Annotated in this window: 22 protein-coding genes; 20 read left to right on the top strand and 2 right to left on the bottom strand. The window is 53.9% G+C overall.

Annotated elements, in window-relative coordinates:
- Positions 1-139: 139 nt before the first annotated feature.
- Together ACAW87_RS25295 and ACAW87_RS25300 are read right to left on the bottom strand one after the other, a co-directional pair.
- Positions 140-1,201, bottom strand: a complete 1,062-nt coding sequence (locus tag ACAW87_RS25295) for an NAD-dependent epimerase/dehydratase family protein (RefSeq protein ID WP_370726458.1) — start codon at positions 1,199-1,201, stop codon at positions 140-142.
- A gap of 105 nt (positions 1,202-1,306) precedes the next feature.
- A complete protein-coding gene (locus ACAW87_RS25300; RefSeq protein ID WP_370726459.1) occupies positions 1,307-3,259 on the bottom strand; it encodes a KUP/HAK/KT family potassium transporter in 1,953 nt (650 codons plus the stop codon).
- Between the two features lie 232 nt (positions 3,260-3,491).
- Between ACAW87_RS25300 and ACAW87_RS25305 the strand changes: the two genes are divergently transcribed.
- The 20 genes from ACAW87_RS25305 to ACAW87_RS25400 all read left to right on the top strand — a co-directional run bounded on the left by ACAW87_RS25305 (position 3,492) and on the right by ACAW87_RS25400 (position 41,465).
- On the top strand, positions 3,492-5,021 hold the full coding sequence (locus tag ACAW87_RS25305; RefSeq protein WP_370726460.1) for an MBOAT family O-acyltransferase: 1,530 nt from the start codon (positions 3,492-3,494) through the stop codon (positions 5,019-5,021).
- A 398-nt stretch (positions 5,022-5,419) separates the two neighbouring features.
- Entirely contained in the window at positions 5,420-7,621 is a 2,202-nt protein-coding gene (locus ACAW87_RS25310) for a fasciclin domain-containing protein (RefSeq protein ID WP_370726461.1), read from the top strand.
- Positions 7,622-7,685: 64 nt separating this feature from the next.
- Positions 7,686-10,952 (top strand): SusC/RagA family TonB-linked outer membrane protein, encoded by a 3,267-nt coding sequence (locus ACAW87_RS25315; RefSeq protein ID WP_370726462.1) that lies wholly within the window; start codon positions 7,686-7,688, stop codon positions 10,950-10,952.
- A gap of 138 nt (positions 10,953-11,090) precedes the next feature.
- Positions 11,091-12,560 (top strand): RagB/SusD family nutrient uptake outer membrane protein, encoded by a 1,470-nt coding sequence (locus ACAW87_RS25320; RefSeq protein ID WP_370726463.1) that lies wholly within the window; start codon positions 11,091-11,093, stop codon positions 12,558-12,560.
- 45 nt (positions 12,561-12,605) lie between these two features.
- The gene (locus ACAW87_RS25325) at positions 12,606-14,261 is read left to right on the top strand and encodes a fasciclin domain-containing protein (protein ID WP_370726464.1); all 1,656 of its coding nucleotides are present in this window, start codon (positions 12,606-12,608) and stop codon (positions 14,259-14,261) included.
- Between the two features lie 90 nt (positions 14,262-14,351).
- Positions 14,352-15,791 (top strand): fasciclin domain-containing protein, encoded by a 1,440-nt coding sequence (locus tag ACAW87_RS25330; protein WP_370726465.1) that lies wholly within the window; start codon positions 14,352-14,354, stop codon positions 15,789-15,791.
- 158 nt (positions 15,792-15,949) lie between these two features.
- A complete protein-coding gene (locus ACAW87_RS25335) occupies positions 15,950-19,168 on the top strand; it encodes a SusC/RagA family TonB-linked outer membrane protein (protein WP_370726466.1) in 3,219 nt (1,072 codons plus the stop codon).
- A 19-nt stretch (positions 19,169-19,187) separates the two neighbouring features.
- On the top strand, positions 19,188-20,957 hold the full coding sequence (locus tag ACAW87_RS25340) for a RagB/SusD family nutrient uptake outer membrane protein (RefSeq protein WP_370726467.1): 1,770 nt from the start codon (positions 19,188-19,190) through the stop codon (positions 20,955-20,957).
- A gap of 146 nt (positions 20,958-21,103) precedes the next feature.
- Positions 21,104-22,489, top strand: coding sequence for a TolB-like translocation protein (locus ACAW87_RS25345; RefSeq protein WP_370726468.1), 1,386 nt, complete (start codon positions 21,104-21,106; stop codon positions 22,487-22,489).
- A 209-nt stretch (positions 22,490-22,698) separates the two neighbouring features.
- Positions 22,699-23,634 (top strand): glycoside hydrolase family 43 protein, encoded by a 936-nt coding sequence (locus ACAW87_RS25350; RefSeq protein ID WP_370726469.1) that lies wholly within the window; start codon positions 22,699-22,701, stop codon positions 23,632-23,634.
- A gap of 214 nt (positions 23,635-23,848) precedes the next feature.
- The gene (locus ACAW87_RS25355) at positions 23,849-27,580 is read left to right on the top strand and encodes a DUF4450 domain-containing protein (RefSeq protein ID WP_370726470.1); all 3,732 of its coding nucleotides are present in this window, start codon (positions 23,849-23,851) and stop codon (positions 27,578-27,580) included.
- Between the two features lie 158 nt (positions 27,581-27,738).
- Positions 27,739-29,094 (top strand): glycoside hydrolase family 88/105 protein, encoded by a 1,356-nt coding sequence (locus tag ACAW87_RS25360; RefSeq protein WP_370726471.1) that lies wholly within the window; start codon positions 27,739-27,741, stop codon positions 29,092-29,094.
- A 234-nt stretch (positions 29,095-29,328) separates the two neighbouring features.
- Entirely contained in the window at positions 29,329-30,657 is a 1,329-nt protein-coding gene (locus ACAW87_RS25365) for a rhamnogalacturonan acetylesterase (RefSeq protein WP_370726472.1), read from the top strand.
- Between the two features lie 133 nt (positions 30,658-30,790).
- Complete coding sequence (locus ACAW87_RS25370; protein WP_370726473.1) at positions 30,791-32,176, top strand: arylsulfatase; 1,386 nt, start codon at positions 30,791-30,793, stop codon at positions 32,174-32,176.
- On the top strand, positions 32,173-34,038 hold the full coding sequence (locus ACAW87_RS25375) for a rhamnogalacturonan lyase (protein ID WP_370726474.1): 1,866 nt from the start codon (positions 32,173-32,175) through the stop codon (positions 34,036-34,038). The genes ACAW87_RS25370 and ACAW87_RS25375 overlap by 4 nt, the downstream gene beginning before the upstream one ends.
- A 115-nt stretch (positions 34,039-34,153) precedes the next feature.
- Positions 34,154-34,942 (top strand): rhamnogalacturonan acetylesterase, encoded by a 789-nt coding sequence (locus ACAW87_RS25380; protein ID WP_370726475.1) that lies wholly within the window; start codon positions 34,154-34,156, stop codon positions 34,940-34,942.
- A 317-nt stretch (positions 34,943-35,259) separates the two neighbouring features.
- Complete coding sequence (locus ACAW87_RS25385) at positions 35,260-36,402, top strand: glycoside hydrolase family 88/105 protein (RefSeq protein WP_370726476.1); 1,143 nt, start codon at positions 35,260-35,262, stop codon at positions 36,400-36,402.
- A gap of 82 nt (positions 36,403-36,484) precedes the next feature.
- On the top strand, positions 36,485-39,331 hold the full coding sequence (locus tag ACAW87_RS25390) for a glycosyl hydrolase (protein WP_370726477.1): 2,847 nt from the start codon (positions 36,485-36,487) through the stop codon (positions 39,329-39,331).
- A gap of 236 nt (positions 39,332-39,567) precedes the next feature.
- Positions 39,568-39,882: an L-rhamnose mutarotase gene (gene rhaM / locus ACAW87_RS25395; protein WP_370726478.1), complete on the top strand. Its 315-nt coding sequence runs from the start codon at positions 39,568-39,570 to the stop codon at positions 39,880-39,882.
- Between the two features lie 221 nt (positions 39,883-40,103).
- Positions 40,104-41,465 carry a Gfo/Idh/MocA family protein gene (locus ACAW87_RS25400; protein WP_370726479.1) on the top strand — a complete coding sequence of 454 codons (1,362 nt, stop codon included), beginning with the start codon at positions 40,104-40,106 and terminating at the stop codon, positions 41,463-41,465.
- The last annotated feature ends 128 nt before the right edge of the window (positions 41,466-41,593 follow it).

Consider the following 41,593-nt stretch of genomic DNA (forward strand, 5'->3'; position numbering starts at 1 on the left):
ATTTAGACGTTTACGATGTTTTGTATTTATTTTATGGGGGGGATAAATTACTGGTAATTAGTGAGTTGTGATATGTTTGGTGGGTCATTTGTGTTGTGATTCCATTGGCAGCTTCCGTTGGCTTCAGCCAACGGAGGCGCTATTTTAGAATCGGCTCGAGGGCTTCGCGGTTGGCGTGGAGCCAATCGTGGATGTCGGAGACGATTTCGCGCATGCCTTTTTCAGGTTTCCAGCCCGTGAGGGCCGTTACCTTGGTATTGTCAGTGATGTAGAGGCGAATGTCGGCGGCGCGGTTTTCGGCTACTTCACGGATCGGGATGGTTTTGCCCGTTACTTCCTGACAGATCTTGGTCAACTCCTGCAACGAGGCGCTGCTTTCGTTACCACCACCCGCGTTCAGAATCTCGCCGTTTACCACGTCGAGGTTGTGGAGTTGGAAGTCGATGAGGCGGTAGAGATCGTCCACGTGCAGCATATCGCGGGTTTGTTTGCCGGTGCCACCGTAGCCGATGTAGGCGAGTTGCTGCTCGAAATAGTGTTTGGCAATCCACAGTACCATCACGCCCTGATCGATCTTACCCATCTGCCACGGACCGGTGATCACGCCACACCGGTTGATCACGGTTTTCAGGCCGTAGAATTCATTGTATTCCTGAATCAGCAGCTCCGACGCCAGTTTGGTGGTGCCGTAGAGCGACCGCGCGCCGTCGAGGGGGAAATTCTCGGCAATGCCTTTGCTCGACACGCCCGGAATCGGTTGGTCGTCGGTGAGTTCAAAGCGGGTTTCGCCTTCCCTGAAGTTCAGCGTTTCGAGCGCCTTGATCGGGTAAATGCGGCTGGTAGACAGGAAGATGAACGCGGCTTTGTGCTTCAGGGCGTAGTTGAGGCAGTTGACCGTTCCGAACAGGTTGGTGTTGATCAGGTAATCGGGCGTGCCATCCAGGCCAGCCAATACCGATGGTTCGGCCGAGGCTTCGATCACGGTATCAACGGCGGGCAGCGCGTCGAAATCTTCCTTGCTCCGAATATCGCCATGCAGGAACTCAACGCCCGCCTGTTTGAGGCGCGAAATATTGAGTTCAGAGCCGCGCCGTTTCAGGTTGTCGAGGCAATAGATGGTGTAATCGGGATAATTCTTCTTGAGGGCAATGGCCAATGCTGAGCCAACGAATCCGGCCCCGCCGGTGATGAGAAGTTTCATTAGTTAACGATGTATGTGTAGAGACGCAAAATTTTGCGTCTCACCGCCGGTAGGTGCTGTAGCTATAGCATTGCTGACGCCAGTGAGACGCAAAATTTTGCGTCTCTACGATGGTATACGTTTGAGTGAAATGTTTTCGACTGGGCGGATGACGAGGGGTACTTTTTCTACTTTGACCGAACTGCTATCGAGGCCGAACCAGCGATCTTCGGGCGTGGTGAATCCTTTGATCGAGAAGTAGGCGTTCATGATCAGGCGCTCGAACGTGGGCAGGTCATTCTCGAAAGACAGGAATTTCTCCAGGACCACAAACCGGAAATCGCCGATTACGTTTTGGCGGTTCAGCGATTCGTAACGGCTCGTAATATCCACTTCTTTGTTCCGAACCATGTCTTCAATTACTTTCCGCAAAAAGAGATTGATGCGGTGTTCGATCCGGAAACCGAGCTTGAACGTGATTTTATAGGCATCGTCAGGTGCAATGGTATTCACCTTATACTCCATTGTATATGGGTCGTCGGTGGTGTCAACGTGCACAAACCAGTAAATATCAGCGCGTTTGGGCCGCTTCTGAAAGATCGAGTAAATCACCTTCGACTCAATCTCCGACTGCCGCGCCGCGTTGCTCATAAACACCAGGTGCGTGGCGTATTTCGGAATGCTGATGTCGCGGCTCAGCTCTTTCAGCGATTGCAGGTAATGGTCGATGCGCACATACTCGGTCAGGCGCAGTTTAATCTGGAACGCTTGTAGCCAGATATACATCACCCCGGCAATTGCTGCTCCGATGAGTAAGGATACATAGCCACCGTGCGGGAATTTGACCAGGTTGGCTACCAGAAACGAGCCCTCGATGGCCAGATAAACGACCAGAAACAGAACGACGCCCCATGCCTGAAACTTCTTGATGTACATGTAGTAGGCAAACAACATCGTGGTCATCAGCATAGTCAGCGTAATAGCCAGTCCATAGGCGGCTTCCATATTGCTCGATTCGCGGAAGTACAGCACAATGCCTACGCAACCCATCCACAACAGCAGGTTAATACTGGGTACGTAGAGTTGTCCCTTTTGGGCCGATGGGTAACGAAGCCGGACTTTAGGCCAGAAGTTGAGCCGAATGGCTTCGCTAATCAGGGTAAACGAGCCACTGATGAGGGCTTGCGACGCAATGACGGTGGCCGCCGTAGCCACCATAATGCCAATGGTTAAAAAACCGGATGGCATGATCTGGTAGAACGGAATGCGATCGTTCAGGTTCTCGCCAGTATGATTGATTAGCCACACGCCCTGCCCGAAATAGTTAAGCAATAGACAGGTTTTGACGAACACCCAGCTAGTCCGAATATTTTTCCGGCCGCAGTGCCCCATATCGGAGTAGAGTGCTTCGGCCCCGGTAGTACAGAGAAACACAGACCCCAACAGCCAGAAACCACCCGGATAAACCACCAGGAGTTCGTAGGCGTAATAGGGGTTAAGCGCAGCGAAAATAGTTGGGTCCTGAACGATACTCATGATGCCGAGAATGCCCAGCATACCGAACCAGACCAGCATAACCGGGCCAAAAGCGGTACCGACAACGCTGGTACCGAAGGCTTGAATCAAAAACAGGACCGTCAGAATACCGATAACGATGGTAATGATTTCATTCTCGGTAATGGCTGGGTACAGTTGCCGAATACCTTCAACCGCCGACGTGACCGAAATGGGCGGCGTAATAATACCATCGGCCAACAAGGCTGAGCCACCGATAATGGCCGGGAGTGTAAGCCATCGGCCATGACGACGAACCAGCGCATACAGCGCGAAAATCCCACCCTCGCCCCGGTTGTCGGCTCTGAGGATCAGTATGACGTACTTCACCGTAGTTTGAAGCGTCAGTGTCCAGAAGATGCAGGAGAGCGCGCCGCGGATAACGTCGGCATTAATGACACCATTTGGCCCAACAATGGCGCGGAGTGTGTAAAGCGGCGACGTACCTATGTCCCCGTAAATGATACCGAATGCGACCAATAAACCGGCGGCCGTTACGGTATCTACATGTTTTTTATCTTCCATAGGAGCAGATGGGCACTGGCATTCACGGCCAGCGGCAGAAGCGCGCGCAAAGATAACAGGCCAATACTCAGAATGTTCTTTCTGCCAATTGAAACATGCGCCACGCTAAGTTGACGGTCGACAAGTCACGGAAACGCCTATTTTTACGGCAATTTAGCCCCCACTGCTATGAGTTCGTTGCCATCTGTACTGCCATTGTGCTTTACTAAGAGCCGTTCTCTACCCACCTATCATGCTCTTTAATTCGCTTCAGTTCTTACTCTTCTTTGCCGCTGTCACACTGACGTACTATAGCCTGCCGAAAGGCAATGGGCGGTGGTCGCTGCTGTTGATCGCGTCCTGTTATTTCTACGCTGTCTTTCAGCCAACCTATATTTTTATTCTGTTCCTAACCATCGTGATTGATTATATCGCGGGGATATGGCTGGAGAAAACGCCCGTAGGGCCGCGTCGTAAGTGGTTGTTAATCATTTCGTTGATCTCGAACGTCGGTATTCTGGCGTTCTTTAAATACCTCGGCTTTTTCACCGAAAATATTGCCTGGTTTTTCGATCACCTGCACATGCCTGGAGCAGCCGACAAGGTAACGTACCTGGCCAACCGGGTGTTTGTGAAGGTGGTTGAGGTATTTGGCCAAAGTGGTATTTCATCCTATAAAGATAGCCTGGCGATTTTGCCTGTAGGCTTATCGTTCCATACGTTTCAGGCCATGAGTTACACTATTGAAGTGTACCGGGGGAACCAGAAAGCCGAGCGACATTTTGGTATTTATGCACTGTATGTGATGTTCTACCCACAATTGGTAGCTGGCCCAATTGAGCGTCCACAGAACGTATTGCACCAGTTCCACGAGCACTTTGCCTATAATTTCGAGAACATAAAAGCTGGGCTGATGCGCATGGCATTCGGCTTCTTTAAGAAGTGCGTAATTGCCGACCGGTTAGCTATAATGGTCGATCCGGCCTTTGCTGATCCGGCAAATCACAACGGCTTAAGTCTATTAACAGCCGCTTTCTTCTATACTTTTCTGATCTACTGCGATTTCTCAGGTTATTCCGACATTGCCATTGGCACAGCGCGGGTAATGGGTTTTAACCTGATGGAGAACTTCAAAGCACCGTACATGGCCAACTCAATCACTGAGTTCTGGCGGCGATGGCATCTCTCCCTTTCTACCTGGTTTCGCGATTATCTCTACATTCCGCTCGGCGGAAACCGGAAAGGCGAGTTCCGGCGTAACCTGAACCAGATGATCGTCTTTCTGGCGAGTGGTCTCTGGCATGGACCCAACTGGACCTACGTGATCTGGGGTGGGCTACACGGCGTATACCAGGTAGCGGCGGGTCTGCGCGACAAGTACTGGCCGGGGCGTTCGGGGCGCGGGGCCGGGGGCGCGGGGCAAGGGGTAGCGCTGCAGGGTATTGGTGGCCGAATCTGGCATGTCGGTAATGTGCTGGTCACGTTTGCGTTGGTGATGCTGACCTGGATTTTCTTCCGGGCAACCAGTGTACAATCAGCTTTTTTGATCTTAAAAAAGATAGGTACCTTGTCGGTATTCGAGCCAATTCAAACGACCATGAATGCTACCGAAATGTGGTTCAGTCTACTGCTGATCGGTTTTCTACTCGTCAAAGAGGCAACGTACCTGACTATTCCCACGCGCAGCACGCCCCGATTCTTCCTGCTCATCGGCCTTATCGCGTTCCTGACCTACCTCTTCGGCGTATTCACGTCGAATCAATTCATCTACTTCCAGTTCTAAACGTACCGCGGACTTTAGTCGGGGACGCCTAGTCCGCATCTTTTACGGACTAAAGTCCGCGGTACGTTCGCGCCTGGCAACGAATCCGTATTCATACATATCGGAATGGCTTTTTCTTGTTGTCAAAAAGCCAAAAAAAGACTAAGAATAGTCAAAATGTAGTCATATCAGTAGAAAATGCTCTTTTTAGGATACTATTTTTCTTATAAAAAGTAGGAGTAGCAGGAGAGAGCAGGTAAGTTATACTGTATAGAGATACTTAATTTGGGATTAAATCCAGTATTTATTGTAACCATACTCACCCGATACAACAGCATCAAACCTGATTAGTACGGCGAAGTAAGTGGTCGCAGATAGCATCTGATAAGTACAGTTCCCTACAAGTTCGACAGCAGAATATGACGTACAGACCTATACTTTATTTCTTTATAGTGATCCTGGGAGTAGCCGCTGTAAGCAGTTGTTCTAATAAGCAATTCGATGACGTGTATGCCCGTCCTGAAGGATTGGCGGAGCCCATTTATCAGCAATTGAAGGGCAAAGGGCGTTTCACGAATATGCTGGCCCTGATTGATAAAAGTGGCTATCAGCGAACGTTGAGCAGTGCGGGTTACTGGACCTTGTTTGCGCCCAACGATGAAGCGTTTAAGGCATATTACCAGAAAAATAACCTGAGCCTCGCCCAGATCGACTCGGCCAAGGCGCGCGAAATTGTGCAGTACATGCTGGTCTATAACGCATTTGCCAAAGACCGGCTCGACGATTATCAGGGGCCAACGGGGTGGGTGCCTTCCCGCGCTTTCCGGCGCAGAACAGCCCAATACACCGGATTCTATACCGACGAAACGCAAGCAGGTACGGCCGTTAAAGCCGTGGCCGCCAACCGCAACGGAAACCAATACGTGAGTGCCGACAACAACAACAAGCACATCACCTACTTCACCGACGATTATTTTACACAGCGCGGCCTCTCCGCCTTCGACTATACCTATTTCTTTCCGGAATCAACGTATTCAGGCTTCAATGTGCTGAATGCGAAGGTATTGGAGAAAGATATTTTCGCCGAGAACGGCATGATTCACGAGGTAGACAACGTGTTTACCGCCCAGCCATCGATTGACCAGTACCTGCGGACGAAGCCCGAGTACAGTGAATTCAGAAAACTGTACGAGAAATACATGGTAAGCTTTATTCCTAACGCCGAGGTGACCAATCGCTATCAGATTCTGACCGGGAAGAGCGATCAGGTGTTTGTGAAAGGCTACTCGAACCTGCTTTCGTTTGCGCCCAACAACGAGAATTACTTCAAATTTGCCGATAACGACGCGCAACAGGAGTGCTGGAGTATGTTTGTGCCCACCAATGACGCGTTGGTGCCCTACATCAAAAACGTGATTCTGGAGCATTACACGTCGCTCGATGTGGTGCCGCCCCAGGTGATTGCCGACCTGCTGAACGCGCATATGTGGTCGTCGGCAGTATGGCCCAGCAAATTCAACAACACCTTCAATTCATTTTCAGAAGAAGCCCGGTTCGACCCGGCGGCCAGCGTTGTTGACAAAAAAGTGCTGAGCAACGGCTTTTTCTACGGCACCAATAAAGTGCAGGCCGCCAACGTATTCTCGACGGTGTATGCCCGCGCTTACCTCGATCCGAAATATTCGATCATGACCCGCTTGCTGAATGCCGATCTGAGGCCGGTACTGCTTAATCCACGGCTCAAATACACGGTGTTCATGCTCAGCGATGCTTCGCTCCGGGCGGCGGGCTATGATTATGATGGGTCAAGAAATGAGTGGATTTACACGGCTCCGGGTACTACCGCGCGTACGGTGGGCGAAGTAAACCGGAATCGCCTGCTCCGTATTGTGGCCAGTAGTGTGGTGTCTACGCAGGCTGGTGAGTTGGATAATCTAGCTGGCTCAGGCATCATTGATGCCTTCAACGGCGAGTATCTCAAATTCGAAAACAACCAGGTTTATTCGTCGGGAACGGTCGCTAAGCCTTTGAAAATTGTGGGCGCTAAAGAGATGGTAAACGGGAAAGTGTACTACACCGACGGTATCCTGAATTTTACCGAGCGAAACATCGGACAGGATATTGAAGCGCTTGGCACGGCTACTACCTCACCGTTTAACTCGTTCTGGCAATTCCTGCGCAACTCGTCCGCTTACAACGCGCCTACGGGCGAGATTGTGGGCACGGCTGCCGGGTCGTTCTACACCGTTCTGATTCCCGATAATGCCGCTATTCAGGCGGCGGTGAATGCCGGTTTGTTACCCGGTACCGGTACCGGCGCGGTGAAAACGCCCAATTTTAACCCTACGGTGCCCGCCCAGCGAGACCTGGTGGCCAACTTCATTTACTATCACGTTTTCAACAAAAAAACGGTGGTGCCCAACGGAAAAGAATCAGGCAATGCCGAAACGCTGCTGAAGAATAACCTGGGCGACGCCGTGTTTGTCACGGTGCTCAATACCCCCGGCGCCATGCAACTGATTGATAACACGGGACGGAAAGCCAACGTGAACGTACCTAGAAGTAACAACCTGTCGAATCGGACAGTGATACATCTGATCGATAATTACTTACAGTATTAGTGTGCCGCCATTTCGGAAAGCCGATCCTCTACTATTCTGTTGCACAGTCTCTCCTTTCAAACGCATGAAAGCATTTCTACGAGTACTATTCATAACTGGTATGTTGCTCAGTGGCTTATATGCCGCCGCGCAAACTCCGGCTACTGTCTACTCCGTTCGCGGTAAAGTCAAAGACGTTGCCGATAGTAGCGGGCTTGTGGGCGTTACGGTAGCCGAGCTCGACAAAGACAACCGGATTATTAAAGGTGTTACCACCGACATTGAGGGTAACTATGTCATTCGGATGTCGAACGAAAACAATACGCTGGCTTTTTCGAGCATCGGCTATAAAGCAGTTCGTATTCCGGCGCGGGGCCGTAAGGTGATCAACACCTACATGGAATCAACCTCCAACGAAATGACCGAGGTGGTGGTGCGAGCCGAGCAAACGGATAACGGACTACTGTCTGTTTCTGAGCGAAATTCAACGCTGGCCGTGTCGAAAATTGACGCCAAAGCGCTGGAAGAAATGCAGGGAACGTCGATTGATCAGATGTTGCAGGGGCGGTTGTCGGGCGTTGATATTGCCGCCAACTCAGGTGACCCCGGTGCCGGTATGCAAATCCGAATCAGGGGTACGTCGTCGATTAACTCATCGGTCGATCCGTTGATCGTGGTGGATGGTATGCCGTACGAAACACAAATTCCGTCAGACTTCAACTTTGGTGCGGCCGATGAACTGGGCTACGCGCAACTGCTGAATGTTTCGCCGTCTGACATTAAAACGATCAGCGTTCTGAAAGATGCGGCGGCCACCGCTTTGTGGGGGTCGCGGGCTGCCAGTGGTGTGGTGGTGATTACGACAAAACGCGGCACATTGGGCAAGCCGGTGATTACCTACACCTTCAAAGGTTCGCTGGCGAAGCAACCCAACGCCATTCCCATGCTGACGGGCGACCAATATTCGTCGCTTATTCCCGAGCAGTTCATGAACCGGAACGGGTTGCCGCTGAACACCCAACAGGTGAAAGAATTTCAGTATGACCCTAACGATCCGTACTGGTTCAACAACTATAGCAACAACACCAACTGGATTGATCAGATCACGCAGTTGGGCAACTCACTCGATCATAACGTTGCCATCAGCGGCGGTGGCGAGAAAGCCCGCTACTATGCGTCGCTGGGTTATTTTACGCAGGAGGGAACCACCATCGGCACCGGCCTCGACCGGATCAATACCCGAATTAACCTCGATTACAACGTATCGAACCGGATTCGTTTCCGTACTGATCTGGCGTTTACGCACTCAAGTAATGACCGGAACTACGTGAACGCCAATGCCACGCAGGATTTGTTGCGCAGCATTGCGTACACCAAAATGCCGAACATGAGTGTGTATGAATACAACGAGTTTGGCGTACAGACCCCCAACTACTTTTCGCCGCTGAGCAATATTCAGGGATTGTATCCGGGTACGTATAACCCGGTGGCTATGGCAAACAGCGCCAAAAACGCAATCACTACCGACCGGATTATCCCCAAGTTTCAGTTGCAGTATGACCTGAAACCCAACATCTGGATGTTGGCCGTCGATGTTCAGTTTGATATCAACAACACGAAAAGTCAGTCGTTTTTACCACAGGTTGCTACCGGACAGCGGTACACCAGTTCGGCGGTAAATCAGGCCTATGATGGTGATGCCGACGTGTTTGGCGTGATCACTAAATCATCGTTGTTGTATACACCGGCTCTCCGCAATACCGATCATCAGGTTACCAGCCTGTGGGTGTTGCAGACGGCCGATAACCGGAGCATTACCCAACAGGCATCTATTCCGAATACACCGTCTGATCAGCTTCAGGATGTTTCTAACACCGGTCGCCAAACGGCTTCGTTCATTGCCTCGTCTGTGTTTGAAACGCGTACGGTTGGTCTTCTCTGGAACGTTCATTACGGATATAAAGGCAAGTACAACTTCGATGTTGGTGTGCGCGGCGATGGTAACTCTCGCTTCGGTCCGGCTTACCGCTACGGCGTATTCCCCTCTATTTCGGGTAAATGGACAATCTCGGATGAGCCTTTCATGCAGCGCTTCAATACGTACCTCGATTTCCTGGGTCTCCGGGCGAGTTACGGGCAAACAGGTAATGCCCCCCGCAACGACTATTCTTTCTTTGGCACATATACCACCCTACCGTGGTCATATCTGGGCGCCCCTGCCATTATACCCGCTACCATGGAATTACAGAATCTGCGGTGGGAAACGCTGGTTGGTCAGAACTTTGGTCTGAACCTGGTCATGTTCAAACGCCGGATTACGCTCGATGCCGAACTGTATAAAAACCGCACGAAAAACCTGTTCTTCAGAGGCTTGCAGATTCCGTCGTACACCGGTTTCAACAACGTTGATATGAACGTGGGTACGTTGGATAATCAGGGCTGGGAAATCAACCTGGGTATTACGCCCTACAAGACCAAACTGGTCACGATTGACCTGAACATGAACATTGCCCGGAACATCAATGTCATTCGCGAGATCTCGGATCTGTATCCACGCGAAGCCGGCAACATCACGGCCAACGGTCAGTACAAAACATATATCCAGGAAAATAATCCGTTTGGCTCTTTCTACGGCTTCCGCTACAAAGGCGTGTACAAAGATGAAGCGGCCACCGTGGCCCGTGGCCGGAATGGCGAACCCATCATTACGCCCGACGGACAGGGAATCCGGATGCGCTTTAACTACCCCGCTACCGACTACATTTTCCAGGCGGGTGATGCCATGTACCAGGATATCAACAATGACGGAAACATCAACTATCAGGACATTGTCTACCTCGGCAACAGCAACCCGGCCTTTACAGGTGGTTTTGGCGGAAGCATTGGCTGGCTCGATCGGTTGAAACTAACCGCTTTCTTCAACTTCCGGGCCGACTACGACGTAGTAAATGGCACCCGTATGTCGACTACGGCCATGTATTCGTATGATAATCAGAGTACTGAAGTGTTGTCGAGATGGCGGCAGCCGGGCGATGTGACCAACGTACCCAGAGCGTTGTTTGGCGCGGGTTACAACTGGCTCGGCTCAAGCCGGTACGTAGAAGATGCGTCGTTCCTGCGGTTCAGAACCGTGACCATGCGCTACACCTTCGCCAAAAGTGTGATCGATAAGCTGAAGCTGAAGGCACTGAGCGGCTACCTGACCGTCGAGAATCTGTATACCTGGAGCAACTACAAGGGGCAGAATCCAGAGGTAAGCCTGCGCGGAAACGATCCGTTCCGGGTTGCCATCGACTACTCGATGACGCCACCCGCCAAAACCGTGACCCTGGGTCTGACTGCTTCGTTTTAAACTGCCATCATGCTGCGCGTCATTAAGTTGTCATTACGCTGCGCTGTCATTGATTGTCATTCTTCGTGAAACAACAAATGACAATCAATGACAATCAATGACAGCGCAGCGTAATGACAACAAATGACCAACTGAACAATGATCAAGAAATTAATCTATAGCCTGTCGGCCTTTTTACTGCTGCTGCTACCTACTTCCTGCAACACGTACCTGGATCTGCGGCCTCAGGATGGTATTACCAAGGATGAATTCTGGCGTACCAAAGAACAGGTGCAGGCCGCCGTTACAGGCTGCTATGCCGGCATGCTCAACGGTATCCCCGAAACGCTGTTTCTGTGGGGCGAACTACGGGCCGACATGATCACGTCTACGTTTCAGACCCGGTTCGACGAAACCGATATGATCAACGTAAACATTCTGCCCAGTAACAACATCGCTAACTGGCGGAGTATTTATCAGGTCATTAACTATTGCAACACCGTTATCGAGTTTGCGCCTACCGTTACGCAGAACGATAAAACGTTTACGCAGGAAGCGCTGAACATCAATCTGGCTGAGGCTAAAACCATCCGCGCGCTCCTGTACTTCTACCTGGCCCGCACCTTTGGCGACGTGCCGCTGAAGCTGAACGCTACCACGTCGGACAACGAAATAACGCCTATTCCGAAAAATACGCAGGCCGAACTGCTAGCTCAGATCGTGAAAGATCTGGCCGAAGCCGAACCCAATGCGCCCTTGACATACGGCAACACAGCCTCGGATAAAGGCCGGATTACGCGCTATACCGTCAATGCCCTGCAGGCCGACGTGGCGCTTTGGATGGAGAAATACGATGTGGCTCTGACGGCCTGTAATAAGATTATCAATAGCGCCAAATTCGGGCTGATTCAAGGCAGTTCCTTTCATAATCAGGTGTTTGTGCAGGGCAATTCAAACGAAGGGATTTTTGAATTGCAGTATGATCGTCAGCGCATTAACGGCTTCTACGGCATGTTTGTGTCGCCCCGGCGGTTCAGCGCGAGTGCCTACGTGGTGGATGAAGTATACACGCAGGATTTTCTGGACGACACTAAAAAAGACCTGCGTGGCGATGAATCGGCGGTGCGGGCAAGCGATGGCACTATCTGGAAATACGTGAGCCTCAACGGGACTACCCTGCGCGTGATCAACGAATCGTACGCCCACTGGATCGTGTATCGCTACGCTGATGTGCTGCTGATGAAAGCCGAAGCTCTGACCATGCTGAACCGCTCGCAGGAAGCCCTGCGAATCATTACTACCATTCGCGAACGTGCGCTGGCGCTGGAAGGCACTTTGAAAACGCCCGACCCATCGGATACCGAAGCCGTAATGGATTACATTCTGGAAGAACGTGCCCGCGAACTGGCCTTTGAAGGCAAACGCTGGTATGACGTGCTACGCCACGCCAAACGCAACAATTACAAACGCCTGGATATTTTGCTCGACATGGTAGCCCGGAGCGTGCCACCCGATCGGCAGCAGTCGGCGATTGCCAAGTACAAAGATTACAACAGTCATTACCTGCCCATTTTCCAGTACGAGCTACAAACCAATCGGCAGTTGGTGCAGAATCCATTCTATAAATAGTCAACGGGTTTTTGATAGTGCAGTCTGATTCCGATCAAAAAAGCCATGAAAAAAATTAGCCATTCCATACTGCTCACCCTCGTTGTGCTGCTACCCATCATCTATCTGATTGGTTGCCGTGAGCAGAATTTTGTGGAGACCACCACGAGCGACGTGAACTTGTACAGCTACCTGAAAACGCGTCCCGAAAGCTTCTCCGAGTTTACCGCCGTACTCGATAAGGCTGGTTACGAGGGTTTTCTGGATGCGTATGGGGCCTATACCCTGTTTGTGCCCACCAATGCCGGGATACAGGTTTACCTGAAAGAACTCTCGAAAACCGCCGCGCAGCTCACCAAAGAAGAGGCGCAGAATATTGCCAAGATCCACATCATCCGCGATACGCTGACCACCAAGTCGTTTAAAGATGGAAAGTTGCCCCTGGTGACCATGTACGGGCAGTATTTGCTGGGGGGCGTTTCGTTCGCCAATGGCACATCGAGCTATAGCCTCAACCGGCAGGCGGTGGTGCTGGAAACGAACATCACGACCAGCAACGGTATTCTTCACGTCATCGATAACGTGCTGAAACCCGCCACCAAGACGCTTGCGGCTACGTTAGACAGTAATCCGGCCTACTCTATTTTTACTGAAGCCCTGAAGCAGACGGGCTATTATGATTCGCTGGATGTGGTGAATCCTGACCCCGATCGCCGCTGGACAACCGTACTGGCGGAATCGAATGAGGCACTGAGCAAAGCCGGTTTTACCAGTTTCGAGGCGTTGAAGAAGCGTTATTCGAAGACTGGCAACCCTCGCAGTAAGGCCGACAGCCTGAACATGTATATATCCTACCACATGTTGCCCGGCGCCAAATACCTGGCCGATATTATCACCTCACAGTCGCACGTAACCAAGCTGCCGCTGGAGGTTGTGACCTCAAAACTGGATGGGCAAACAGTGCTGATCAATGACGATGAGTTCAATGGTGTGCGGGAGCCGGGCGTAGTGCTGGAACGCGCCCTGAGCGACAACGCCGCAACAAACGGGGTGATTCACTCGTCGACCGGGCACTTTGTCTCGAAAGTACGGCAGCCCACACCGGTATATTGGGACGTGGCCGACTTCCCGGAGATTCGCAAACTACCCGCCTATTACGGTAAACGTAACTACGATTTCGTGTATGGCTCGGTGAAAGATATTAACTGGGAGCGGTCGAACTTCAACCTGACCTATGCCTACAACACCGCGTCGAACTTTTCGTGCTTCAAGAACGACTACCTGATGATTCCGCTGGGTGGTCCGAACCGTAGCGTCTGGGTTGACCTGAGAACGCCAATGCTGGTAAAAGGCCGCTACAAAGTGTGGGTCTGTTACCGTTTCCAGCGGCAAAGTGGTGGGTCGATCAACATTTGTCAGGGAAGCGTAGATGGTGAAACGTTGCCGCGCCCCATGGCCTTTACCGATACTGCCCCCGCTGGTTCGGAAGGGGAACTGGAAGCGCTGGGCTGGAAACTCTATAGCGACCCCGGCACCGACCGTAACCTGGCTGGCCGCTTACTCGGCATCATCGAGATCAAAACCACCGATCGGCACATGTTCCGGCTGACCAACATTCAGGGAACCCAGAATAATAACAACCTCGATATGGTGCATTTCATCCCGATCGATATGCCTCAGACAAGACCCCGCTTCAACCGGAATGGTACGCTGGTTCCCTAGCCTCTATGGCAGGATGAGGTTATTTTTTCGACAGCCTGTCAACAGATAACCTCGCTTACACGCCGTCTTCATTCATTTTTTTCTTCTGCAATGAAAAAACAGTATTCATACCTGCTGATTGCGCTGCTGAGCGTCTGTATCGTAGCCTGCCAGAACTGGGACGATCGGGTCACGGTGTCAGATAATGCCCTGACCAAAACCCTGTACAGCGAAATCAGTGCTCAGTCGGAGCTGAGTAAGTTCAGCGAGCTGCTGGTGAAAAGTGGTTACGACAAACTCCTGAGCGCGTCGAAAAATTACACCGTTTGGGCCCCTACCAACAAAGCGCTGGAAGGGTTCGATCTGGCATCGCTCAACGATACAACGGCGCTGAAACTGTTTGTGGGTAACCACGTGGCGCTGCAAACGTACCCAATGCCGACGGCCACACAGTTGGTTCGCATTCAGATGATGAACAACAAGTACGTGCCCTTCAGCAACGGACGCCTTGGCGAATCTACCATTGTGGGGGCCAACAAGTTTACGGCCAATGGCGTCTTACACACGCTCGATAAACCATCGGCGGTGGTACCCAACCTGCTCGGTTTTATCAACGCGTCGAAAGACACCTACGTGCAGAACAAGGTACTCGGTTCTTTGTCTTATCTGGTCCTCAATCCCGCAAAAGCCATCGTTGATAGCATCAGCGCCACAACGGGCGCTCCGGTATACCGGCCGGGAACGGGCATTGAACAGAAGAACAAGTTTACCGACGTGGTATATGACCTGGCCGACGAGTCGAAGCAGTTCACGTATATCCTGCTGACCAACGAAGCGTTCGCGGCGGAGGTAACCAAGCTGTCGCCGTATTTCAAAACAAGCACGGCCGATAGTACTTATAATCTGGCCAGTTTTCAGGTGCTGAAAGACCTGGCGGTTGAGGGCCTGTATACTGTAGACAACCTGCCCGGTGTGCTGAAATCGAAGTTTGGCGTTGATGTTCCCCTCGACAAAGCCGCGTTGGTGCGTACCATCAACCTGAGCAATGGCGTCGCTTATGTATTCAATAAAGCTGATGTTACGCTTCAGAATAAGCTGCAACCCATCGTGGTACAGGGCGAAAACTACAATGCTCAGTTGCAGAATGTGAGTGCCACGGCCATTGCCATTCGGGAGAAGTTCAATCCGATTACCGGCCAGAATTTTCGCGACCTATCCATTATTGCGCATGGGGTTACCGGTTTCTGGGTACGTTATGACGTACCTGAAGTGCCCGTGATGAAATATAAAGTGTACTGGGTGGCGCTCAACGACCAGACCCGAAACTTCAGAACCAACGCCGTTCCCATCGTGGTGAATCAGAAGCTGGCTATGGGTAGCCTTACCGCCACCACGTTTGTCAACACACTGGTTCCCAACAATACCTATACCGAAGTGCTGCTGGGCGAATACACCAAAACCACGTTTGGCACGCTGAATATGTTTCTGGTGGCGAATGGCACCAACAGCATGGCGCTCGATTACATCAAGCTGGTGCCCGTGCTTCCCTAATAAATGTCATTACGCTTCGCTGTCATTAGGTGGTCATTTGCCTTCGGCGTCATTAGTCGTTTTTGTAATAAATGACAGCGCAGCGTAATGACTACCAATGACAGCGTAGCGTAATGACAATGAATGACTACCTAATGACCTCTTTCCATCTACCGTCGATGCAACATTTTATACAATTAAGTCAGGTAGTTCATCACGCAGGCCGACGCTTGCTGGGCGTGTTCGGACTGATGCTACTCTCGCTGATGAGCAATGGGCAGGACGGTGCCGAGTATGTAACCGTTGTGGCGGCCAAAGCACCGCCAAAGATGAAAAGCGAGATAAAGGGGGTGGTCACCGATGCCGCCACCAGAAAACCGCTGACGGGTGCCCGGGTATTCTACAAAAACCTGACCACCTCCATCACGGGTGACGATGGGCGGTTTACGCTCGCTATTCCCGGCAATAATGTGTCGGTAAGCGTTGAAATTACCGGTTACCAAAGCCGCGAAATTGCCGTTGATGGCCGCAAAACCCTGAACATTGCCCTGAACGAAGGCGATCGGCCGTCGCTGTTTAATCCGCTGATGCTGGCCAACTACGTGTTACCCGCCAACCGGCTGACCAACTCGGCTGCCAACGCCGATATGTCGGATATCTGGACGCGCTACAACGAAACGCCGGATTCATATTTGCAGGGAAAAGTAGCGGGCCTGAATAGTATTCGCAGCTCGGGCATGGGCAATGCGCGGGCTAATCTGCTGCTGCGCGGATACACCTCACTCATGGCCACCAATCAGCCACTGATCATTGTGGATAACATGATCTACGACAACGGTAACTATGGAAGTTCACTGGCCAGCAATTACATGGAAAACCCGCTGGCCAACATCGACGTGCGCGATATCAGCAACATCACCGTTCTGAAAGATGCCGCCGTAGCGGCTCAGTATGGTACCAAAGCCGCCAATGGCGTTATCGTGATTACCACCTCGCGTGCCAGAGACCTCGGCACCCGAATTGATCTGGCTATGAACGGCGGCGTCAGTCTGGCTCCCGCTTCTATTCCCGTGCTGAATGCTGCTGATTACCGGACGTACCTGGCCAATGTGCTCAGCTCGGGCGGTGCCACCACGGAGCAACTTCAGGCGCTGCCATATTTCAACGACAACCAGAATTCAGGTACGTATTACCAGTATCACAACAACACCGACTGGCAGAAGAAACTCTTCACCAACAGCCTGTCGAACAACATGTACCTGAAGGTGACGGGTGGCGATAACATTGCCAAGTACGCCCTGTCGATGAATTACCTGACCAACAACACGGCGATGGCGGCGTCGAGTGTGAGCAAATACAGCACCCGATTCAACGCCGACCTGAACCTGAGCAACCGGCTGAAAGGAGTAGCCAATATGAGTTTCTCGTATAACGAGGCCACCATCAAAGACCTGGGTTTTGCGCCAAAAACGAACCCGGTATTCCTGTCGCTGGTGAAGGCTCCGTTCCTGAGCGACTACGAAATTTCGCCAACCGGCATTGCCTCGCCCGATTTTGCTGATGAAGATATTTTCAGGGTGGGTAACCCCACGGTGGTTAGTCAGCTGATGCAGGCGAGCAACCGCGCCTACAGGTTTGTGGGTGGTATCGGCGTGCAATATAACGCAGCACCTGGTTTTGAACTGGGCGCCAGCGTTGGCGTGATTTTCGACAAAATAAAAGAGAATCGGTTTGTGCCGCGCCGGGGTATTCTGAGCGATACACTGAACAATGCCATTGCCGAAAACCAGTTGGGTTCGCAAACCAAACGACTATTTAACCTCAACACGGAGGCCTACGCCGCTTACGCCAAAACGGTCAACTACTGGCACGAGTTTTCGGCCCGTGCGGGGGTGCGGTTCCTGAACAGTAAAACAGAGCAGGACCGGATTTTAGGCTATAATTCGGCGACTGATGAACTGATTAGCGCGGGTAACGGCGTGGCCCTGCTCAATAACCTCACGGGTGGACAGGGTGAATATAACTGGCTGAACTCGTACCTGAACCTGAACTACGCCTACGCCGATAAGTACTTTCTGACCGTTACGGCGGCGATGGATGGCTCGTCGCGCTTTGGCAAGCAGGTGGCTACCGAATCGATCAAGGTGGGTGGAATACCGTTTGCCTTTATGCCGGCGGTATCGGCCGCCTGGCAGTTGTCATCCGAAAAATTCCTGGCTAACCTGCCCTTCGATTTGCTGAAACTACGGGCGTCGTATGGTCGGGTAGGGAACGATGATATTGGCAACTATGGCTCACGGCAGTATTATGTGGGGCAAAACCTGCTGGGTATTCAGGGATTGATTCGGAGCAACATCGGCAATCCCGAACTGAAGTGGGAAACGGTAACGAAAGCAAACGCCGGCCTGGATATGTCGATCTTGAACGACCGGGTCAGCCTGAGCGTCGACCTATTCCGCAACAAAACCACCGATATGCTCATCATGGAAACCACGCCGACCGTGGCCGGCATTTCTACGGTTTTGCGCAACAGCGGTGCCATGACCACCACCGGAGTAGAGGCAAGCCTGAATCTGAAAGTGCTGAACCGGGCAGCCATTAAATGGGATTTGGGCATGAACATTGGTCGGGCCGCTTCGGTCGTGGACCAACTGCCTGACGGTAATCTGGTGAACACGTTCGGCGACGCAACGTACCTGACCAGTGTGGGGCAGGCACCCAACGCCTTCTACGGGTACGTTGCCCGGGGCGTATATGCCACTGATGCCCAGGCAACTGCGGCTGGTTTACGAACCCGGCAGAGCAACGGCTCGCTGTTGCCGTTCCGGGGTGGTGATGTGCAGTTTGTGGATCTCGACAACAACAAGATCATCGACGAGAACGATCGGCAGATTCTTGGCAGCCCAACGCCCGATTTCTTTGGCGGCATCAACAACCACTTTACCTACGGCAACTTTACCGTCGATGCGCTGGTCACGTTTGTGTCGGGTAACAGCCTGTACAACTACACCCGCAACGCGCTGGAGTCTGTATCGGGCACCAACAACCAGACCCAGGCAACGTTGAATCGGTGGCGCGGCGACGGGCAGGTGACCGATGTACCCAAAGCTACCCTCGGCGACCCGATGGGCAACGCCCGCTTCTCGAACCGCTGGATCGAAGATGGCTCCTACATCCGGCTTCGTACCGTGGCGGCCTCGTATAACTTCCCCATCAACCGCACGGTGTTGAAGTACCTGACGCTGTATGCCAGTGCCAATAACCTGCTGACGTTCACAAAATACCTGGGTTATGACCCGGAGTTCAATGCTACCAACAGCCTGTTTGGGCAGGGCGTTGACAATACACTCGAGCCTATTCAGAAATCCGTTCAAATCGGTATCAAGTTTGGCCTCTAACCCTTTTTGCCGTTACTCTATGAAATCGTCAGTTAAGAAAAAAATAGGTATCGCCGGGCTGGCTTTTGGCCTGCTTACCGGGTTTTCGGCCTGTACCAACCTGCTTGATGTTGACCCAAAAGATGCCCTGACCAGCGAACAGGTATATCGCAACGTGTTTGATGCCGATGCGGCTGTGTTGGGTGTATATGGCAAGTTCATGAGCCTAGCCAAGCAGTATGTGGTGCTCAACGAACTCCGCGCCGACCTGATGGACGTGACCGCCGGGGCCGATGAGCAACTCCGGCAGATCAACAACCACAATGTGGTGCAGGGTAATAGCTACGCCGATCCACGGCCATATTACGAAGTCATTCTGAATTGCAACGATATTCTGAAGAACTTCAAGATCATGCTGGAGCAGAATAAGATGCGCGTGGATGAGTACAATCAGCGGGCGGCTGATATTACGGCCCTGCGTAGCTGGATTTATCTGCAACTGGGCATTCATTTTGGCGCTGTGCCCTACGTAACAACGACCTACGAAAATGCGGCTGATCTGACGGCCCTGGCTTCGTTGCCTAAAATGCCGCTGGAAACGCTGATCAAAGAACTGATCACCACCATGGAAGCGATTCCGCCGGTGTACCGCGACCCCTACACGACAACCACCTCTATTGTGGCCGCGCCGGTTGATGGCTACCCGCTGAACAAGTTTTTTATCAACAAACTGGTGTTGCTGGGCGATCTGTATCTGTGGGATAATCAATACCTGAAAGCCACACAAACGTACCGGTTGGTGATGGAAACGGCTGCGCGTACCGGTATTGACCCGAACTCGGAAGCGTTTTATGCGACCTACAAAATTCACTATGCCGGCACCGCCAACAACGATCTGGCGGTGGGTTATCTGGATGGGGTTAGTGATGTAAACAAACTCGCCGATGCCAACACGCTGGGCTGGCGGTCGATGTTTGCCCGCCGCAATACCGAGAACTGGTTTAACTACGAATGGATTTGGTCCATGCCGTTCGACAAGAATTTCAAGCCGGAAAACCCCTTCATCGATCTGTTTTCGAACATAAACGGACGGTATCAGCTTGCACCGGCCAAACAGGCGATCGACCTCTGGAATAGTCAGGTACAAACCAACAACTTCCCCTTCGATGCCCGTGGCCGACTGACGTACAAGACTGTGGCGGGTAGTCCGGTGATCATGAAGTACCTCTATAATTACGTGGATCCCAGAACCGGCTTGCCAATTGGGGCCACGTTGCAGGAGAAAAACGGAACATGGTTCCTGTACCGGGCTGCTACGTTGCATCTGCGTTTTGCCGAAGCCGCCAACCGCGACGGGCGTCGTAAACTGGCTTACGCGCTGTTGAATAACGGTATCTCGACCACGTTCGATTCTGACCCCGTTGGTCGTGACGAATCGTTGCAACAGGCTACGTTCGATGTGCCGCCTTATGATTTCAACGCCCGAAACGGCGACGTACCCCTGTTCCGGGAACCCTGGTACCGCAACGCGGGCATCAGAGGCCGGGCTGGTTTGCAAAATGTAGCTGTGGTAGGCGACAGCACCGTATCGATCGAAAATTCGCTGATTCAGGAAGCTGCGCTTGAGCTGGCCTACGAAGGTCAGCGGTGGCCGGATCTGGTGCGTATTGCCCTGCGCCGTAACGAACCTGCTTTCCTGGCTGATAAAGTGTATCAAAAGCTCCTGAAAGCCAATAACCCCAACGCCGAAGCCGTCCGCACGAAGCTGATGGATAAGAGCAACTGGTTTCTGCCATTTAAGTTGAAGTAGGGATTTTGTGGCGTAGCCCCCCGCCCTGAAGGGAGCCTGCTGGCGCGTCAGTAGCTCCGCCGTAGGCGTACTCTGGCGCCAGCAGGCTCCCTTCAGGGCGGGGGGCTACGCCGAGGTAATTCTACGTTCCAACCTACGCTCGTTTTATGAAAATCAGGACGATTGCAACGATCACGCTGCTTCTCTCAGGTACGTTGGCACAGGCGCAGATCGGTACGCGCTTTCCGTCGGAGCGCAAGGTTTTGAAAGACCCCGTTACTGGCACACCGCTGACGTTTTTGACCAGCAAACCCACCGGCGATTCAAAGATTTACCAAACTCACCGACAATGGACCGCCGATGGCAAATGGCTCATCTTCCGCTCGAACCGGGTGAAGAATGAAGCCATCGCGGTTAACGAAAAAACGGGCGAGCAGGTGCAGGTAAGCGAAGGCGGGTATACCGGTATGCTCAACATCGCGGCAAAGTCAATGAAGCTCTACTTCATGCGCAACCCGGCCCGAAACGCCGAACGGGGAGCTGGACCGGGTCAGAATGCGTCGCTACAAATTATTGAAGTAGATCTTGAAAAGCTTTTTGCCGATAGCGAATCGGGCAAACTGCAACCGGCTACGACCTACCAACGGGTATGCGGTACTACCCCGCCCGAGCTGGGGGCCGGCGGCGACATGGCGCTGGATGCCGACGAAGAATGGGTGTATTTCCGGGTCGGAAAGTCCGAAGCGGCGAAGCATCTATCGGCCAATACCAAAATAGAAGGCTCGTTCGGCCCCCGAAAAATGGGCGCTGGTCCGGCAGGCTTGGCGGGCATGAACGTGAAAACGGGCGAGGTGAAACACATCGTTTCGGTACCGTTTCAGGTAGGCCATATTCAGACGAATCCATTCGTATCCGGGGAGATCGTGTTCTGCTGGGAAACCGGTGGTAAGTCCCCCCAACGTACCTGGACCGTCCGCGCCGACGGTACCGGCCTTCGCCCGCTGTACCCCGAATCGGACTACGAATGGGTCACCCACGAAGCCGTTATCAGCCGCGATGAGGTCGCCATTGCCATCATGGGCCACCGGAAAGTAGCCATGAATACGGCCGCGCTGGTAGGTGAAACAAAAAAGGCAGCAACCACCCCCGATGGGAAGAATCCTGGTCAGGAGGCAGAGTGGGGGCCATCGGGCACGCGTGAAAGGCCTACGGGGCTGGGTATCGTGAACCTGCGTACCCGCGAAATGGCCATTGTCGGCCAAACCCCCAGTGGCAGCGGCCTATGGCATGTGCATGGTTCGTCAGACGGACGCTGGGCGGTAGGCGACGATTTCGCCCGAAATATCTACCTGATCGACCGCCACACTCGCGAGATGATTCTGCTATCGGTCGGCCACAAAACTACCGCCGCCGACCATCCTCACCCAACCTTCAGCCCCGACGGCACCCGCATTCAGATTCAGTCAGCCATGCTGTCTGACGATAATAAGTCGATGAACATCTGCATTATCCCGGTGCCGAAAGAGTGGTTGAAACGGACGTATAAAGACTGATTCGGGCGTGCTTTTGCTGAGGTGTGAGCTTCGCGCTATAGTGTATTGCTGACGCACGGCCCTTCGACAGGCTCAGAATCCCACCCAAGTTCGTCATGCACCTGCTGGAGTGAGTTGTCACCCTGAGCCTGTCGAAGGGCCGTGCGTCAGCAACACACTACAGCGCGTTAGCCAGAACAAAACCAACGTACCCAACAGTCAACCCCAACATGAAAAACCTACTGCTAGCCCTCTTCCTACTAATCAACGCCGCCGCCTGGAGCCAAACTGAGCCAAAGGAGGCCTACCTGTTTTCATATTTTAAAGACAACGGACAGGATGGGCTGCACCTGGCCTACAGCCTCGACGGGTACGACTGGAAAGCGCTGAAGAACGATGAATCATGGCTGACGCCGGTAATCGGCAACGCCAAACTGATGCGCGATCCCTGCATCATTCAGGGACCTGATAAAACCTTCCACATGGTCTGGACGGTAAGCTGGAACGATAAAGGCATCGGGTACGCCAGTTCACAAGACCTCATCAACTGGTCGGAGCAGCAGTTTGTGCCGGTGATGGCGCATGAATCAACGGCGTTGAATTGCTGGGCACCTGAAATCAAGTACGATGCAACGACCAAATCGTACATGATTTACTGGGCTACCACGATTCCCGGTCGTTTCACGCAATCGGAAGGGGCGGGCGACGAGAAGTACAACCACCGCATGTATTACGTGACCACGAAGGATTTCAAGACGTTCAGCGATACCAAACTGCTATACGATAAGGGCTTCAACGTGATCGACGCGACCATTATTCAAGATAAAAACGAGTATGTCATGTTCCTGAAAGACGAGACGAAAACGCCGCCTCAGAAGAACATCCGCATTGCCCGAAGCAGCACGCTGACGGGCGGCTACTCAGCGCCAACCGCCCCCATTACCGGTGCGTATTGGGCAGAAGGCCCAACCGTCGCTAAGGTCGGTGAAAACTGGGTGGTTTATTTCGACAAATACACTAAACACACGATGGGCGCCGTGCAATCGACCGACCTCGTGAACTGGACCGATATTTCCGATAAAGTCAGTTTTCCGCAAGGTACCCGCCACGGCACCGCCTTTCGCGTACCGATGAAAGTTCTAAATAAGTTGCTGGAAGTGAAGTAGGTACGTGCTGGTTGTGCGCATTGCTTCGCGTGCGGGCCCTTCGACTAGGCGTCCCCGACAGGCTCAGGGTGACAGCCTCACACAAGGTCGTCATGAACATCTGGATGTGAATTATCACCCTGAGCCTGTCGGGGACGCCTAGTCGAAGGGCCATGCGAAAGCAGCCTATAGCGCGAAGCAAGACACAACAGCAGACATAAGACACCTCTTAAAGATGAAAAACCACCTTCCCCGCCTACTGCTCTGCCTGTTGCTGCTGCAACCTGCTTATTCCCAGGAACTGTACCCGGTGAAACTGCCAACTAACCTATGGCATAATCAGCAGCGTGAACTTCGTTACCGACCCGATGGCACCGATTTTGTCATCACCAACGGAAAACGCCTGTTTACCCGCGCTATCTACGGCACCAATACGGCTTTTCGAATCGAAACGGGCGACCGGCCGGAATTTGCTTTGTATATGCCTGGGATGGGCGGCAACCTGAAAATCGGTGTCATCATTGACGGACAGAGTAAATGGCTCACCGATGCGCAAACGATCACCGCGCGTTATCGGCCCGGTGCCATGCTGTACACGATCAGCGACCCGCTGCTAGGCGGTGGGCAGTGCCAGTTGGAGATACAGGCATTGGCCGATGGCGAAGGGTTCGTGCTGAAAACACGCTTCCAGAATCCCGCCGAGGCGGGGCAGGCTCTACCTAAATCCGTTGCGCTGATTTGGGCATTTGGCGGGGCAAGTGGTAAGAAGTTCTCCCGCGATGGCGACATGGGGCCCGACCCGGAATCGAGCTTTTACCTCAAACCCGAAAACTGTAAAGACAACAGCTACGCCATTAGCTCAGGTACAGCCAGTTCTGCTTCAGCGGGATTCTCGCTGACCTACGGAGCCGGCCTGCAAGTTGGCCCCGACGGGCGCTATTTCGTGGAAGACGCCAAACAACCGGTCAAACCCGCCAAAGAACAACGCCTGTTGGGTACGTTCCCGCCCGGATCGATCCTGAAAGTTGGCGATGCCACGAAGCTAAGCTCCCCGCTGACGCTGGAACAATCATCGCCCGAAAAAGCGCCCGTACTGGTTGGTAAACTGACCGTCACGCCGGATACCGACACGTACCTGACTATCTATAACCCCACCACCAAATCCTCCATTGCCTATCCCGACGTACCTGGCATGTTTCAGCAAGCCGAGAAAAAGCGCGCAGAATTGGCCGGGCGCGTGGTGGTGAACACACCCGACCCGTACCTCAACACGATTGGTGGGGCGTTGGCCGTTGCGTCTGATGCCGTCTGGGAATCACCCTCGTACATGCACGGTGCCATCGGCTGGCGGATGCGGCTGAACGGCTGGCGCGGTCCCTACACCGCCGACCCGCTGGGCTGGCACGACCGCGCCCGAACTCACCTCTCAGCCTACGCTGAATCGCAGGTGGCGAGCCCGGGGGCGGGGCCGATTGTAGCTGACACCGCCATGCACCTGTCACGAAGTCTGGAGAAGCTGGGCACCGGCATGTTTTCCAGTGGCTACATCAGTCGTGACCCGAACGGGAAGAATCCACGGGCGCACCATTACGATATGAATCTGGTCTACATCGACGCGCTGCTGCGGCATTATCAGTGGACCGGTGATCTGGCGTTCGTGCGCGAAACCTGGCCCGTGCTGAAACGGCACCTTGCCTGGGAAACCCGGAATTTCGACCCCGATGGCGATGGCCTGTACGACGCCTACGCGGCCATTTGGGCCAGTGATGCGTTGCAATACAGTGGGGGAGGGGTGACGCACACGTCGGCCTACAACTGTCTGGCGTACAAAAAAGCGGCTGAAATTGCCCTGATGCTGGGCGAAGACCCGCTTCCGTTCCGGCGCGAATCGGAGAAGATCAGGAAAGCGATGAATGCGCTGTTGTGGTTGCCCGCGAAGGGGACTTACGGCGAGTACAAAGACCTGCTCGGCAACCGACTCGTACACCCCGCCGCCGCCATCTGGACCATCTACCACAGCCTCGACTCCGACGTGCCCGACGCCTTTCAAGCCTGGCAAAGCGTGCGTTATATCGACACCGACATTCCGCACATTCCCGTTCGGGCCACCGGCCTCGACGACGGTAATTACTATACGATTTCGACCACCAACTGGATGCCCTACACCTGGTCGCTGAACAACGTGGCGCTTGGCGAATCCATGCACGCGGCACTAGCCAACTGGCAGGCGGGCCGTACCGACGAGGCGTTCAACCTATTCAAAAGTGAAGTGCTGGCGTCGATGTACATGGGTGGAAGCCCCGGCAACATCGTCCAGATTTCGCACTATGACGCTACGCGAGGCGAAGCCTACCGCGATTTTGCCGACCCGATCGGCATGTTCTCAAGGGCCTTGGTCGAGGGGCTGTTCGGTATCGTGCCCGACGCGCTGAACAGGACGCTGACCATCCGTCCCGGCCTACCCGCCGCCTGGAATTACGCATCCATAAACATCCCCGATTTATCGTTCGATTTCAAGCGGGAAAACCGGACGGATACGTACCTACTGCGCCCTGATTTTCCGACGAAACTTAACCTCAAATTCCAGGTGACTGCGCAGGGGCAGCCGAAGCGGGTGACGGTCAACGGCAAACCGGTTGCCTGGGCTAACGTATCGGCATCGGTCGGGAAACCGGTGATTGAGATTGTTACACCATCGGCCGATGAGTATCGGATCGAACTGAGCTGGGACGGGGCAAAACCTGTGTTACCAGCGCCGGAGCGGATATACGCAACGGGCAGCACGCTGTCCGCTCGCTTGGCGGGGGCGCAAGGTAGCGGGGCAAGGGTGATTACGACGAAAGACCCGCAACAGGTACTGAGCAACATCAAAAGCACGGCACAGGGAGTTACGGCGCAGATCAAGGCCGCGCCGGGAACGTATACGGCTTTTTTGCAGGTAGAACAAGGTGCGTTGACCTGGTGGATGCCGCTCTGCTTCCGGGTCGACAAGCCGGTGACGGTGCTGCCCAACGAAGCCGAGGTCAGTAGCCCGACGTTTCGCTTGCAGAACAACACCGGCGCGGCGATTCAGGCAACGGTAACCGTCAACGGTTTCAAGACTACACTGAACGTACCTGCCGACAGCCCATCAGACGCCGTTACCGTGCCCCAAAGCGACTTGCTGCCCGGCACCAACAGCGTATCAATCCGGCTTCCAAACGGCACCATCGTGACCGAACGCCTGATTGACTGGACGGCGAAAACGGATAAAAAGCTGGAAACCATCGACCTGTCGCGCTACCATAACGACCGGGTGACGCAGATTTTCCGGAACAAATACCTGTCGCCTCGTCCGCAGGTGACCACCTTGCAGCTACCCTGGCAAGGAACCGGTGATTGGCCGCATCCGCTTGAGGTGCACGAGATCGACGATAGTGGATTACGGAAATTGGCGGGCTCAACGAACCGAATTGTGCTGCCGCAAGGAATTCCGTTCAGCACGCCCGGCAGCGCTAATATGAAGAATATCCTCTTTACCTCACAGTGGGATAATTACCCTCGTCAGCAAACGATTCCGCTCACGGGTAAATCGTCGCACGCCTGGTTACTCATGGCGGGGTCGACCAACCCGATGCAAAGCCAGTTCACCAACGGCGCGGTGGTGGTCACCTATACCGATGGCAGCACCGACAGTCTGGCATTGCGCAATCCCGAAACGTGGTGGCCGATCGAAAAAGAGTATTACACCGATGGTTTCGCTTTCTCCCTAAAACAGCCCCGCCCAATCCGCGTCCACCTGAAAACGGGTGCGATCATTTCGGGCGAGGAATCGAAACAAAAACACAATGGCCGATCAATTGCCGGTGGTGCCGCCACCGTGCTTGACCTGCCGCTAAATCCATCGAAAATGCTAAAAAGCCTTACGCTGAAAACCATTGCCAACGACGTTGTTATCGGCTTGATGAGCCTGACACTGGCCCGATAGCAGGAGACCGCAGGACGCCATTCACTGCATTGATTTTGATCTTTCGTTCGTAATCGGCGTACCATCCGGCTACCGTAGAGACGCAAGATTTTGCCGCACCGGCGGACCGGTCTCTACACGCGCGTCAGCAACACACGCACGTATTCCCCCAACCAACCATGAAACAAACATTCCTACTAATAACCGCCCTCGCCTTAACCAGCGGGACCATAACTGCCCAGAACGCGCCTAAAGCCAACGATTCCACCACGCCGCTACACCTGCTGAAACCCGATTATCCGGTTCCGTATGGCCAGCCCAAAGTAGCCGATGTAACGAAGGTGCTCGATCGGGTGTATACATACCTGGACACCACTACGCCGGCCGAACTGGTCGATAAAACGACTGGGAAGACGATCACCGATCTGGGTACGTTCAATCCGAACGCGATTATCAGGCCCGGCGATTACCGGCTGACCAGCTACGAATGGGGCGTCACCTATGCCGGGATGCTGCTGGCTAGCGAAGCCACCGGCGACCCGCGTTACGCCGAATACACCAACAAACGGCTGGCGTTTCTGGTCGGTATAACCCCGTATTTCAAGAATCAGGTGGCGACCGACCCGACCGCCAATACACCGCTCCGGCCTATGCTGGCCCCCCACGCTCTCGACGATGCCGGGGCAATGGCGGCGGCCATGATTAAATTAGTCCGGAAGGGGAACGTGAAAACCGATTTCCGGCCGCAGATCGATACGTACCTGAACTACATCACCAAAAAAGAGCATCGTCTGGCCGATGGAACGCTGGCTCGTAACCGGCCGCAGCCCAACACGCTCTGGCTCGACGATCTGTTCATGAGCGTGCCTGCACTGGCGCAGATGGGTAAGCTGACAGGCGAGAAAAAGTATTATGACGAGGCCGTGAAGCAGGTGCTGCAATTCGCGAAGCGCATGTTCAACAAGGAAAAAGGCCTGTACATGCACGGCTGGGTCGAGGGCATGAGCGTTCACCCTGAATTCCACTGGGCACGCGCGAACGGCTGGGGCCTGATGACGACCGTCGAACTGCTGGAGGTATTGCCCGAAAACCATCCCGGTCGACCGGCGTTGTTGGAACTGCTTCGTGCGCACGTTCGTGGACTAGCCGCCTGTCAGTCTGGTTCTGGTTTCTGGCACCAACTGCTCGACCGGACTGATTCCTACCTGGAAACATCGGCCACGGCGATCTACACCTACTCCATCGCCCGCGCCATCAACCGCAGCTGGATCGACCCGCTGGCGTATGCCCCCATGACCCTGCTCGCCTGGAACGCTGTATCGACCAAAGTAACTAACAGCGGTCAGGTAGAAGGCACCTGCGTCGGCACCGGTATGGGCTTCGATCCGGCGTTTTACTACCACCGCCCCATCAACATCTACGCTGCCCACAGCTACGGCCCGGTACTGCTTGCAGGTTCCGAAGTGATCAACTTGCTCAAGAAAAAGACATTTGAGATCAACGACAGCTCGCTGCAACTGACGGAGAAACGGTAAAGTGTTGCTGACGCATGATGCTTCGCGCGCTAGGCCCTTCGACTCCGCTCAGGGTGACAATCCCACCCAAGTTCGTCATGCACCTGCTTGAGTGCATTGTCACCCTGAGCCTGTCGAAGGGCCATGCGAAAGCAACACACAGCGCGAAGCCACGTAGCACCGAAGCTCCAGCTTCGGTAGTCTAAGCTTGTCAGTCACTATCGAAGCTGGAGCTTCGGTGCTACATGCCAACGCATGAAAAAACAATTCACAATTACCTGCCTCTTCATCCTGACACTGGCTAACTCTCTGGCTCAAACACCAGCCAGTTACCATTTTGATTTCGGCTCGGGGAAGGTAGCGAAAGGTTATACCGCCGTGTTGCCAGCTACGCAATACACGAAGGAACTGGGCTACGGATTCACGAAAGAAGCGCAGATCACCGCGATTGATCGGGGCGGGCGTAACGCGCTGACGGGCGATTATTGCACCAGCGATAAACCGTTCTATTTCACCGTCGACGTACCTGAGGGTAACTACGACGTGACCGTGACGCTGGGCGACAAAACCGGGGAATCGGCCACGATGGTGCGGGCTGAGTCGCGGCGGCTGATGACGGAGCAGATCGTGACGAAAGCCGGGCAGTTCGAGACGCGCACGTTTACGGTAAATGTTCGTACCCCGAAAATCAACGACCAGCAGAACGTTCGGCTGAAACCACGCGAACGCGGGTATCTGAACTGGGACAATCAACTGACGCTGGAATTCAACGGGCCAAATCCGAAGGTATGCGCCGTGGAGATCAGACGCAATGAGAAGGCGACGACGGTTTTTCTGGCGGGAAATTCCACCGTTGTCGATCAGGACCGTGAGCCCTGGGCCGCCTGGGGACAGATGATTCCGCGCTTCTTTGATGCGGGGAAGGTCGCCATTGCCAACCATGCCGAATCGGGTGAGGCGTTGAAAAGTTTTGTCAGCGAAAAGCGGCTGGAGAAGATCATGAGCCTGATGAAACCCGGCGATTACCTGTTCATCGAATTTGCCCACAACGACCAGAAACAGGGCAGCGCCCACGTTGAGCCGTTCACGACTTACAAAGAGCAGGTAAAGTTGTTTATCAGCGAAGCCCGCAAAAAAGGGGGCGTTCCGGTGCTGGTTACTTCCATGCACCGCCGCAGCTTCGACTCGACCGGCCACATTACCAACACGCTGGGCGATTACCCCGAAGCCATGCGGCAGACCGCCCGTGAAGAAAACGTGGCCCTGATCGATCTGAACGCGATGAGTAAAACGATGTACGAAAGCTGGGGCCCTGAAACGTCGCTGAAAGCCTTCGTGCATTACCCCGCTAACTCGTTCCCCGGCCAGACCGAGGCGTTGAAAGACAATACCCATTTCAGTACCTATGGGGCCTACGAAATCGCCCGCTGCGTAGTTGAGGGTATCCGAACGAACGTACCTGAACTGGCTAAATCGCTACTAACCGATCTGGGTACGTTCAACCCCGCCCAGCCCGACCCGCTAGCCACCTGGAACTGGCCGCTAAGTCCAATGATAACTGCTATTAAACCCGATGGAAATTGAGGTTTTTTGTCATCCCGACGACAGGAGGGATCTTGAGTTTAGCACAACACTGGCGTAAGGAAACCTCAAGATCCCTCCTGTCGTCGGGATGACAAAAAAGCAACCCACACGCCCCGAGCTAACAAAAACGTACATGAAACAACGCCTCTTTCTCCTCCTACTAACCCTATGCATCGCGGCTGTTCGGTTTCAATCGGTGGCGAAAAAGCCTAACGTCATCTTCATCCTGGCCGATGATATGGGCTACGGCGACTTGGGTTGTTTCGGGCAGAAGGAGATTCAAACGCCTAATATTGACCAGTTGGCGAAGGAGGGAATGCGTTTTACGCAGGCATATGCCGGTACATCGGTTTGTTCACCGTCGCGGAGTTCGTTGATGACGGGGCAGCATACCGGGCATACCTACATTCGAGGGAATTACGGACCGAATCGGACCCGCGTTTCGTATCCCGATAGCATTTTTACCATGGCCGAACTGTTCAAAGCGCAGGGCTACGCCACGGGTATTTTCGGGAAATGGGGGCTGGGTACGAAAGGCTCGAGCGGGACGCCCAACAAGCAGGGGTTCGATGAATTTGCGGGCTACCTCGACCAGAACCACGCCCACGATTACTACACCGACCACCTCGACCTGAACGAATCGGTGGTGCAACTGCCCGAAAACAGCGGGGGTAAAAAAGGCATCTATACCGCCGACTGGTGCTTCGACAAGCTGAAAGCCTTCGTGCAGGGGCATACCGAACAGCCGTTCTTTATCTTCTTCGCTACCACCCTGCCGCACGACAAATACCAGCTTGCCGTGAAGCTGCAGTACGCCAGCAAAGACTGGCCCGAAGGCGGAAAAATCTACGCTTCGATGGTAACGCACCTCGATCAGCAAGTGGGCGATCTGCGAAAATTGCTGAAACAACTAAAGCTCGATGATAACACGCTGATCGTCTTCACGAGCGACAACGGTCCCGCCACACTGGCCGTCAGTGGCCCCGACAGTCCGGCATTCGATGCGGCCTTTTTCAACAGTTCGGGTGGGCTGCGGGGCATCAAACGGGAGATGTACGAAGGCGGTTTGCGCGAGCCGATGATCGTTAGCTGGCCGAACCATATCAAGGCGGGTACAACGAACACGTACCCGGTCGCCTTCTGGGACTTCATGCCCACGTTTGCCGATTTGACCGGCTACAAAAAGCCGATAACAACCGATGGCCTGTCTATACTTCCGATGCTGACCGGCGGCAAGATGGCGGCTCGACCCGGTCGGCCATTGTATTGGGAGTTTCACCTCGAAGACAGCAAAGTAGGCGACATGAAACAGGCCGTGCGTCTGGGTAACTGGAAAGCCGTTCGCAATAGCGTCAGCCAGCCGGTTGAATTATACGACCTGAGCCGCGATGTACAGGAAAAAACCAACCAGGCGGCATCGGAGCCGAAACTCGTTCAGCAACTTACTGCCCTCATGCAACAGGCACACCGCGAATCGGCTTACTGGCCGGTGCCTGGTGCACAAACAACCCAACGATGAAAAACCTGATCTGTACTTTTTTTGCGATTGCCTGTCTGTTCATTGGCAGTGAACATGCCAGTGCCCAGCGGCTGATGGAGAACCTGAGCCGGGGCGTAGTGGCCGTCAATCAGGGTGATGGCAAGGTGTACGTTGGCTGGCGATTGCTGGGTACCGAACCCATCGACCTTTCTTTCAATCTGTACCGGACAACGGGCAGCGGCAAGGCAGTAAAGCTGAACAAACAGCCGATTACCCAAAGCACCAACTTCGTCGATCAGGACGTTGACCTGAGTCAGCCGACCCGCTACGAGGTGAAAGCGGTGCTGAAGGGTAAGGAACAGCCCGCCAGTGAACCGTTTACGCTCGCGGCCAAAGCACCTGCACAATCGTACCTGAGCATTCCGCTACAGACGCCCGTTGGGTACGTTCCCAACGATGCCTCGGCGGGAGATCTGGATGGCGACGGCAACTACGATATTGTGCTGCATCAAACCGGACGGGGTCGCGACAACGGCTCGGCGGGCATGAGCGACGCGCCTATTCTGGAGGGCTACAAAATGGATGGTACGTTGCTCTGGCGCATCAACCTCGGCAAGAATATCCGCGAAGGGGCCCACTACACACAGTTCATGGTCTACGACCTCGACGGAGACGGTCGGGCCGAAGTGGCCTGCAAAACCGCCGATGGCACCATCGATGGACAAGGCAAAGTCATCGGCGATTCAACAAAGCACTGGGTACGTGCCGACGGTAAAATTCTGGACGGCCCCGAATACTTCACCATTTTCGACGGAAAAACCGGCGCGGCCTTGGCCACTACCGATTACGTTCCTTCGCGTTACCCGACCGATGGCTGGGGTGGCATTGGCGGTAACGGCGGCACCGACAACAATGGCAACCGCGTCGACCGGTTTCTGGCCTGCGTGGCGTATCTGGACGGTCAACTGCCGAGCGTAGTCATGTGCCGGGGCTATTACGGCCGAACTGTACTGGCCGCCTGGGACTGGCGCGGTGGTAAACTGACATCGCGTTGGGTGTTCGATTCAAAAGACAAGCCCGGCTTCTCGGGTATGGGCAATCACAACTTGACTGTTACAGATGTTGATGCCGATGGAAAAGACGAAATCGTGTACGGCTCAATGGTGGTTGACGATACGGGGCAGGGCTTGTTTACGACCAAACTCCGCCACGGCGACGCGCTGCACGTCACCGATCTCGACCCCGCCCGGCCGGGTCTGGAGGCCTGGGGTATTCATGAGAATGAAGAAAAAGTAGAAGGCTACGAAAACGGGTATGGCGCAGCGCTCTACGATGCCCGAACGGGTGAAATCATCTGGGGTGCGTTTCCTGGAAAAGACGTCGGCCGTGGCGTAGCGGCTGATATTGACCCAACAAACCCCGGCGGCGAAATGTGGTGGTCGGGTAGCGATGGGCTGTACGACGCTAAAGGCAAACGCATTGGTAATAGTCCACCGTCGACGAATTTTCTGTGCTGGTGGGATGGCGACCTGACCCGCGAACTGCTCGACGGAAATCACATCGACAAATACCAGAACGGAGCCCCCGCCACCCGCCTGCTCACTGCCACGGATTGCTCCTCGAATAACGGTTCTAAATCAACGCCTGCCCTCAGTGCCGACCTCTTTGGCGACTGGCGCGAAGAAGTTGTCTTCCGCGCCAATGATGGCAAAAGCCTACGTATCTACACCACGACCATCCCAACGGAGCACCGCCTTTACACGCTCATGCACGACCCGCAATACCGCCTCAGCATCGCCTGGCAAAACGTTGGCTACAACCAACCCCCCCACACCAGTTTCCACATCGGCGCAGGCATGAAAACCCCGCCAAAGCCGACTATTATAACGACGTTGAAATGAGTGCTGGTAGGCTTCTGACGCTGTTCAGGATTGCAAATCCTAAACAGCCCATACAACAGCCCACACACTTAAACCAACCCTAACACAATCCATCAAACCTCCATCAAAAATTAGCATGAAAACATACCTCAAACTAACCCTGTTTGCCCTTATCGCTTTCGCCGCAGTTGCCGCGATGCAGGCACCGCGCCCGACGTTGTATATCATTGGTGATTCCACCGTTCGGAATGGTTCCGGGAAAGGGTCAGATGGGCTGTGGGGCTGGGGAAGCCTGATTCCCGCGCATTTCGACACCACCCGTATTCACATTGAAAACCACGCCATTGGTGGGCGCAGCAGTCGCACGTTCCTGACCGAAGGGCGCTGGGATAAGATCATGGCCCGACTGGCTCCCGGCGATTACGTGATTATGCAGTTTGGCCATAACGACGGCGGGGCCATCAATGACAGCACCCGCGCCCGTGGCTCGATCAGAGGCATGGGCGACGAAACACAGGAGATCGACAACATGATGACCAAAAAGCATGAAATCGTGCATTCGTTTGGTTGGTACATGAAGAAATACATTGCTGATACGAAAGCAAAAGGCGCGACGCCGATCGTGTGTTCGCTGGTGCCGCGCAATGTCTGGAAACAGGGAAAAGTAGAGCGTGGCTCGGGCAGTTACGGCAAGTGGGCTGCTGAATCGGCTACGGCGGGTGATGCGTTTTATATCGACCTGAACGAGATCATTGCGAAGAAATACGAAGCCGGTTACGACGAAGCCAAACTGAAAGCCGATTTCTTTCCCGGCGATCATACCCACACCAATTACAACGGTGCCAAATACAACGCCGCCGCCGTGGTGGAAGGCCTTCAGCAATTGAAAGACTGCTCGTTGAACCAGTATGTGGTGAAGTTGTGATGGCTTTCGTGAAGCTGGCGCGAGTGTTCACTCGTGTCTCTTATGTCGCAAGCATCTGCTTGCACAGCGCGAACGCGCAGTCAAGTTATAGAAGCGATACTGTAGTGAACAAATAGCCAGCTACAGTTGCGCTTTCGCGCTGAGCAAGCGAATGCTTGCGACATAAACGGCACGAGTAAACACTCGCGCCAGCTTCACGAAAGGGCCACGCACATCTTTTCCCCCTATAGCAGGAGAGTTCAGGAGGCATATACTATTTGTCGCAACCTACTTTACCTCTTACTATTCTCATTCTATTCCCGGTCAATTCTTAATCGATGAAAAATACCTTACCGTTGCTTCGTAACGTACCTGGCATTGCCTTGCTGCTGACATTGACGCTGACTGCTAACGCGCAGAAGCTGCCCGCTAAAAAGGAGATTCTGGCCAAAATGACGCTGGCCAATGACTACTTCATGGCGAAGTGGCCCGATACCGGCAAGGAAATCGTGACCAACAAAACCCGCCCCAGCAACATCTGGACGCGGGCCGTGTATTACGAAGGCCTGATGGCGCTTTACAAAACTGACAAGCAGAAACGCTACTACGATTATGCTGTCGATTGGGGCATGGCGCACAAATGGGGCATGCGAAGCGGCATCAGAACCCGCAACGCCGACGACCAATGCTGCGGCCAGACCTACATTGACCTCTACCTGATCGACCGGCAGCCCCAACGGATTCACGATATTAAGGCGTCGATTGATTCGATGGTGGCTAGTTCAAAAGTGGATGACTGGAACTGGATCGATGCTCTTCAGATGGCTATGCCTGTATTTGCCAAGCTGGGCGTGATCTACAAGAATCCTGCCTATTACGAGAAGATGTATCAGATATATATGTACTCGAAAACGAAGCACGGCGGCAATGGCCTTTACAACCCAAAAGACGGTTTGTGGTGGCGCGACAAGGATTTTGTGCCACCCTACAAAGAGCCCAACGGTGAAGACTGCTATTGGTCGCGGGGTAACGGCTGGGTGGTGGCTGCCCTGGTGAAGGTGCTGGAGATTATGCCGAAAGACGCCCCGCACCGCGCCGAATACGAGCAAACGTACCTGGCCATGATGAAAGCGCTGGTCCCGCTACAACGCGCTGATGGCTACTGGAACGTTAGTTTGCACGATCCGACCAATTTCGGGGGTAAAGAAATGACCGGCACTGCTCTATTCGTATACGGTATGGCCTGGGGAACGCGCAACGGCCTGCTCGACAAAAAGGTGTACGCGCCCATCGTAGCCAAAGGCTGGAACGCCATGGCCACCGAAAGCGTCGATACCGACGGTCGGCTGGGCTGGGTACAGGGAACGGGCAAAGAGCCGAAGGAAGGGCAGCCGGTAACGTTTACCAGCAAACCTGATTTTGAAGACTACGGCCTCGGCTGCTTCCTGCTCGCCGGTGCCGAAGTGTATAAATTGAAGTGAAGTGGTGGTGGTAGCTTCACGAAGCAACCTACAGCGTGAAGCAACACATACACCACCAATCCTAAATTCCTCCTTAACTGAAATGAAAAAATACATACTTCCAGCCCTGGTGGCTTTAGCCGGGTTGGGTAGCCCGCAACCTGCTTACAGCCAGCCGAAATGGCCGACTATTACTCAGCAGGCTAAACCCTGGACGCGCTGGTGGTGGATGGGCAGCGCCGTGAACGACAAAGACCTCACCCGCCTGATGGAGCAATACCAGAAAGCCGGGTTGGGGGGCGTTGAAATCACCCCGATCTATGGCGTCAAGGGTGAAGAAAAGCAGTTTATCAGCTTCCTGTCGCCGAAATGGATGGATCGCCTTACGCACACGCTCACCGAAGCGCAGCGGCTGGGTATGGGTGTCGATCTGGCGCAGGCATCGGGCTGGCCGTTTGGCGGTCCGTGGGTGACGCCGGAAGATGCCTGCAAATACGTGGCCTACAGCAGCTACACCGTAAAGGGTGGCGAGTCGCTGAAAGAGCCGGTGACGTACATGCAGAAGCCACTCATGCGGGTGGTAGGCGAGCCGATCGACATTAAAAAGCTAATCGACCCAATCGCGAAAAATCCCGATCTGCAACGGCACGCCTTCGATCAGGTACGTTTCGAGAAACCGATGCCGTTGCAAAGCCTGATGGCCTATCCTGAGAAAGGTGAACCCGTTGAGCTGACCAGCCGCGTGGATAAGTCAGGTACGTTGAACTGGACTGCTCCTGAGGGGAAGTGGACGTTGTTTGCCGTTTTTGAAGGCTGGCATGGCAAGCAGGTCGAGCGGGCTGGCCCCGGCGGTGAGGGCGACGTGATCGATCACTTTTCGAAAACCGCTACTGACCATTATCTGCAACGGTTCGATCAGGCGTTTAAAGGCTATAACCTGAAATCACTGCGGGCGTTCTTCAATGATTCATACGAAGTGGATGACGCATCAGGTGAGGGCAACTGGACGCCGAACATGTTTGCCGAATTCAGCAAGCGGCGCGGCTACGACCTGAAAGCCCATTTGCCCGCCCTGTTCGGCAAAGACGTTGACGAAACCAACAAGCGGGTGCTGAGCGATTACCGGGAAACGATCTCGGAGTTGTTGCTCGAAAACTACACCAAAACCTGGAGTACCTGGGCAAAGGGTAGGGGTAAGCTGATCCGGAATCAGGCCCACGGTTCGCCCGCCAATATCCTCGATCTCTACGCGATTACCGACATTCCGGAGATTGAAGGAACGGAGCTGCTTCGCATCAAATTCGCCTCGTCGGCGGCGCACGTGATGGGTAAACAACTAACATCGTCGGAATCGGCAACCTGGGATAATGAGCATTTTCTGTCGAAACTGAGCGACATCAAGAAAGACATGGATCGCTTTCTGCTGGGCGGCGTGAACCATACATTTTACCACGGCACCAACTACTCGCCCCAAAGCGCTCCTTGGCCGGGCTGGCTGTTCTACGCCGCCGTGCATTTCAACCCCAATAACAGCTTCTGGACCGATTTCAGTACGTTGAATACTTACGTAGCGCGTTGCCAGTCGTTCCTCCAAGCCGGTAAACCCGACAACGACGTGCTTGTCTACCTGCCCATCTACGATGCCTACACGCGTCCCGGCAAGGTGCTGTTGCAGCATTTCGACGGCATCGACCATGGGTTTAAAGGCCTGCCGGTGGAGGAACAAACGGAGTCGATGCTGGCAAAAGGCTACGCGTTCGATTTCATTTCCGACAAACAATTGCTCGGGGTAACTACGGCGGGAGGCAAGCTGCAAACCGGTGGTAATGCGTACAAAACCATTCTGGTGCCGGAGTCGAAGTACATGCCGCTGGGTACGTTGCAACAGTTGTTAAAACTAGCCCAGAACGGGGCAACCGTTGTTTTTGCGGGTGGAATGCCGGAAGACGTGAACGGTATGGGTAATCTGGACGCACGTCGGGCTACGTTCAAAAGTTTGCTGGCTGGCCTGACATTCACCAATACAAAGGAAGTGCAACGGGCCGAAGTGGGCGGGAAAGGGCAGATTCTGACGGGGAAAAACGTAGATCAATTGCTGGTAGCGGCGGGCGTCAACCGCGAAACGATGCTGGATAACGGCTTGCAGTGTATTCGTCGGGCCACCAAAACCGGTCATTACTACTTCGTTGCCAACTGGGGCGAGAAAGCCATTGATGGCTGGATACCGCTTCAATCACCGGCTAAGTCGGCGGCCTTGTACAACCCGATGACGGGCCAAACCGGCATGGCGTCGATCCGCGCCACAAGTATGGGCAGCGAAGTCTATCTGCAACTGGCCCCCGGAGAATCGTGCCTGCTGGACCTAACCAACACGGCCGTTAGCGGACGAGCTTACACGTACCGGAAAGCGACGGCCCCGGCCCAGCCTATTACCGGTAACTGGACCATCAACTTCGTGAAAGGTGGCCCCGAGTTGCCCAAACCGGTGCAAGCAACTGACCTCGGATCGTGGACGAAACTGGACGGCGATGCTGTTAAGAAATTCTCGGGCACGGCCACTTATTCGATCACGTTCCCAATGCCAACCGACGCGGCGAATGACTACCTGCTCGATCTGGGTGGTGTTGCCGAAAGTGCGCAGGTGCAGCTAAACGGCGTTAAGCTGGGTACGTTGCTTGGTCCGGTGTATCAGGTAAACGTTCCGAAATCGGTTATGAAAGCGACCAACACGCTGGTCGTTACGGTATCGAATAGCATGGCCAACCGCATCATCGACATGGACAAGAACCAGGTGGTCTGGAAGAAATTCTACAACATCAACATGTCGGCCCGCCTGAAAGAAAACCGAGGCGCCGACGGCAATTTCACCGCCGAAAACTGGGACGTAAAACCGTCTGGTTTGCTAGGCCCTGTAACGATCACACCGGCTGCAGTGGTGTCGGTGAAGTAAAAAAGCGAAGCTGGCGCGAGTATGTACTCGTGCCCTCTATGTCGCAAGCATTCGCTTGCAGTCCGATAGGGCAATGCGGTAGCGAATCAATACAGTAGCTGGTTTCTCATTCTCTACATATTCTCTACCCTAGTTGCGCTCTTGCGCTCTTGCGCTGTGCAAGCGAATGCTTGCGACATAAGGGGCACGAGCAAATGCTCGCGCCAGTCACTACCCCCAAAACAAAACCACAAAAAATGGAAGAAGTAGCCTTTACCATGCAGTTGAAGCCCGGGGTTGTGGCGGAATACAAACGTCGGCATGATGAGATTTGGCCGGAACTATCGGTAGCGTTGACCGAAGCGGGCATCCGCGATTACTCGATCTACCTCGACCCGACGTCAGGTACGTTATTCGCCGTGCAGAAACGTTTACCCGGTCACACTGCCGACGCCCTGCCCGAACTGGATGTGATGAAGCGCTGGTGGGCCTACATGGCCGATCTGATGGACACGAACCCGGATAATTCGCCCGTAGCCAAGCCGCTGGAGTTTATTTTCCATGCTGATTAGGCAGGTAGGTACGGGAAGGTTAGGCGGCTTGGAAAAGTAGATTTGTAGGATGTTTAATAGCATTTAAAAGCTAGAGCAAGATTAGATAAAGACAGAGGCGCAGAGAACTCAGAGTTACATTAGACTGCTAGTGAACTGGTTGTATAGAATAAAAAACTCTGTGTTCTCTGCGCCTCTGTGTTTATCTGTTTTTTTCTCATTACCGATACATTCATTTCCCTATGTCGACCGAAAACCTTTCCCGAAGAACATTTATTCAGCAGTCAGCCGTAGCCACGGCCGGACTGATTTCCGCCAGCAGCATGGCGGCCATTGCCGCATCAATTGATCCGAATTCGGCGGTGAAACGCCGGATAGCGATGGTCGGTACCGGTCACCGGGGCACGAGCATGTGGGGCGTACCGGTCGCGAAGGAGTTTGGTGATCTGGTCGAGTTCGTCGGCCTGTGCGACAAGAACCCTGGTCGGGCCGAAACGGCGCGGAAGATGCTGAACGTGACCTGCCCGCTCTACACCGATTTCGACAAGATGATGAAGGAGGCGAAACCCGACCTGCTCATCGTGACAACGGTCGATGCCACGCACGATCAGTTCATCATCAAAGGCATGGAAATGGGCGCGGACATCATCACGGAAAAGCCGATGACGACCGACGAAAGCAAGTGCAACGCCATTCTGGAAGCTGAACGCAAAACGGGCAAAAAGGTCACCGTGACGTTCAACTACCGCTATTCGCCACACCGCCAGAAACTGTATGAACTGCTACGCGCCGACACCATCGGTAAAGTAACGTCAGTCGATTTTCACTGGTATCTGGATGTGAAACACGGCGCCGATTATTTCCGTCGCTGGCACCGGCTACGCGAGAATAGCGGCTCGCTTTGGGTACACAAAGCCAGTCACCATTTCGATCTGCTGAACTGGTGGCTCGAATCGGAACCACAAACAGTCTACGCCCAGGCATCGCTCGATAACTACGGTAAAAATGGCCCGTTCCGGTCGACGAACTGCCGGCCCTGTACGTTCAAAGACAAGTGCTCGTTTTATTTCGACATGACCAAAGACAAGCGTCTGATGGCTCTGTATGCCGATAACGAGAAGCGCGACGGTTACCTGCGTGACGGTTGCGTTTTCAAAGAAGACATCAACATCTTTGATAAGATGGCCGCTACGATCCACTATGCCAACGGGGTGAACGTGGCTTATTCGCTGACGACCTATTCACCTTACGAAGGCTACCGCATTGCGTTCAACGGTACTAAAGGCCGCATTGAAGCCTGGATCAAAGAAACTGGCGCGATGACGCTGGAACCGTACGACGAGATTATGATCTCGCACAACTTCGGCAAAATCGAAACGATTCGCGTGCCACAGGCCGAGGGTCACGGTGGCGGTGATGCCCTGCTTCGCGACAAGATTTTCCGCAACCCGAAAGCACCCGATACCTTCCGGCAGTCGGCGGGTAGCCGCGATGGAGCGATGGCGATTCTGGTTGGCATTGCCGCCCGTAAAAGCGTCGATTCCGGCAAACCCATAAACATCGCTGATTTGACCGAGTTGAAACCGCTGGCGGTGAAGGGCTAGGTACGTTGCTAGATTTCTCGGCATAGCCCCGCGGCGGCGGACCGTCCCGCCCTAAAGGGAGCCTGCTGGCGCATTCGTATTGCTTACGCCGGTTCGCTAGTGCGTAAGCAATACGAATGCGCCAGCAG

It is taken from the genome of Fibrella aquatica (genome assembly GCF_041321135.1).
Classification (GTDB): domain Bacteria; phylum Bacteroidota; class Bacteroidia; order Cytophagales; family Spirosomataceae; genus Fibrella; species Fibrella aquatica.

Bases quoted from the DNA above. Each gene is read 5' to 3' on its own strand.
- ACAW87_RS25295 (WP_370726458.1), bottom strand. From the start codon at position 1,201: ATGAAACTTCTCATCACCGGCGGGGCCGGATTCGTTGGCTCAGCATTG.
- ACAW87_RS25300 (WP_370726459.1), bottom strand. From the start codon at position 3,259: ATGGAAGATAAAAAACATGTAGATACCGTAACGGCCGCCGGTTTATTG.
- ACAW87_RS25305 (WP_370726460.1), top strand. From the start codon at position 3,492: ATGCTCTTTAATTCGCTTCAGTTCTTACTCTTCTTTGCCGCTGTCACA.
- ACAW87_RS25310 (WP_370726461.1), top strand. From the start codon at position 5,420: ATGACGTACAGACCTATACTTTATTTCTTTATAGTGATCCTGGGAGTA.
- ACAW87_RS25315 (WP_370726462.1), top strand. From the start codon at position 7,686: ATGAAAGCATTTCTACGAGTACTATTCATAACTGGTATGTTGCTCAGT.
- ACAW87_RS25320 (WP_370726463.1), top strand. From the start codon at position 11,091: ATGATCAAGAAATTAATCTATAGCCTGTCGGCCTTTTTACTGCTGCTG.
- ACAW87_RS25325 (WP_370726464.1), top strand. From the start codon at position 12,606: ATGAAAAAAATTAGCCATTCCATACTGCTCACCCTCGTTGTGCTGCTA.
- ACAW87_RS25330 (WP_370726465.1), top strand. From the start codon at position 14,352: ATGAAAAAACAGTATTCATACCTGCTGATTGCGCTGCTGAGCGTCTGT.
- ACAW87_RS25335 (WP_370726466.1), top strand. From the start codon at position 15,950: ATGCAACATTTTATACAATTAAGTCAGGTAGTTCATCACGCAGGCCGA.
- ACAW87_RS25340 (WP_370726467.1), top strand. From the start codon at position 19,188: ATGAAATCGTCAGTTAAGAAAAAAATAGGTATCGCCGGGCTGGCTTTT.
- ACAW87_RS25345 (WP_370726468.1), top strand. From the start codon at position 21,104: ATGAAAATCAGGACGATTGCAACGATCACGCTGCTTCTCTCAGGTACG.
- ACAW87_RS25350 (WP_370726469.1), top strand. From the start codon at position 22,699: ATGAAAAACCTACTGCTAGCCCTCTTCCTACTAATCAACGCCGCCGCC.
- ACAW87_RS25355 (WP_370726470.1), top strand. From the start codon at position 23,849: ATGAAAAACCACCTTCCCCGCCTACTGCTCTGCCTGTTGCTGCTGCAA.
- ACAW87_RS25360 (WP_370726471.1), top strand. From the start codon at position 27,739: ATGAAACAAACATTCCTACTAATAACCGCCCTCGCCTTAACCAGCGGG.
- ACAW87_RS25365 (WP_370726472.1), top strand. From the start codon at position 29,329: ATGAAAAAACAATTCACAATTACCTGCCTCTTCATCCTGACACTGGCT.
- ACAW87_RS25370 (WP_370726473.1), top strand. From the start codon at position 30,791: ATGAAACAACGCCTCTTTCTCCTCCTACTAACCCTATGCATCGCGGCT.
- ACAW87_RS25375 (WP_370726474.1), top strand. From the start codon at position 32,173: ATGAAAAACCTGATCTGTACTTTTTTTGCGATTGCCTGTCTGTTCATT.
- ACAW87_RS25380 (WP_370726475.1), top strand. From the start codon at position 34,154: ATGAAAACATACCTCAAACTAACCCTGTTTGCCCTTATCGCTTTCGCC.
- ACAW87_RS25385 (WP_370726476.1), top strand. From the start codon at position 35,260: ATGAAAAATACCTTACCGTTGCTTCGTAACGTACCTGGCATTGCCTTG.
- ACAW87_RS25390 (WP_370726477.1), top strand. From the start codon at position 36,485: ATGAAAAAATACATACTTCCAGCCCTGGTGGCTTTAGCCGGGTTGGGT.
- rhaM (WP_370726478.1), top strand. From the start codon at position 39,568: ATGGAAGAAGTAGCCTTTACCATGCAGTTGAAGCCCGGGGTTGTGGCG.
- ACAW87_RS25400 (WP_370726479.1), top strand. From the start codon at position 40,104: ATGTCGACCGAAAACCTTTCCCGAAGAACATTTATTCAGCAGTCAGCC.